General features: G+C 72.5%; 53 protein-coding genes (2 of these 53 only partly in view). 37 read left to right on the plus strand and 16 right to left on the minus strand.

Features of this window, described 5'->3' with window-relative positions:
• On the plus strand, positions 1–1132 hold the 3' portion of the coding sequence (locus ACZ4VK_RS20875) for a purine-cytosine permease family protein (protein ID WP_468353979.1). The gene continues 323 nt to the left of window position 1, outside the view; the window shows 1132 of its 1455 coding nt (coding positions 324–1455); its start codon lies beyond the left edge, outside the window; the stop codon is at positions 1130–1132.
• 105 nt (positions 1133–1237) lie between these two features.
• Here ACZ4VK_RS20875 and ACZ4VK_RS20880 read toward each other — a convergent pair whose 3' ends face one another.
• The 3 genes from ACZ4VK_RS20880 to ACZ4VK_RS20890 form a co-directional block, all read right to left on the minus strand.
• A complete protein-coding gene (locus ACZ4VK_RS20880; protein ID WP_468353981.1) occupies positions 1238–1921 on the minus strand; it encodes a gamma-glutamyl-gamma-aminobutyrate hydrolase family protein in 684 nt (227 codons plus the stop codon).
• Between the two features lie 35 nt (positions 1922–1956).
• Positions 1957–3435 (minus strand): ethanolamine permease, encoded by a 1479-nt coding sequence (gene eat / locus ACZ4VK_RS20885; RefSeq protein WP_468353983.1) that lies wholly within the window; start codon positions 3433–3435, stop codon positions 1957–1959.
• A 118-nt stretch (positions 3436–3553) separates the two neighbouring features.
• A complete protein-coding gene (locus ACZ4VK_RS20890; protein WP_468353985.1) occupies positions 3554–4282 on the minus strand; it encodes a FadR/GntR family transcriptional regulator in 729 nt (242 codons plus the stop codon).
• A gap of 89 nt (positions 4283–4371) precedes the next feature.
• Here ACZ4VK_RS20890 and ACZ4VK_RS20895 point away from each other — a divergent pair, with 89 nt between their 5' ends.
• From ACZ4VK_RS20895 to ACZ4VK_RS20910, 4 genes are all read left to right on the plus strand, one after another.
• Positions 4372–5742 (plus strand): glutamine synthetase family protein, encoded by a 1371-nt coding sequence (locus ACZ4VK_RS20895; RefSeq protein WP_468353987.1) that lies wholly within the window; start codon positions 4372–4374, stop codon positions 5740–5742.
• A 32-nt stretch (positions 5743–5774) separates the two neighbouring features.
• On the plus strand, positions 5775–7130 hold the full coding sequence (locus tag ACZ4VK_RS20900) for an aldehyde dehydrogenase family protein (RefSeq protein WP_468353989.1): 1356 nt from the start codon (positions 5775–5777) through the stop codon (positions 7128–7130).
• A gap of 6 nt (positions 7131–7136) precedes the next feature.
• Positions 7137–7925 carry a 3-oxoacyl-ACP reductase gene (locus tag ACZ4VK_RS20905; protein ID WP_468353991.1) on the plus strand — a complete coding sequence of 263 codons (789 nt, stop codon included), beginning with the start codon at positions 7137–7139 and terminating at the stop codon, positions 7923–7925.
• Between the two features lie 79 nt (positions 7926–8004).
• Positions 8005–9258, plus strand: coding sequence for a haloacid dehalogenase-like hydrolase (locus tag ACZ4VK_RS20910; protein WP_468353993.1), 1254 nt, complete (start codon positions 8005–8007; stop codon positions 9256–9258).
• 12 nt (positions 9259–9270) lie between these two features.
• Here ACZ4VK_RS20910 and ACZ4VK_RS20915 read toward each other — a convergent pair whose 3' ends face one another.
• Positions 9271–10473 (minus strand): amino acid deaminase/aldolase, encoded by a 1203-nt coding sequence (locus ACZ4VK_RS20915; protein ID WP_468353995.1) that lies wholly within the window; start codon positions 10471–10473, stop codon positions 9271–9273.
• Between the two features lie 520 nt (positions 10474–10993).
• Between ACZ4VK_RS20915 and ACZ4VK_RS20920 the strand changes: the two genes are divergently transcribed.
• From ACZ4VK_RS20920 to ACZ4VK_RS20930, 3 genes are all read left to right on the plus strand, one after another.
• Positions 10994–12073, plus strand: coding sequence for a hypothetical protein (locus ACZ4VK_RS20920; RefSeq protein ID WP_468353997.1), 1080 nt, complete (start codon positions 10994–10996; stop codon positions 12071–12073).
• Positions 12070–13239 carry a type VII secretion-associated serine protease mycosin gene (mycP, locus tag ACZ4VK_RS20925; protein WP_468353999.1) on the plus strand — a complete coding sequence of 390 codons (1170 nt, stop codon included), beginning with the start codon at positions 12070–12072 and terminating at the stop codon, positions 13237–13239. Before ACZ4VK_RS20920 ends, mycP begins: the two co-directional genes overlap by 4 nt.
• 67 nt (positions 13240–13306) lie before the next feature.
• On the plus strand, positions 13307–14038 hold the full coding sequence (locus ACZ4VK_RS20930) for an SseB family protein (RefSeq protein ID WP_468354001.1): 732 nt from the start codon (positions 13307–13309) through the stop codon (positions 14036–14038).
• Between the two features lie 112 nt (positions 14039–14150).
• Here the strand turns inward: ACZ4VK_RS20930 and ACZ4VK_RS20935 are convergent, their stop codons facing one another.
• Positions 14151–14537, minus strand: a complete 387-nt coding sequence (locus ACZ4VK_RS20935; protein ID WP_468354003.1) for a DUF1844 domain-containing protein — start codon at positions 14535–14537, stop codon at positions 14151–14153.
• A gap of 354 nt (positions 14538–14891) precedes the next feature.
• Between ACZ4VK_RS20935 and infC the strand changes: the two genes are divergently transcribed.
• The 11 genes from infC (at position 14892) to ACZ4VK_RS20990 (ending at position 27297) form a co-directional block, all read left to right on the plus strand.
• On the plus strand, positions 14892–15572 hold the full coding sequence (gene infC / locus ACZ4VK_RS20940) for a translation initiation factor IF-3 (RefSeq protein ID WP_468354343.1): 681 nt from the start codon (positions 14892–14894) through the stop codon (positions 15570–15572).
• Between the two features lie 123 nt (positions 15573–15695).
• A complete protein-coding gene (gene rpmI, locus ACZ4VK_RS20945) occupies positions 15696–15890 on the plus strand; it encodes a 50S ribosomal protein L35 (RefSeq protein WP_024760685.1) in 195 nt (64 codons plus the stop codon).
• 106 nt (positions 15891–15996) lie between these two features.
• Positions 15997–16383, plus strand: coding sequence for a 50S ribosomal protein L20 (gene rplT / locus ACZ4VK_RS20950; RefSeq protein WP_351220722.1), 387 nt, complete (start codon positions 15997–15999; stop codon positions 16381–16383).
• A 161-nt stretch (positions 16384–16544) separates the two neighbouring features.
• On the plus strand, positions 16545–17384 hold the full coding sequence (locus tag ACZ4VK_RS20955) for a TrmH family RNA methyltransferase (protein ID WP_468354005.1): 840 nt from the start codon (positions 16545–16547) through the stop codon (positions 17382–17384).
• Positions 17385–17465: 81 nt separating this feature from the next.
• Positions 17466–18653 (plus strand): sensor histidine kinase, encoded by a 1188-nt coding sequence (locus tag ACZ4VK_RS20960; protein WP_468354007.1) that lies wholly within the window; start codon positions 17466–17468, stop codon positions 18651–18653.
• Between the two features lie 156 nt (positions 18654–18809).
• Entirely contained in the window at positions 18810–19949 is a 1140-nt protein-coding gene (gene pheS / locus ACZ4VK_RS20965; RefSeq protein WP_468354009.1) for a phenylalanine--tRNA ligase subunit alpha, read from the plus strand.
• A complete protein-coding gene (gene pheT / locus ACZ4VK_RS20970) occupies positions 19949–22477 on the plus strand; it encodes a phenylalanine--tRNA ligase subunit beta (RefSeq protein WP_468354011.1) in 2529 nt (842 codons plus the stop codon). The genes pheS and pheT overlap by 1 nt, the downstream gene beginning before the upstream one ends.
• Before the next feature lie 253 nt (positions 22478–22730).
• Positions 22731–23750 carry a hypothetical protein gene (locus ACZ4VK_RS20975; protein WP_468354013.1) on the plus strand — a complete coding sequence of 340 codons (1020 nt, stop codon included), beginning with the start codon at positions 22731–22733 and terminating at the stop codon, positions 23748–23750.
• A 260-nt stretch (positions 23751–24010) separates the two neighbouring features.
• Positions 24011–25078, plus strand: coding sequence for a PP2C family protein-serine/threonine phosphatase (locus ACZ4VK_RS20980; protein WP_468354015.1), 1068 nt, complete (start codon positions 24011–24013; stop codon positions 25076–25078).
• 285 nt (positions 25079–25363) lie between these two features.
• Positions 25364–26704 (plus strand): transcriptional regulator, encoded by a 1341-nt coding sequence (locus ACZ4VK_RS20985; RefSeq protein WP_468354017.1) that lies wholly within the window; start codon positions 25364–25366, stop codon positions 26702–26704.
• A 62-nt stretch (positions 26705–26766) separates the two neighbouring features.
• Positions 26767–27297 (plus strand): NUDIX hydrolase, encoded by a 531-nt coding sequence (locus ACZ4VK_RS20990; protein WP_468354345.1) that lies wholly within the window; start codon positions 26767–26769, stop codon positions 27295–27297.
• A gap of 132 nt (positions 27298–27429) precedes the next feature.
• Here the strand turns inward: ACZ4VK_RS20990 and ACZ4VK_RS20995 are convergent, their stop codons facing one another.
• Complete coding sequence (locus ACZ4VK_RS20995) at positions 27430–28290, minus strand: 3-hydroxybutyryl-CoA dehydrogenase (RefSeq protein ID WP_468354019.1); 861 nt, start codon at positions 28288–28290, stop codon at positions 27430–27432.
• 169 nt (positions 28291–28459) lie between these two features.
• Here ACZ4VK_RS20995 and ACZ4VK_RS21000 point away from each other — a divergent pair, with 169 nt between their 5' ends.
• Entirely contained in the window at positions 28460–29746 is a 1287-nt protein-coding gene (locus ACZ4VK_RS21000; RefSeq protein ID WP_468354021.1) for a glycoside hydrolase family 10-like protein, read from the plus strand.
• A gap of 39 nt (positions 29747–29785) precedes the next feature.
• Here ACZ4VK_RS21000 and ACZ4VK_RS21005 read toward each other — a convergent pair whose 3' ends face one another.
• Entirely contained in the window at positions 29786–29989 is a 204-nt protein-coding gene (locus tag ACZ4VK_RS21005) for a DUF1918 domain-containing protein (RefSeq protein ID WP_468354023.1), read from the minus strand.
• A gap of 83 nt (positions 29990–30072) precedes the next feature.
• A complete protein-coding gene (locus ACZ4VK_RS21010) occupies positions 30073–31035 on the minus strand; it encodes a DMT family transporter (protein ID WP_468354025.1) in 963 nt (320 codons plus the stop codon).
• On the opposite strand from ACZ4VK_RS21010, the gene ACZ4VK_RS21015 reads away from it, so the two are divergent.
• The 4 genes from ACZ4VK_RS21015 (at position 31034) to ACZ4VK_RS21030 (ending at position 34947) form a co-directional block, all read left to right on the plus strand.
• A complete protein-coding gene (locus ACZ4VK_RS21015) occupies positions 31034–32470 on the plus strand; it encodes an aminotransferase-like domain-containing protein (protein ID WP_468354027.1) in 1437 nt (478 codons plus the stop codon). The genes ACZ4VK_RS21010 and ACZ4VK_RS21015 overlap by 2 nt on opposite strands.
• Before the next feature lie 72 nt (positions 32471–32542).
• Positions 32543–32995 carry a GNAT family N-acetyltransferase gene (locus ACZ4VK_RS21020; protein WP_468354029.1) on the plus strand — a complete coding sequence of 151 codons (453 nt, stop codon included), beginning with the start codon at positions 32543–32545 and terminating at the stop codon, positions 32993–32995.
• Between the two features lie 69 nt (positions 32996–33064).
• The gene (locus ACZ4VK_RS21025; protein WP_468354031.1) at positions 33065–33640 is read left to right on the plus strand and encodes a histidine phosphatase family protein; all 576 of its coding nucleotides are present in this window, start codon (positions 33065–33067) and stop codon (positions 33638–33640) included.
• Positions 33641–33783: 143 nt separating this feature from the next.
• Positions 33784–34947: a methyltransferase gene (locus ACZ4VK_RS21030; RefSeq protein WP_468354033.1), complete on the plus strand. Its 1164-nt coding sequence runs from the start codon at positions 33784–33786 to the stop codon at positions 34945–34947.
• A 109-nt stretch (positions 34948–35056) separates the two neighbouring features.
• Here the strand turns inward: ACZ4VK_RS21030 and ACZ4VK_RS21035 are convergent, their stop codons facing one another.
• The 3 genes from ACZ4VK_RS21035 to argG form a co-directional block, all read right to left on the minus strand.
• A complete protein-coding gene (locus tag ACZ4VK_RS21035; protein WP_468354035.1) occupies positions 35057–36655 on the minus strand; it encodes an ABC-F family ATP-binding cassette domain-containing protein in 1599 nt (532 codons plus the stop codon).
• A 153-nt stretch (positions 36656–36808) separates the two neighbouring features.
• The gene (locus ACZ4VK_RS21040; RefSeq protein ID WP_468354037.1) at positions 36809–37693 is read right to left on the minus strand and encodes a sigma factor-like helix-turn-helix DNA-binding protein; all 885 of its coding nucleotides are present in this window, start codon (positions 37691–37693) and stop codon (positions 36809–36811) included.
• Between the two features lie 193 nt (positions 37694–37886).
• The gene (gene argG, locus ACZ4VK_RS21045) at positions 37887–39341 is read right to left on the minus strand and encodes an argininosuccinate synthase (protein WP_468354039.1); all 1455 of its coding nucleotides are present in this window, start codon (positions 39339–39341) and stop codon (positions 37887–37889) included.
• A 310-nt stretch (positions 39342–39651) separates the two neighbouring features.
• On the opposite strand from argG, the gene argC reads away from it, so the two are divergent.
• From argC to ACZ4VK_RS21070, 5 genes are all read left to right on the plus strand, one after another.
• Positions 39652–40680: an N-acetyl-gamma-glutamyl-phosphate reductase gene (argC, locus tag ACZ4VK_RS21050; protein ID WP_468354041.1), complete on the plus strand. Its 1029-nt coding sequence runs from the start codon at positions 39652–39654 to the stop codon at positions 40678–40680.
• A gap of 115 nt (positions 40681–40795) precedes the next feature.
• The gene (gene argJ / locus ACZ4VK_RS21055) at positions 40796–41962 is read left to right on the plus strand and encodes a bifunctional glutamate N-acetyltransferase/amino-acid acetyltransferase ArgJ (RefSeq protein ID WP_468354043.1); all 1167 of its coding nucleotides are present in this window, start codon (positions 40796–40798) and stop codon (positions 41960–41962) included.
• Positions 41959–42906, plus strand: coding sequence for an acetylglutamate kinase (gene argB / locus ACZ4VK_RS21060; protein WP_468354045.1), 948 nt, complete (start codon positions 41959–41961; stop codon positions 42904–42906). Before argJ ends, argB begins: the two co-directional genes overlap by 4 nt.
• The gene (locus ACZ4VK_RS21065; protein WP_468354047.1) at positions 42903–44099 is read left to right on the plus strand and encodes an acetylornithine transaminase; all 1197 of its coding nucleotides are present in this window, start codon (positions 42903–42905) and stop codon (positions 44097–44099) included. Before argB ends, ACZ4VK_RS21065 begins: the two co-directional genes overlap by 4 nt.
• A 7-nt stretch (positions 44100–44106) precedes the next feature.
• Positions 44107–44637, plus strand: a complete 531-nt coding sequence (locus tag ACZ4VK_RS21070) for an arginine repressor (protein ID WP_468354049.1) — start codon at positions 44107–44109, stop codon at positions 44635–44637.
• Between the two features lie 54 nt (positions 44638–44691).
• Here the strand turns inward: ACZ4VK_RS21070 and ACZ4VK_RS21075 are convergent, their stop codons facing one another.
• Together ACZ4VK_RS21075 and ACZ4VK_RS21080 are read right to left on the minus strand one after the other, a co-directional pair.
• Positions 44692–45291 (minus strand): pyridoxamine 5'-phosphate oxidase family protein, encoded by a 600-nt coding sequence (locus ACZ4VK_RS21075; RefSeq protein ID WP_468354051.1) that lies wholly within the window; start codon positions 45289–45291, stop codon positions 44692–44694.
• A 57-nt stretch (positions 45292–45348) separates the two neighbouring features.
• Entirely contained in the window at positions 45349–46557 is a 1209-nt protein-coding gene (locus ACZ4VK_RS21080) for a hypothetical protein (RefSeq protein ID WP_468354053.1), read from the minus strand.
• A gap of 206 nt (positions 46558–46763) precedes the next feature.
• Here ACZ4VK_RS21080 and argH point away from each other — a divergent pair, with 206 nt between their 5' ends.
• From argH to ACZ4VK_RS21095, 3 genes are all read left to right on the plus strand, one after another.
• A complete protein-coding gene (gene argH, locus ACZ4VK_RS21085) occupies positions 46764–48191 on the plus strand; it encodes an argininosuccinate lyase (protein ID WP_468354055.1) in 1428 nt (475 codons plus the stop codon).
• A gap of 270 nt (positions 48192–48461) precedes the next feature.
• Positions 48462–49013, plus strand: a complete 552-nt coding sequence (locus tag ACZ4VK_RS21090) for a TetR/AcrR family transcriptional regulator (RefSeq protein ID WP_468354057.1) — start codon at positions 48462–48464, stop codon at positions 49011–49013.
• Complete coding sequence (locus tag ACZ4VK_RS21095; protein ID WP_468354059.1) at positions 49010–50554, plus strand: MFS transporter; 1545 nt, start codon at positions 49010–49012, stop codon at positions 50552–50554. Before ACZ4VK_RS21090 ends, ACZ4VK_RS21095 begins: the two co-directional genes overlap by 4 nt.
• Before the next feature lie 70 nt (positions 50555–50624).
• Here the strand turns inward: ACZ4VK_RS21095 and ACZ4VK_RS21100 are convergent, their stop codons facing one another.
• A complete protein-coding gene (locus ACZ4VK_RS21100; RefSeq protein WP_468354061.1) occupies positions 50625–51296 on the minus strand; it encodes a lysophospholipid acyltransferase family protein in 672 nt (223 codons plus the stop codon).
• Positions 51297–51516: 220 nt separating this feature from the next.
• On the opposite strand from ACZ4VK_RS21100, the gene ACZ4VK_RS21105 reads away from it, so the two are divergent.
• The 3 genes from ACZ4VK_RS21105 (at position 51517) to ACZ4VK_RS21115 (ending at position 54033) form a co-directional block, all read left to right on the plus strand.
• Complete coding sequence (locus tag ACZ4VK_RS21105; protein ID WP_468354063.1) at positions 51517–52704, plus strand: glycerophosphodiester phosphodiesterase; 1188 nt, start codon at positions 51517–51519, stop codon at positions 52702–52704.
• 203 nt (positions 52705–52907) lie between these two features.
• The gene (locus tag ACZ4VK_RS21110) at positions 52908–53504 is read left to right on the plus strand and encodes a sigma-70 RNA polymerase sigma factor region 4 domain-containing protein (protein WP_468354065.1); all 597 of its coding nucleotides are present in this window, start codon (positions 52908–52910) and stop codon (positions 53502–53504) included.
• A 37-nt stretch (positions 53505–53541) separates the two neighbouring features.
• The gene (locus ACZ4VK_RS21115; protein WP_468354347.1) at positions 53542–54033 is read left to right on the plus strand and encodes a GNAT family N-acetyltransferase; all 492 of its coding nucleotides are present in this window, start codon (positions 53542–53544) and stop codon (positions 54031–54033) included.
• A gap of 1 nt (position 54034) precedes the next feature.
• Here ACZ4VK_RS21115 and ACZ4VK_RS21120 read toward each other — a convergent pair whose 3' ends face one another.
• Both ACZ4VK_RS21120 and ACZ4VK_RS21125 read right to left on the minus strand, forming a co-directional pair.
• Positions 54035–54460 carry a hypothetical protein gene (locus tag ACZ4VK_RS21120; protein ID WP_468354067.1) on the minus strand — a complete coding sequence of 142 codons (426 nt, stop codon included), beginning with the start codon at positions 54458–54460 and terminating at the stop codon, positions 54035–54037.
• Between the two features lie 2 nt (positions 54461–54462).
• Complete coding sequence (locus ACZ4VK_RS21125; RefSeq protein WP_389685101.1) at positions 54463–54825, minus strand: hypothetical protein; 363 nt, start codon at positions 54823–54825, stop codon at positions 54463–54465.
• 585 nt (positions 54826–55410) lie between these two features.
• Between ACZ4VK_RS21125 and ACZ4VK_RS21130 the strand changes: the two genes are divergently transcribed.
• Both ACZ4VK_RS21130 and ACZ4VK_RS21135 read left to right on the plus strand, forming a co-directional pair.
• A complete protein-coding gene (locus ACZ4VK_RS21130) occupies positions 55411–56460 on the plus strand; it encodes a methionine ABC transporter ATP-binding protein (protein ID WP_468354069.1) in 1050 nt (349 codons plus the stop codon).
• Positions 56457–56833: the 5' portion of a methionine ABC transporter permease gene (locus tag ACZ4VK_RS21135; RefSeq protein WP_030204624.1), read on the plus strand. 292 nt of this gene lie beyond the right edge of the window; the window shows 377 of its 669 coding nt (coding positions 1–377); its start codon is at positions 56457–56459; the stop codon falls past the right edge of the window. The genes ACZ4VK_RS21130 and ACZ4VK_RS21135 overlap by 4 nt, the downstream gene beginning before the upstream one ends.

Here is a 56833-nt window from a genome sequence, read left to right on the forward strand (position 1 = left end):
GATCACCAGGGCCATGTACGGCGTCCTCGGCAACCGCGTGAACAACGCGATCGGCGGCTGGCTCGTCTCCGTCTGCTACTTCGCCCTCAACCTGGCCGCCGCGGCGACCGCCGCCTTCGCGCTCGTCGAGAAGGCCGGCGTCACGGCGAACACCCCCGTCAAGGTGGCCGTCATCGTGGTCATCGCCGCCCTGACACTGGCCATCAGCGTCTACGGACACGCCCTGATCATCAAGCTGTACCTGCCGATCACCCTGGCCCTCACCGGGGCCTTCACGGTCGTCGCGTTCGCCGTCCTGCGGCACGCCGACTTCTCGTACGCCCCCGAGGCGCCGCCCACCGGCGTCGACCTCTGGGCGCTCCTCCTCGCGGGCACCACGATGATCGCCTCGGGCCCGCTCTCGTACACGACGAGTGCCGACTTCTCCCGCTACCTGCCCCGTACGGCCTCCAGGAAGGCGATCACCGGCTGGACCGCGCTCGGCGCCTTCCTGCCCAGCGTCGTCGTCTGCGCGCTCGGCGCCTTCGCGGCCACCGCCGTCGACATGACGGACCCGCAGACCGCGCTCCAGGAGATCCTGCCCGGCTGGTTCGTCCCGGTCTTCCTGCTCGCCCTGGTGCTCGGCACCATCGCCATCAACGCCCTGACCGCGTACAGCGCCGGGCTCGCCCTCCAGGCCGTCGGCCTCCGCGTCCGCCGTTCCGTCAGCGTCCTCTTCGACGGCGTCGCCGCCGTCGCCCTGACCCTCTACGGACTGCTCGTCTCCAACTTCCTGGACACCGTCAGCAACGCCGTCCAGGTGATCGTCGTCCTCATCGGGCCCCTGATGGCCGTCTACGCGACCGATGTCCTGCTGCGCCGGGGCCGCTACGACGGCCTCGCGCTCTCGGACGAGACCCCCGGCAGCCCCTTCTGGTACACCGGGGGCGTCAACCCGGCCGGCGCCCTCGCCCTCGTCATCGGCCTCACCTCGGCCGCCCTCTGCGTCAACACCCTCTATACGGGCCCGATCGCCACCGCCCTCGGCGGCGTCGACCTCTCCCTCCCGGTCGGCATGGGCGTCTCCGCCGCGCTCTACGCCCTCCTCATGCGCAACGACCGCACCCGGCTCGCCGCCCTGGCCGACGCGTGACACGACGGCGGCCAGGGCGCGGCGGGCCCGGAGACCCGGACCCGGATCGAGGGCCCCGGGACGCTGAGACGCGGCCCGTCACCCCGGCGGGTCACCGGCCCGCCGCTATCGCCGGGCCGCCGCCTCCACGAGGCCCCGCATCACCCGCGGGTCCTCGCCCATCTCCGGGTGCCACTGGACACCGAGGACCCACGCGGGGTCGGCCAGTTCCACCGCCTCCACCGTGCCGTCCTCCGCGTGGGCCGAGGCCGCGAGCCCCGCGCCCAGCCGGTCCACGGCCTGGTGGTGGTAGGTCGGGACCTCGGTCAGTTCCGGCACCAGGGAGGCGTACCGGCTGCCCGGTACCGGCTTCACCGCGTGCCGGCCGATCACCCCGACCGCCTCCACGTGCCCCTCCAGGTGCTGGACGAGCGTCCCGCCGAGCGCCACGTTGAGGAGCTGCATGCCCCGGCAGATGCCGAGCAGCGGGGTCCCGGAGGCGAGGGCGGCGTCGATCAGGGCGAGTTCCCAGGAGTCCCGCTCCCGGGCGGGCGGGCCGGTACGGGGGTCGGGCTCGGCCCCGTACCGTACGGGCTCGACGTCGGCCCCGCCCGCGACGACGAGGCCGTCGAGCCGGGCCACGACGGCCGCCGCGGCGGCCGGCCCGTCCGGCGGCAGCATCAGCGCGAGCCCCCCGCTCTCCTGGACGAGCCGCGGGTACGCGGCGGGGAGCAGCGCGGCCCGCATGTCCCACACCCCCCACCGGGCCCGGTCGAGGTAGGTGGTCACGCCGATGAGCGGCTGGGTCACGGAAGGTCCTCCAGAGGTGTGGAGCATCGGGTGGATCAGTCGCGTTCGAGTTCGGCCTCGGCCGCGGCGAGCGCCGCGAACTCCTCCTCGGGCGCACGGGCCACCAGATGCTTCCGACTGTAGAACGCGAAGTAGGCGAGGGCGATCACGTACACCCCGAGCGCCATGAACGCCGCCGTCCGGTCCACCAGGAAGGTCGCGACCAGGGCCGACAGGGCGAGCACGAACGCCACCGAGGAGGTCACGGTCCCGCCGGGCGTGCGGTACGGCCGGTGAAGGCCAGGTTCGCGGCGCCGCAGCACGATGTGGGAGAGCGCCATCAGGGCGTACGAGATGGTCGCGCCGAACACGGCGATGTTGAGCATCCGGGCGCCGTCCCCGGTCCCCGCGGCGAGCGCGAAGCCGATCGCGCCCGGGATGAGCAGCCCCAGGTACGGCGACTTCCGGCGGCTCGTGAGGGAGAGGAAGCGCGGCAGGTAGCCGGCCCGGGAGAGGGCGAAGAGCTGGCGCGATCCCGCGTAGATGAGGGAGAAGAAGGAGGCGACGAGACCGGCGAGGCCCGCGTAGTTCACGAACCGGCTGAGCGCCGTCGGCTCCCCGTCGCCCTGCAGCGCCACCACCAGCGGGTTGCCCGCCTCCTGGACGGCGGCCGCACCGCGCGCGCCGGTCGCGGCGAAGAAGGTCATGACGGCGAGCAGCACCAGGATGCCCATGGAGATCGCGAGCGCCTTCGGCATCGACCGCACCGGGTCCTTCGCCTCCTCGGCGGCGAGCGGCACGCCCTCCACGCCGAGGAAGAACCACATGCCGAAGGGGAACGCGGCCCAGATCCCGAGGAGCCCGAAGGGCAGCCAGGAGTTGGCCCCGAAGGCCTCGCCGTCGACGGGGATGTCGTTCAGTCCGTCGACGTGGAAGTCGGTGAACGCGCCGAGCGCGAAGACGACGAGGGCGGCGACGGCGATCGCCGTCACGACGAGGCTGAAGCGCAGGGCCTCGCCGACGCCCCACAGGTGGATGCCGATGAAGAGCGCGAAACAGACGAGGTAGACGGGCCAGCCGGACTCCAGGCCGAAGAGGCCGAGGGACTCGACGTAGTCGCCGATGAAGATCGAGATGGCGGCGGGCGCCAGGATGTACTCGATGAGGATCGCGGTGCCGGTGAGGAAGCCGCCCCAGGTGCCGAGGGCCCGGCGGGCGAAGCCGTACCCGCCGCCGGCCGTGGGCAGGATGGCGGACAGTTCGGCGAGCGCGAAGACCAGACAGGCGTACATCGCGCCCATCAGGACGGTGGCGACGGCGAGCCCGCCGAAGCCGCCCTTCGAGAGGCCGATGTTCCAGCCGGAGAAGTCCCCGGAGACGACGTAGGCGACGCCGAGGCCGGTGAGCAGCAGCCAGCCGGCGCTGCCGCGGCGCAGCGCGCGGCGCTCCAGATAGTCGTCCTCGGGCGGGGCGCCCCCGGGTGTGCTCCCTGGCTTGCCCCCGGGTGTGCTCCCGGTCGTGTCTTCGAGCGTCATGGCAGCGTCAGCTCCCCGCAACGGGACCAATGGATTGGAGCCATACCTTTGCGGTGGCCGGCGGGGGAGCGCAACCCCCCTGCGTTACTTTCGGGTTACGGGGGGAACCCGGGCGTCCTCACGTCAGGAACCCCCGCAGCAGCGCCGCCGTCCCCGCGCAGTGCTCCCGCATCACCTCGCGCGCCGCGTCCGCGTCCCCGTCCAGGACCGCCTCCATCACGGCCGTGTGCTGGTGCTGGGAGTGCTCCAGGTTGCGTACGAGCAGCGGGATGCAGTCCAGGAGGTCGTTCACCGTGGCCCGGACCGCCGCGTACTGGGCCGTCAGCGTCGGCGAGCCGGAGAGCTCGGCGAGCGTGAGGTGCAGCAGGGTGTCCTGGCGGCGGTAATCGGCCAGCGGGGCGTCATGCGTGGCCGTCACCGCGGCCCGCAGCCGCTCGGCGCCCGCCGCGTCGAGACCGTGGGCCGCGCAGAGCCCTGCGGCCCCGACCTCCAGTACCTCCCGGAAGCGCAGGGTGTCCTCCATGTCGACCGAGGCGATCCGGCGGCGCAGCTCGTCCTCGTCGGCCGTCTGGACGCGGGGCAGCACGAACGTTCCGCCGTACCGGCCGCGCCGGCTCTCCACGAGGCCCTGTTCCTGGAGGACCTTGAGGACCTCGCGGAGGGTGACCCGGCTGATCCCCATCCGGTCGGCCAGCTCCCGCTCCGCGGGCAGCCGCTCCCCGCCCGGCACGAGCCCGAGCCGTACCACCTGGAGGATCTGCTCCAGGGCCTCCTCGAAGCCGTTGCCCGCCCGCACCGGCCGCAGCACGGGCGTAAGGCGGTCCGCCGATTCACTCGTACTGGCCACGTTCTCGTTTCCCCTTCTCCAACACTTCCCAAGTAAAGGTCTTCCGCAATACCTTATGACTTCCGGCAGGCCGAAGGAGGAGCAATCCCGTGGCAGACCGCACACCCCCGCTCACCGTCGAGGAGCTCCGCGCCCTCGTCGCGAGCGGCGAGATCGACACCGTCGTCCTGGCCTTCCCCGACATGCAGGGGCGACTCCAGGGCAAGCGGTTCGCCGCCCCGTTCTTCCTCGACGAGGTACTCGGCCACGGCACCGAGGGCTGCAACTACCTGCTGGCCGTCGACACCGAGATGAACACCGTCGACGGCTACGACATGTCCTCCTGGGACCGCGGCTACGGCGACTTCGCCATGCACCCCGACCTCACCACCCTCCGCCGCCTCCCCTGGAACGAGGCCACCGCCATGGTGACGGCGGACCTGGCCTGGGGCGACGGCACCCCCGTCGTCGCCGCGCCCCGCCAGATCCTCCGCCGCCAGCTGGAGCGCCTCGCGGAACACGGCTTCACCGCCCACGTCGGCACCGAACTCGAGTTCATCGTCTTCAAGGACAGCTACGAGCAGGCCTGGGACGCGAACTACCGCGGCCTCACCCCCGCCAACCAGTACAACATCGACTACTCCGTCCTCGGCACCGGACGCATCGAACCCCTCCTGCGACGCATCCGCAACGAGATGACCGCCGCGGGACTCACCGTCGAGTCCGCCAAGGGCGAGTGCAACCCCGGCCAGCACGAGATCGCCTTCAAGTACGACGAGGCCCTCGTCACCTGCGACCAGCACGCCGTCTACAAGACGGGCGCCAAGGAGATCGCCGCCCAGGAGGGCTACTCGCTCACCTTCATGGCGAAGTACAACGAGCGCGAGGGCAACTCCTGCCACATCCACCTCTCCCTCCAGTCCGTCGACGAGGCGGGCGTGAACGTGATGGCGGGCGACGACGAGCACGGCATGTCCGAGACCATGCGGCACTTCCTCGCCGGACAGCTCGCCGCCCTCCGCGACTTCTCCCTCCTCTACGCCCCCAACATCAACTCCTACAAGCGGTTCCAGCCCGGCTCCTTCGCCCCCACCGCCGTCGCCTGGGGTCACGACAACCGCACCTGCTCGCTCCGGGTCGTCGGCCACGGCCGCTCCACCCGCTTCGAGAACCGGCTCCCCGGCGGAGACGTCAACCCGTACCTGGCCGTCGCCGCCATGGTCGCGGCCGGACTGCACGGCATCGAGCAGCGCCTCGAACTGCCCCCGCCCTGCGCCGGGAACGCCTACACCGCCGAGTACGCGCACGTCCCCACCACCCTGCGCGAGGCCGCCGAACTCTGGGAGACCAGCGAGATCGCCAAGGCCGCCTTCGGCCCCGAGGTCGTCGCCCACTACCGCAACATGGCCCGCGTCGAACTCGACGCCTTCGACGCCGCGGTGACCGACTGGGAGCTGCGCCGCTCCTTCGAACGCCTGTGACGACAGTGCCCGCGACAGAAGAGAGAAGAGAGTTGCTCCAGGTACTGAACCCGGCGACGGAGGAACGCGTCGCCACCGTCCCCGCCGCCACCCCCGCCGACGTCGACGCCGCCGTCGCACGGGCCGCCGCCGCCCAGCGCGGCTGGGCAGCCGCCGCGCCCGCCGACCGGGCCCGGCTGCTCCGCCGCTTCGCCACCGTCGTCGACGGGCACATCGAGGAACTCGCCCGTCTCGAGGTCACCGAGGCCGGCCACACCATCGGCAACGCCCGCTGGGAGGCCGGTAACGTCCGCGACCTGCTCGACTTCGCCGCCGGGGGAGTGGAGCGCCTCAACGGGCGCCAGATCCCGGTGGCCGGCGGCCTCGACATCACGATCCTCGAACCGCTCGGGGTCGTCGGCGTCATCGCGCCCTGGAACTTCCCCATGCCGATCGCCGCCTGGGCCACCGCGCCCGCCCTCGCCGCCGGCAACGCCGTCCTCCTCAAACCGGCCGAGACCACCCCCCTCACCGCGCTCCGCCTCACCGAACTCGCCCTCGAAGCCGGCCTGCCCGAAGGCCTCTTCCAGGTCCTCCCCGGCACCGGCCCCGTCGCCGGCAACGCCCTCGTCGAGCACCCCGGCATCGCCAAGATCGTCTTCACCGGCTCCACGAAGGTCGGAAAGTCGATCATGGCGAAGTGCGCCGACCAGGTGAAGCGGGTCACCCTCGAACTCGGCGGCAAGAGCCCCAACATCGTCTTCGCCGACGCCGACATCGAAGCCGCCGCCGCCGCCGCGCCGATGGCCTTCCTCGACAACAGCGGCCAGGACTGCTGCGCCCGCACCCGCATCCTCGTCCAGCGGAGCGCGTACGACCGTTTCCTCGAACTCCTCACCCCCGCGATCGAGGAGATCGTCGTCGGCGACCCCGCCGACGAGCGCACCCAGATGGGCCCCCTCATCTCCCGCGCCCAGCTCGACCGCGTCCGCTCCTACGTCACCGACGACCTCACCGGCATCAGGGGCAAGGCCCCCGAAGGCCCCGGTTTCTGGTTCCCGCCGACCGTCCTCACCGGTGTACCCGAGGACGCGCCCTGCGCCGTCGAGGAGGTCTTCGGACCCGTCGCCGTCGTCCTCCCCTTCGAGGACGAGGCCGACGCGATCCGCCTCGCCAACGCCACCGAGTACGGCCTGTCCGGCTCGATCTGGACCCGCGACGTCGGCCGCGCCCTGCGCGCCTCCCGCGCCGTCCGGGCCGGCAACCTCTCCGTCAACTCCCACTCCAGCGTCCGCTACTGGACCCCGTTCGGCGGCTACGAGCAGTCCGGCCTCGGCCGTGAACTCGGCCCCGACGCCCTGACCGCCTTCACCGAAACCAAGAACGTCTTCATCAGCACGGAGGCCTGAGCACCCATGAGCAGCACCGAAGAGAACATCTGCCGCCGCCTGGTCGGCCGTACTGCCGTCATCACCGGAGCCGGCAGCGGCATCGGCCTCGCCACCGCGCGCCGGTTCGCCTCCGAGGGCGCGAACGTGGTCTGCGGCGACATCGACGAGGAGGCGGGGAAGGCCGCGGCGGAGGAGGTCGGCGGCACCTTCGTGAAGGTCGACGTCACCGACCCGGAGGAGGTCGAGGCGCTGTTCCGCACCGCCTTCGAGACCTACGGCTCCGTCGACATCGCCTTCAACAACGCCGGCATCTCGCCGCCCGACGACGACTCCATCCTGGAGACCGGCCTGGAGGCCTGGAAGCGCGTCCAGGACGTCAACCTCACCTCCGTCTACCTCTGCTGCAAGGCCGCCCTTCCCTACATGCGCCGCCAGGGCAAGGGCTCCATCATCAACACCGCCTCCTTCGTCGCGATCATGGGCGCGGCCACCAGCCAGATCTCCTACACCGCGTCCAAGGGCGGCGTCCTCGCCATGTCCCGCGAGCTCGGCGTCCAGTTCGCCCGCGAGGGCATCCGCGTCAACGCCCTCTGCCCCGGGCCGGTCAACACCCCCCTTCTCCAGGAGCTGTTCGCCAAGGACCCCGAGCGGGCCGCCCGCCGCCTCGTCCACATCCCGGTCGGCCGCTTCGCCGAGGCCGACGAGATCGCCGCGGCGGTCGCGTTCCTCGCGAGCGACGACTCCTCCTTCGTCAACGCCAGCGACTTCCTCGTCGACGGAGGCATCGCGGGCGCGTACGTGACGCCGCTCTAGAACCCCCGTTCCCCCCCCACCCGGCAGCCGGGCGTCGCAAGGCGCCCGGCTGTTCCGCGTACCGACCCGGAGAGTGACCATGAACCGCCGACTCCGTACGTCCGCGTCCACCGCCGCGCTCGCCCTCGCCCTCGCCACGACGAGCCTCGCCTCCGGAACGGTGGCCGAGGCGAGACCCCGCGCCTGCCCGACCCTGAAGGTCTCCGAAGGCTGGTACGGCGACAACAAGGCCCGGCTCGACGCGCTGATCGCCGAGCACTGCCTCGACAAGGGGAAGAAGCCCGTCGCGGTCTTCGACTGGGACAACACCGTCATCAAGAACGACGTCGGAGACGCCACCTTCTACTGGCTCCTCCGCAACGACCGCATACGCCCGCCTCGCGACGGCGACTGGGCCACCACCAGCCGCCACCTCACCCCCGGAGCGGCCGCCGCCCTCGGCGCCGCGTGCCCCACCGGCGTACGCACTCTCCCCACCGCCACCGACACCCGCTGCGCGGACGAGATGCTCTCCGTCTACGGGACGGGAACCACCACCGGCGGCACGGCCGCCTTCGCCGGCTTCGACCACCGCCGCATGGAGCCCCAGTACGCCTGGCTCGCCCAGCTCCTGCGCGGCTGGACCACCCGCCAGGTCGAGTCCTTCGCCGCCGCCGCGCGAGCCGAGAACCTCGCCGCCCCCCAGGGCGCCACCCAGGGCGTCGGCACGTCCCGGGTCACCGGCTGGGTCCGCCACTACGCCCAGCAGCGCGACCTGATCCGGACCCTCCAGGACGCCGGCTTCGACGTCTGGATCGTCTCCGCCTCGCCCGAACCCGTCGTCGACGTCTGGGCGAAGGGCATCGGCGTCCACCCCTCCCACGCCATCGGCATCCGCAACACCGTCGAGCACGGCCGCCTCACCGCCCACCTCAAGGGCTGCGGCACCGTACGCGACGGCGAGGACCGGATGATCACCTACATCGACGGCAAGCGCTGCTGGATCAACCAGGAGATCCTCGGCGTCCACGGCCCCGCCGCCGAACGCGTACAACCCGCCTCCCGGCGCCAGGTCCTCGCCGCGGGAGACTCCGACACCGACGTCTCCTTCCTGCGGGACGCCACAGGACTGCGCCTGGTCCTCAACCGCAACAAGGTCGAACTCATGTGCCGGGCGTACGAGAACGGTGACGGCCGCTGGATCGTCAACCCCATGTTCATCGAGCCGAAGCAGCCGAAGACGACCCCGTACCCCTGCGCCACGACGGGCTACACGGCGAGCGACGGCACGCCGGAACCGGTCCGCCGCCCGGACGGAAGCGTGATCCCGGACCAGACCGACACGGTGTACTGACCGCCGGTCACGTCAGAGGAAGGTCTGCCCCTCGCCCCGGTACGTCGGCACGGTCGCCGTGATCCGATCGCCCTCGATCAGCCGCAGACTCTCGAACCGCTCGCACAGCTCGCCGGCCTTCGCGTGCCGGAACCACACCTTGTCGCCGATTCGCAGGTCGTCGGCCGGCGAGCCGAGCAGGGGGGTCTGCACCTCGCCGGGACCCTCCCGCGGGTCGTACCGCAGACCCTCCGGGAGATACGGCACGGGCAGCCGGTCACGGCCCGCCGCCCCGGACGCCGGATAGCCGCCACCGAGCACGGTCACCACGCCGACGCCCGGACGGCGGACGACGGGCTGCGCGAAGAGCGCGGCGGGCCTCGCGCTGAACGACGTGTAGTTGTCGAAGAGCCGGGGCACGAACAGGCCCGAACCCGCGGCGATCTCCGTGACCGCCTCCTCGGCGGCCGTGTGCTGCACGCTGCCGGTACCGCCGCCGTTCACGAACTCCAGGTCCGGCGCCACCGCCCGCACGGCCCGCACCACGGCCGCCCGGCGCTCCGCCAGCTCCCGGCGGGCCGCCGCCTGCATCAGCCGGATCGCCCGCGACCGCAGCGGCCTGCCCGCGACCGCGTCGCCGACCCCGGCGACATGCCCCTCGTACGCCATGATCCCGACCAGCCGGAAACCGGGGCGTCGCGCCACCGACCGGGCCAGCTCGGCCAGCTGGGCGGGCTCCCGCAGCGGAGAGCGCCGCGCGCCGACCCGTATCCGCCCCCCGAGCAGGGACAGCGCCGTGTCCAGCTCGAGACAGACCCGGACCTCCTCCGTCCCGCCCGCGCGAGCCGCGTCGATCAGATCCAGCTGCGCCACGTCGTCGACCATCACCGTCACGGCGGCGGCGAGCTTCGGGTCCCGTGCCAGCTCGCCGAAGCCGGATCGGTCCGCCGACGGATACGCGAGGAGGACGTCCTCGAACCCGGCGCGCGCCAGCCACAGCGACTCGTCGAGCGTGAACGACATGATCCCGGCGAAACCCTTCCGCGCGAGCACCCGCTCCAGGAGCGCCCGGCACCGCACGGACTTGCTCGCCACCCGCACCGGCTTGCCCCCGGCCCGGCGCACCAGGTCCGCCGCGTTGGCGTCGAAGGCCTCAAGATCGACGATCGCCACGGGCGCGTCGAGATGAGCGGTGGCCCGGTCGTAACGGGCCCGGTCGGCGGCACGGGGAGTCATGGCCCGAGCTTGCCAGACGTGTTTACGGGTGGGTAGCCCCTGGGTTCCCGCGCGGGGCGGAACAGCCCGTAGAGTGACGGGCATTGTCGACACGAGCGGGGGAACGGGGATGACCGGCGAGCAGCATCCCCGCACGCCCTCCCGCATCACGGAGGCCCTGCTCCCCACGGACGAACCGACCCCGATGGAGACGACGACCCGCCTCCGCGTGATCCACCCGGACGCCCCACGGGACGCGGCGCGCAACGAAAACGGTCACGGCAAGGGAAACGCCCCGGGGACACCCCCGCCCCCACCCGCGCCTCCGACCGCACCACGTACGGCGCCTCCGACCGCACCACGTACGGCGCCTCCGACCGCCGCTCGCACGGCGCCGCCGAGCGGTTCTCCGGTCACACCTCGCACGGCGCCGCCGAGCGGTTCTCCGGTCACACCTCGCACGGCGCCGCCGAGCGGACCGCCGGTCACACCTCGCACGGCCGACCAGGTTGCTGCGGCACCCGCGACCCCGCCCCCGCCGGTGCGCGCTCCTGAGGCCTCGGCTCGGGCCGCCGCCGGTTCGTCCGCTCCCGCCGGGCCCGGGCCCGGGGCCGTTCCGGCGCGGCCGGGGGGCCCGGCGCCCACCGGTCCCGCCCGGCCGGAGGCCCCCGCGTCCGCCGTTCCGCCCCCGCCCCGGGCACCCCTCTCCGCCCCGCCGGAGGCCTCCGTCCCCGGCCGGCACCTGCCGGGTGCCCTGCCCTCCCCCCGGCCCCCCGTCATCCCCTACGGCCACACCTACGGCGCCCCCGGCGCCCTGCCGCCCGAGGTGCCCGTCGAGACGACCACGCGGCTTCGGCCCGTGCGGGAGCGGCGGACCGGGCGGCGGGTCGCCGTCGCCGTCTGTGCCGTGCTCGGGGTCGGGTTCATCGGCGGCGCCCTCGCCGGGATGTGGCTGGCCGCCGCCGAGCCCGGCGCGCCCGCCGAACCCGCCGGGTACGCCGAGGCGAAGGACCTCTGGCACAACGCCCCCGTCGACATCCTCTTCCCCCGTACCCTCGCGGGCCCCGGCGCGGGCCCCGGCGCCGCCGCACGCACCTGGACCCGGATCGTCGTCGCCCCGGACGCCGCCTGCACGCCCGCCGTCCTCGCCAAGGGCCTGCTCGCCACCCTCCGGCCGCTCGGCTGCGAACGTGTCCTGCGCGCCACGTACACCGACGCCACCGCCAGCAGCGTCATCACCGTCGGCCTCGTCTTCACCCACGCCGACGCCCCCACGCAACGCACCCTCGGCCAGGGCCTCACCGGTCGCCTCGGCGCGGACGTCCCCCCGGCGCTCCCCGGCCCCGGCACCGTCGCCGCCCGCTTCGGCGCCGGCCAGCGCGCCAGCTGGTGGCTGAACGCCCCCGCCGACCTCCCCGTCGTCGTCACCGCCGTCTCCGGCTTCGCCGACGGCCGGGCCGTCGAGAGCCCGCAGCCCGCCGACCGGGCCGTGGCCCCCGGTCGTACCGACGCCGCCGCGCAGTCCGGCCTCGGCCACGAGGCCAAGGGCATCACGGTGCGCTTCGAGCGGCTGCTCCGCACGACGGCCGCCGCCGCGGCCAAGGAGAAGAACGACCGGTGACCCGACCCACCCGCACCGCCGCGGCCGTCCTCCTCGCCGCCGCCTTCGCCGTCCTCCCCGCCACCACCGCGCCCGCGTACGCCGACACCATCCGGGCCCGCCAGTGGGGCCTCGAAGCGCTCCACACGGCGGAGGCCTGGCGTACCACCAAGGGCGAGGGCATCGTCGTCGCCGTCCTCGACACCGGCGTCGACGCCGAGCACCCGGACCTGGTGGGTTCCGTCCTCCCGGGACGTGACCTCATCGGCTTCGGCGCGTCCAGGGGCGACCGCTCCTGGGCCCAGCACGGCACGGCCATGGCCGGGATCATCGCCGGACACGGCCACGGGTACGACGGCGGGGACGGCGTCCTCGGCATCGCCCCCGAAGCCGAGATCCTCCCCGTACGGGTCATCCTCGAAGGCACCGACAAGGCCCGCGACAAGGCCCGCAAGACCCGCGGCACCGCCCTCGCGGAGGGCATCCGCTGGGCGGCCGACCACGGCGCCGACGTCATCAATCTCTCCCTCGGCGACGACTCCAAGTCCGCGCATCCCGACGCGCGCGAGGACGCCGCCGTCCAGTACGCGCTCGGGAAGGGCGTCTCCGTCGTCGCCTCCGCCGGCAACGGCGGCGAGAAGGGCGACCACATCTCGTACCCCGCCGCCTACCCCGGCGTCATCGCCGTCACCGCCGTCGACCGCTACGGCACCCACGCCTCCTTCTCCACCCGCCGCTGGTACGCCACCGTCAGCGCCCCCGGCGTCGACGTCGTCATGGCCTATCCCGACCGCCGCTACTACGAGGGCTGGGGCACCAGCGCCGCCGCCGCGTTCGCCTCCGGAGCCGTCGCCCTCGTCCGCTCCGCCCACCCCGACCTCACCCCGGCCCAGATCAAGCGCCTGCTCATCGACACCGCCCGCAACCGGCCGAAGGGCGGCCGCAGCGACGCCAAGGGGTACGGGACGGTCGACCCGGCAGCCGCGATCGAGGCGGGCGCCGGGCTCACGGGCGGCGACCCGAAGACCACCACCAGCGGATACCGGGGCCGGTACTTCGGCCCCGGCCCCCTCCCCGCCGTCGAGGAGAGCCGTCCCATCGGTCTGCTCGCCCCCCTCGCGGGCGGGCTCGGCGCCCTGCTGCTCCTGACCGCCGTCGTCCTGGGACGCGCCCACCGGAGCTCGTAGGACCGGAGCCGGCAGGCCCGGGGACCCGGCGGGCCGGGCGTCCGGCCGCGCCGGTTAGGCTCGGTGCGTGGCGCTCAAGAACATCCCGGACCCCGGTTTCTCCGACGACGACGGCACCGCCGACCCGCGGCTCGCCGCGGCCCTCGCGGCCTGGGCGGAGGACAGAACCGCCCACGGTCCGGTCCTCGACGCGCTGCGGGACGCCCGGCTGCTCGTCCCCGTGGTCGCCGTCCTCGGCGAGGTCGAGACCGACGAGAACGGCCTGCGCCGCGAGAAGACCAGCGACATGGCGGTCCCCACCCTCACGGCCGGTGACCGGCGGGCCCTGCCCGCCTTCACCTCGATCGCCTCGCTCGCCCTGTGGGACCCCGAGGCCCGGCCCGTGGCCGTCCCGCTCCACCAGGCCCTCCAGGCCGCCGCGCACGAGAAGGCGGACACGGTGGTCCTGGACCTCGCGGGCCCCGTGCCGTACCAGCTGACCGGTCCGGCCCTGCTCGCCCTCGCCGAGGGCCGTACCAGCGCCGACCCGCTCGACGACCCCGCCGTACGGGAAGCGGTACGGGCCGCCGTCGCCGCCGAGCCCGCGGTGCTCCGCGCCCACCTGGGTCCCGGCGCCGCCGACGGCACCCTGGCCCTGGTCCTGGCCGGGGACGCCTCCCCGGCGGAGGCGGCCCAGCGCGTGGCCCGCGCCCTGGCGGCCGACGAAACACTGAGGGCCCGCCTGGTGCGGGGCCTCGACCTGGCACTCCTGCCGGCCTCGGCCGCCCCTCCGGGCGAGCCCTTCTACGTAAAGAAGTAGGGCACGCCCTACTTCTTTACTTACTTACCTACCTGCCTACCGGCTTCTAGCCGTACACCGGCCCCGTGACTGCACTCTTCCGGGGGGCGACCCCCGTACCCCCGATCAGGCCCTAGCCGTACACCGGCCCCGTGTACTTCTCGCCCGGCCCCTGGCCCGGCTCGTCCGGGATCAGGGAGGCCTCGCGGAAGGCGAGCTGGAGGGACTTCAGGCCGTCCCGCAGGGGAGCGGCGTGGAAGGAGGAGACCTCCGTCGCGCCGGCGTCCAGCAGACCGGCGAGCGCGTGCACCAGCTTGCGGGCCTCGTCGAGGTCCTTGTACTTGTCGCCCTCCTCGGTGAGCCCGAGCTTCACCGCGGCGGCGCTCATCAGGTTGACGGCGACCGTCACGATCACCTCGACCGCCGGGACCTCCGCGATGTCGCGGGTCATGGCGTCGAAGTCAGAGGACTCCGGGGGCACTGTGGAGTCCGGGGACTCGTTCTGGGGCGTCTCGCTCATGCCTCATACGATATGCCGGTCCTCGGTTAGCGGAGACCGCCGGGTCCTGCTAACCTTGTGTAACGACCGGCCGGACACGTGTGTGCCCGGCCCACAAGTGGAGGCTCCGAACTCCCACCTGACCACCCTCGCGGGTGGCGGGTCACCGGTCAGGTGGCGCCCATCGTTCCGTACGGACGATGGAGCCGCCCGATGTGCGCCCCGCGGTTGACCGCGGCGGTGTTCCGGTATTCCCCTGGAGCCCCGCCTGTGTCCCGTCCGGGGCGTTTTTCATGTGCCGGCGCGGTTGGTCTCAGAAACAGACGTTGCGCGTCCGTCCGCCAGGCGGTCGCGTGGTGCTACCTAGGAGGATCCATCAGCGCCGAGCCCCGCATCAACGACAGGATTCGCGTTCCCGAGGTGCGACTTGTCGGACCCAGCGGCGAGCAGGTCGGGATTGTTCCGCTTGCCAAGGCCCTGGAGCTCGCACAGGAGTACGACCTCGACCTGGTCGAGGTCGCGGCGAACGCCCGTCCGCCCGTGTGCAAGCTCATGGACTACGGGAAGTTCAAGTACGAGTCGGCCATGAAGGCCCGTGAGGCGCGCAAGAACCAGGCGCACACGGTCATCAAGGAGATGAAGCTCCGGCCGAAGATCGACCCGCACGACTACGACACCAAGAAGGGTCACGTCGTCCGGTTCCTCAAGCAGGGCGACAAGGTCAAGATCACGATCATGTTCCGTGGTCGTGAGCAGTCCCGCCCCGAGCTTGGTTTCCGGCTGCTGCAGCGGCTGGCGTCGGACGTCGAGGAGCTTGGCTTCATCGAGTCCAACCCGAAGCAGGACGGCCGGAACATGATCATGGTTCTCGGCCCGCACAAGAAGAAGACCGAGGCCATGGCCGAGGCGCGTGAGGCTCAGGCCGCACGCAAGGCCGAGCGCCAGGGCGTCACCGCCGAGGAGACGTCCGAGGCTCCGGCCGAGGCCGAGGCCGAGGTCGAGGCTCCGGTCACCGAGGCCGAGGCCGACGCTCCGGTCGAGAACCCCGAGGCGTGACCCGAGGGGCTGCCCTCCAGGCAGCCCCGGGCCCCGCCCGGAACCACCAGACGAAGAATTGACGCTCCCGTATGTTCGGTGCCCGCACCGGGGGGAGCGCCACTGACGAGGAGATACGGCGCGATGCCGAAGAACAAGACGCACTCCGGTGCCAAGAAGCGCTTCAAGGTCACCGGCACCGGCAAGATCATGCGCGAGCGCGCCGGCAAGCGCCACCTGCTCGAGCACAAGTCGTCCAAGCTGACGCGTCGCCTCACCGGCAACGCCGAGATGGCCCCGGGCGACGCGGCCAAGATCAAGAAGATGCTGGGCATCTGATCTGATCACCCGCCCTCGGCGACGAGGGCTACCGGCCAGGTCCGGGACCCATTCGTTTTTCGGGTCGTGTGAGTCCAACCACGACCCCGCTACAAGGAGTTAACAAGTGGCACGCGTCAAGCGGGCAGTCAACGCCCACAAGAAGCGCCGGGCGATCCTCGAGGCGGCCAAGGGCTACCGCGGTCAGCGTTCGCGCCTGTACCGCAAGGCCAAGGAGCAGGTCACCCACTCGCTGGTCTACAACTACAACGACCGCAAGAAGCGCAAGGGCGACTTCCGCCGTCTGTGGATCCAGCGCATCAACGCCGCTGCCCGCGAGAACGGCATGACGTACAACCGCCTCATCCAGGGTCTGAACGCCGCCAACATCGAGGTGGACCGCAAGATCCTCGCCGAGCTGGCCGTCAACGACCCCAACGCGTTCGCCGCGCTGGTCGAGGTCGCGCAGAAGGCTCTGCCGGCTGACGTCAACGCCCCGAAGGCCGCCGCCTGATCTTCCAGGCCGCAGTACCTCTGCCCGGACCCGCAGGCGCGCTCGCGCCTGCGGGTCCGGGTGCGTCGGCCCCGAAGCACCCGCCCGGCCCTCCCCGTACCCGGTCGCGCGGCGCCCGGATCCCGTAGTCCCCGGCCCCGAAGAGAGAACCGCAGCACCTCATGGTCACCCCCGAGCTGATCTCCCCGCGTTCCCCGCGCGTCGTCGCCGCCCGGCGGCTCGCCAAGCGCAACTTCCGGGGCAAGGACCGCCTCTTCATCGCCGAGGGCCCGCAGGCCGTCCGCGAGGCCGTCGAGCACCGCGGTTCCACCGGAGAGCCGACGCTCGTCGAACTCTTCACCACCGTCGAGGCCGCCGAGCGCTACGCCCCGATCATCGAGGCCGCCCTCGCCGCGGGCGCCCGCGTCCACCACGCCTCCGACGCCGTCCTCGCCGAGGTCTCCCAGACCGTGACCCCGCAGGGGCTCGTCGGCGTCTGCCGGTTCCTCGACTCGCCGTTCGAGGAGATCGTCGCGGCACAGCCCAAGCTGGTCGCCGTCCTCGCCCACGTACGCGACCCCGGGAACGCCGGCACCGTGCTGCGCTGCGCCGACGCGGCCGGCGCGGACGCCGTCGTCCTCACCGACGCCTCCGTCGACCTCTACAACCCGAAGTCGGTACGCGCCTCCGTCGGGTCCCTGTTCCACCTGCCGGTCGCCGTCGGCGTCCCCGTCGAGCAGGCCGTCGCCGGACTGAAGAGCGCGGGCGTACGGATCCTCGCCGCCGACGGCGCGGGCCAGGACGACCTCGACGCCGAGCTGGACGCCGGCACCATGGGCGGACCCACCGCCTGGATCTTCGGCAACGAGGCCTGGGGGCTGCCCGAGGAGACCCGGGCCCTGGCCGACGCCGTCGTCCGCGTCCCGATCCACGGCAAGGCCGAGAGCCTCAACCTCGCCACGGCCGCCGCGGTCTGCCTGTACGCCTCCGCTCGCGCCCAGCGCCCCCGAACCTCCGCCTGAAGGGCCCGTTCCGCCCTTCCCGCCCAGTAGAGTGACGCACTCGGGGGCCCACTGCGCTACACGGAGAGGTGGGATACGGGGATGACGGCCGGCACGGACAGTCCCGCACAGGCACGGAGCGCCGCCGCGCACGCCCCGGAACCACCGGAGCCGGCCGGCCAGGCCGGGACCGCGGCCCCGGGACGACCGGAAGAGCCGGCGGCTCCCGTCGGCTTCGCCGGGGTTCACCCCGACGACCTTCCCGACGGTCTCGTCATCGCCGACGAGACCGGCCGGGTCGTCTGCTTCAACACCGCCGCCAGCCGCATCACCGCCGTACCCGGCGACCGTGCCCTCGGCCTCCCCCTCGACCAGGCGCTGCCCCTCGAAGACCTCAAGGGCCGCCGCTGGTGGACCCTGACCGACCCGTACGGCGGCATCGCCACCCGCCGCGGCCAGCCCGAGCGCAACCTGCTGCTGCCCGGCGGCCGCGAGGTCCTCGTCTCCGCCCGGTACGTCCGCGAGCACCCCACGGGCCCGGTCCGCCGGGTCGTGGTCTCCCTGCGCGGCACCGAGGCCCGCCGCCGCACCGAGCGCAGCCACGCCGAGCTCATCGCCACCGTCGCCCATGAGCTGCGCTCCCCGCTCACCTCCGTGAAGGGCTTCACCGCCACCCTCCTCGGCAAGTGGGAGCGGTTCAACGACGAGCAGAAGCGGCTGATGCTGGAGACGGTCGACGCCGACGCCGGCCGCATCAAACGGCTCATCGCCGAACTCCTCGACATCTCCCGGATCGACTCGGGACGGCTCGAAGTGCGCCGCCAGCCCGTCGACATCGCCGCCGCCGTCGGCCGCCACGTCCAGGTGCACACCACCGCGGGCCAGTCCCCGGACCGCTTCTTCGTACGGATCAGGCCGGAGCTGCCGCCGCTGTGGGCCGACCCCGACAAGATCGACCAGATCCTCGGCAACCTCCTCGAAAATGCGGTGCGCCACGGAGAGGGAACCGTCACCATCGAGGTGGCACCCGCCAGGACGTGCGACGACGGAGAAGAGGGGACGGAGGTCACCGTGAGCGACGAGGGCCCCGGCATCCCCGAAGAGTCCATGAGCCGTGTCTTCACCCGCTTCTGGCGGGGCAGCAAGCGCGGCGGCACCGGCCTCGGTCTGTACATCGTCAAGGGCGTCGTCGAGGCCCACGGCGGCACGATCACCGTCGGAAGGGGCCCCCGGGGCGGGGCCGAGTTCCGATTTATCCTGCCCGTCGGCACCCCGGCCCATCTCCTCTGACGTCTCAGCAGGCGAGACCGTACGAGATCAGGAGCCAGCCGGGCCGCCCACGGGCTCATTCGCGTCCCCCCACCCCGTTAGACTCGTCCTTTGGCACGTTTGCGCCCTTGACGTCGAGCGGGGCCGCCCAGCCAGCCAACGGAAGCACGGGAAGAGATGTCCGCACCCAATAAGTCGTACGACCCGGTTGAGGTCGAGGCACTGAAACCGGAAGAGATCGAGCGCATGCGGGACGAGGCGCTCGCCGCCTTCGCCGCCGCGGGCGACCTCGACGCGCTCGCGCATGCGAAGACCGCGCACACCGGTGGCACCTCGCCGCTGGCGCTCGCCAACCGGGAGATCGGCGCCCTGCCTCCGCAGGCCAAGGCCGCCGCCGGAAAGCTCGTGGGCCAGGCCCGCGGCGTCGTCTCCAAGGCGCTCGCCGCCCGCCAGACCGAGCTGGAGGCCGAGCGTGACGCCCGCGTCCTCGTCGAGGAGGCCGTCGACGTCACCCTGCCGTACGACCGCGTCCCGGCCGGTGCCCGCCACCCGCTGACCACGCTCATGGAGCGCGTCTCCGACGTGTTCGTCTCCATGGGGTACGAGGTCGCCGAGGGTCCCGAGGTCGAGGCGGAGTGGTTCAACTTCGACGCCCTCAACTTCGTCCCGGACCACCCGGCCCGGCAGATGCAGGACACCTTCTTCGTCCGGGGAACCTCCCCCGACGGAAAGGCCACCACGGGCGACGAGTCCGGTGTCGTGCTCCGTACCCACACCTCGCCGGTCCAGGCCCGCACCCTCATCGACCGGGAGCCCCCGGTCTACGTGGTGTGCCCCGGCCGCGTCTACCGCACCGACGAGCTCGACGCCACGCACACCCCGGTCTTCCACCAGATCGAGCTGCTCGCCGTCGACGAGGGCCTGACCATGGCCGACCTCAAGGGCACCCTGGACCACATGGTCCAGGCGCTCTTCGGCCCGGACATGAAGACCCGGCTCCGGCCGAACTTCTTCCCCTTCACCGAGCCGTCCGCCGAGATGGACATGCTCTGCTACGTCTGCCGCGGCGAGTCCGTCGGCAACCCGGACCGCCCCTGCCGCACCTGCGGCAGCGAGGGCTGGATCGAGCTCGGCGGCTGCGGCATGGTCAACCCCAAGGTGCTCGTCGCCTGTGGTGTGGACCCCGAGAAGTACAGCGGATTCGCCTTCGGGTTCGGCATCGAGCGGATGCTGATGTTCCGCCACAACGTCGACGACATGCGAGACATGGTCGAGGGTGACGTCCGGTTCACCCGGCCGTTCGGGATGGAGATCTGATGCGGGTCCCGCTTTCTTGGCTGCGGGAGTACGTCGACCTGCCGGCGACGGAGACCGGCCGCGACGTCCAGGCCAAGCTCATTTCGGCAGGCCTCGAGGTCGAGGCCGTCGAGCGGCTCGGCGCCGGCCTGACCGGCCCGCTGGTGGTCGGCAAGGTCCTCACCATCGAGGAGCTGACGGACTTCAAGAAGCCCATCCGCTTCTGCACCGTCGACGTCGGCCAGGCCAACGGCACCGGCGAGCCCCAGGAGATCATCTGCGGCGCCCGGAACTTCGCCGCGGGCGACAAGGTCGTCGTGGCCCTGCCCGGCGCCGTGCTCCCCGGCGACTTCCGGATCGCCGAGCGCAAGACGTACGGCCGGGTCTCCCGGGGCATGATCTGCTCCGGCGACGAGCTCGGCATGGGCGACGACGGTACGCACGGCATCATCGTGCTGCCGCCCGAGCACGAGGTCGGCACCGACGCCACGGTCCTCCTGGAGCTGTTCGACGAGGTCCTCGACATCGCCGTCACCCCGGACCGCGGCTACTGCCTCTCGATGCGCGGTGTCGCCCGCGAGGCGGCCACCGCCTACGGCCTGCCGCTGCGCGACCCGGCGCTGCTCGACGTGCCCGCGCCGAACTCGTACGGCTACCCGGTCCAGATCACCGACCCGATCGGCTGCGACCGCTTCACCGCGCGCACCGTGGTCGGCCTCGCACCCGAGGCCCGGTCCCCGATCTGGCTCCAGCGCCGGCTGCAGAAGGCCGGCATGCGCCCGATCTCGCTGGCCGTGGACGTCACCAACTACGTGATGCTGGAGCTCGGCCAGCCGCTGCACGCGTACGACCGCAGCCGGCTCGACGGCCCCATCGGCGTCCGCCGCGCCGAGGCCGGCGAGAAGATCACCACCCTCGACGGCACCGTGCGCGTCCTGGACGCCGCGGACCTCGTCATCACCGACAACCGCGGCCCCATCGGCATCGCGGGCGTCATGGGCGGTGCCCACACGGAGATCGCCGACCCGGAGACCGACCCGGAGACCGGTTACGTCACCGGCACCGCCGAGGTCGTCATCGAGGCCGCGCACTTCGACCCGATCTCGATCGCCCGCACGGCCCGCCGTCACAAGCTGTCCTCCGAGGCGTCCAAGCGCTTCGAGCGGGGCGTCGACCCGCAGGCCGCCGCCGCTGCCGCGCAGCGCACCGTCGACCTGCTCGTGCTGCTCGCTGGCGGCACGGCCGAGGCCGGCGTCACCGAGATCAGCGCCCCGTCCGCGCCGCGCACGATCACCATGCCGGCGAACCACCCGGACAGGGTCGCGGGCGTCGACTACGGCCGTGAGACCGTCGTCCGCCGCCTCCAGGAGGTCGGCTGCGACGTCTACGGCCAGGACGAGCTCGTCGTCACCGTGCCCTCGTGGCGCCCCGACCTCGCCGCGCCGAACGACCTCGCCGAAGAGGTCATCCGCCTGGAGGGCTACGAGAACCTGCCCTCCACGCTGCCCAAGCCCCCGGCCGGCCGCGGGCTCACCGAGCGCCAGCGCGTCCACCGCCGGGTGGGCCGCGCCCTGGCCGGCGCCGGCTACGTCGAGGCGCTGAACTACCCGTTCATCGGCGAGCAGGTCTTCGACCAGCTCGGCCTGGAGGCGGACGACACCTGCCGCCGGGTCGTGAAGCTGGTCAACCCGCTCTCCGACGAGGAGCCCGTGCTCCGCACGGCGCTGCTGCCGGGCCTGCTCGGGGCGCTCCGCCGCAACGACAGCCGCGGCAGCCACGACCTGGCGCTCTTCGAGACCGGTCTGGTCTTCCTGGCCGGCGAGCGGAGCGGCGTCGCCGTCCGGCTGCCCGTCGACCGCCGTCCCACGGACGAGGAGATCGCCGAGGTCAACGCGGCCCTGCCCGCGCAGCCCCGGCACGCCGCCGTCGTCCTGGCCGGTGCGCGCGAGCAGACCGGCTGGTGGGGCAAGGGCCGCCCGTCCGACTGGGCGGACGCGGTCGAGGCCGCCCGCACGGTGGCCCGGGAGACGGGCGCCGAGCTGATCGTGCGCCAGGGCCAGTACGGTCCGTGGCACCCGGGCCGCTGCGCCGAACTGCTCGTCCTCGTCAACGGCGAGGAACGGACCGTCGGCTACGCGGGCGAGCTGCACCCGCGCGTGGTGAAGTCCTTCGGCCTGCCGGCCAGGACCAGCGCGATGGAGCTCGACCTCGACCTGGTCGAGGCGGCGAACGAGGGCCCGCTCAGGGCCCCCCGTATCTCCTCCTTCCCGGTCGCCACCCAGGACGTCGCCCTGGTCGTCGCCCAGGACGTCCCGGCCGCCGAGGTCCAGGCCGCCCTGAGCGAGGGCGCGGGTGAACTCCTGGAGTCCGTCCGGCTGTTCGACGTCTACACCGGCGACCAGCTCGGCGAGGGCACCAAGTCCCTTGCGTACGCGCTGAAGTTCCGCGCCCCGGACCGGACCCTCACGGTCGACGAGGCCACCGCGGCCCGCGACGCGGCCGTGGCCCTGGCCTCGGAGCGCACGGGCGCCGTCCTCCGCGGCGCCTGACCGACACGGCACCACCAGAAGGGCCGCCCCGGGAATCCCCGGGGCGGCCCTCCGCCGTTTCTGACGGACTTCGAGGGCCGGCGGTCCGGCCGAGGTCGTCCGTCGACCGTCGGACACCCTTGGAGAGCCAAGGGAGTTCGGCCGAGTCGCCGCCGACGGCCCAGACCTCGGGCGATCGGCGACGGGGGCGCCGAACCTCGCTATGGCACGATCTTCGGAGCGTGCCAGAGAGCTTCGAAAGGGGGGTGGCGAGATGCCACTTGTTGCGATTCAGCCTTCCTACGGGAATCCGGTGGCGCGGCGGCACTGGGGCGACACGCTCGACAAGGAAGTGGCCTTCGGATCGGGCGATCGAGCGGCCGCGTTGTCCACGGAGCAGTACGAAGCCCTGATGAGGTTGCACGGCTCCGGCTCGGCCCGGTTCTGGGGAGCGACGTCGGCGCAGGACAAGAACATGACCCGGCTCCGTACGGGCGACGTGGTGCTCTTCACCGGGAAGAACCTGGTCAGGGGTATCGGCGAGGTCGGTTGCACGTTCAGGAACGCGAAGTTCGCCGACACCCTGTGGACACCTGACGCGGACAAGGGGAGCTGGCACAACGTGTACAGCCTTCTCGCGTTCCGGGACACGGAGATCCCCTACTCGGAAATATGGGACCTGCCGAGCTTCAACGCGGGCGACAACTTCATGGGCCTGCGGATACTCGAGGGCGACAAGGCCGAGGAGATTCTCCAGGGGCTGGGAATCGGCACGTCCACCGAGGCGCGGCGCAAAAATGTTCGCGACGCGGAGGTGGCGAGGGCCATCGCCGAGGGCACCAAGGTGGTTCCCGTCGAAGGGTTCCACACGCCCCACGCCACCTACCGGCGCGACGAGCGGGACATAGAGGTGCGTCGGACGGAACCGCTCCTGGTCGCGGAGTACAAGGCGACTCTGCACGGCGACGCGGTCGACCGTTTGCGGACACCGTCCGGGATCACCGATCTCCACGTGGTGGGAGTCGACGGCACGGAGATCATAGAGGCCAAGAGCGGCAGCGCCCACGGCTACGTGCGGGAGGCGCTGGGCCAGCTGCTGGACTACGCACCTCACAGCCCCGTCCCGGCCGACAGGCTCAGCGCCTTGTTCCCGGTCCGCCCGGCCGACGCGGACATCGCGCTCCTGCACCGCTACGGCATCGACTGCCTCTTCCGGTCACTGCCACACGAGTTCGAGCGCCTGGAGGCGCCGGGCGATGCCAGGGAGCACATGAGGAAGATCTGGTGGGGATGAACTCCTCTCCCGGAAGTGCCCGCCACGGCCGTCCCGCGCCGGGGCCACGATCGGGTACATGAGTGCGAACCTCACCTGCCCGTTCGCGTGGCGCATGCCTGGCGAAGGGCGGCGCGCCGGGGGTGCTCACTCCTTCGGGTGAGATCGTCGGGGGGTGTTCCCCGGTGGCCCGTACGGTCGGCAGAATCGACGCGGCCGCAGGCGCGGACCTGTGTGCCGCAGGGCCTTCGGGCGCTGTCGGGGCTCGGGAAGGGCCGTGCATGATCCGTACGAGGTCGTTGGTCTCCGATGGCTCCCGGCGCCGCCGGCTGGCCCCGCTCGCTCTTCCCACCGCCTGGGGCGCGGTGGCCGTGGCCTGGAAGTTCGGCTGTCCGCTCGCCCGGCAGCCCGGGCTGCCGATGAGGATCGCCACCAGCGTCGTCTTCCTCACCGTCGGCATCGGGCTTGTCTTCGGCCTCCGGCGCGGGCTCGTGCGCGAACTGGCGCGGGTGCGGGCCGTCGCGGTCGCCACCCAGCGGGTGCTGCTGCGCCCGCCGCCCGCGCGGCTCGACGGACTCGCGCTCGCGGCCGGGCAGTTGTCCGCCTCGCGGGGCGCGTCCGTCGGCGGGGACCTGTACGAGGCGGTGGCCACCCCGTACGGGGTGCGGATCGTCATCGGGGACGTCCGGGGCCACGGTCTCGCGGCGCTCGGCGCGGTGGTGGCGGTGCTCGGCAGCTTCCGTGAGGCCGCCCACGACGAACCCGAACTCGGTGGTGTGCTGCGGCGGCTCGAACGGGCCCTGGAGCGGCATCTTCGGGAGCGGGCGCGGGACGAGCACCCGGCGCGGACCGGGACGGATCCCGAGCATCCGGCGGCGGAGGAGTTCGTGACGCTGCTGCTCATGGAGGTCGGTGCCGACGGGCGGCTCTCGGTGTTCAACTGCGGTCACCCGGGGCCGTACCGGCTGGGTCCGGTGGCGGAGCGGCTGCCGGTCGGCGATCCGCTTCCGCCGCTCGGGGTGCTGCCCCTGCCCGCCGTGCCCGTGCCGTACACGGCGGCCCGGCTGCTGCCCGGTGAGACGCTCGTCCTGCACACCGACGGCGCCGAGGACGCCCGGGACCACCGGGGGCGGTTCTTCGCCCTTGACACCGCGCTCGCCGGGAGGCCGGGTGAGGCTCCCGCCGCGCTCGTCCGACGCGTCCAGACGGCCCTGCTGCACCACACGGGCGGCCGGCTCACCGACGACGTCGCGCTGCTCGTCGTACGCAACGACCGTGTCCGGGTCCCGGCGCAGCCCGCCGAACCCGGGCTGCGCCGCTCCCGGCCCGCCCCCTCCTCCCACTGGTGAGCGGAGGGGGACCGGGGCCGGCGCCGCCCGCCCCGCCACGGAGTGTCGGGCAGATCAGCGGGGCGGGCGACGCGGACCGGGCGGCCGCACTGTTGAGGGGGGAGCCGGCGGCCCGGTCGTCGCCTTGCGGCGAGAAGCACAGTCAACCGGTACGGGGACGAGTACGGCAGAGTACGCGGACCGGAAGAACGAGTACTTCGTTCACACCCCGTGCGAAATCGTCCCGTACGAAATCGGCCACCGCTACGCTGAGTTCACCGAGCGACCGGAGTGACCGGAGCGGCCATGCAGCCCAACACCTTGCTCGACGCCCTGCTCGACGAAGCGGGTGTCTCCCACGCCGGCCTGGCCGCCCATGTGAACCGGGCGGGCCGGGCCAGGGGCCTCGCCCTGCGCTACGAACACACCGCCGTCGCCCGCTGGTTGAAGGGTCAGCGGCCGCGCGGCCAGGTGCCCGACCTGATCTGCGAGGTGCTCGCCGCCCGGCTGCACCGGCAGGTGACCCTGGACGACATCGGTTACGGGATGCCGGACGGGCCGCTGCCCGCGGCCGGTTCGCCGCTCTCCGGCTTCGTGGAGCGGGCGGCCGCGCTGTGGCGCTCCGACGAGCAGCAGCGGCCGCACATAGTGGGTGCGCCGGCCGTGACCGGTACCCCGGCGGTGATGCCCGTGTGGGAGTGGGAGAACCCGCCGGAGGACGTCGACGTCTCCCGCTCAGGACGGACGACGGTCTCGGCCGCCGACATCGCGGTGCTGAGCGCCGCACGGTCCCACTACGAGCAGATGTACCGCAAGGCCGGGGGCATCGCGACCCGGGCCCGGATCGTCGGCTTCCTCACCGCGGAGACCGCGCCGCTGCTGCGGGGCTCGTACAGCGATGCCCTCGGACGGCGGCTGCACCGGGCCACCGGCGGACTCGTGGCGGTGGCGGGCATCTGCGCGTACGACGCGGACGCGCACGGTCTCGCCCAGCGCTACTTCCATCAGGCGCTGCGGCTCGCGAAGGCGAGCGGGGACCGGGGCCTCGGCGCCTATGTGATCGCGCTCCTCGTCAACCAGTCGCTGTTCATGGGGGAGTACCGGCAGGCGGTCGCGTTCGCCGAGGCGGCGCTGCGGGCGGCGGGGCGGCAGATCACGCCGGCGCTCGCGGCCGATCTGACGGCGATGCAGGCGAAGGCGTACGCGCACCTGGGCGACGGGGTGGCCGCGCTGGCCTGCATCCGGCGGGCCGAGACGGCGGCGGAGCGGATCACTCCGGGGGAGGAGCCGGCCGAGACGGGTTATGTCCAGCCGGGTTTCGTCAACGTCCAGGTCGCCGAGGCCCTCCTCGGTCTGGGTGATCTCACCGCCGCCCACGAGCACGCGTCGATGGCGGTGGGGACGCCCTCCCACGACCGGGGCCGGGTGCACCGGCTCGCCATGCTCTGCCAGATCGAGCTGCGGCAGGGGGAGGCCGACGGGGCGGCGCGGACGGCCGTGGAGATGACCGAGCGGGCGCGGGGGATGGAGTCGCGGCGGCTGCGGGACCGGCTGCGGGAGGTGCGGGAGCGTCTCCTCGCGAGCGGGGGCGGGGACGCCCGGGAGGCGGCGGCTCTGATCGACGGAGCCCTGCGCGTTCCCCTGTGAGCGTCGAACTGCTGCGATATTGCCACCAAACAAGCACCGTCCAGTCGGAAGGTGGCAAGAACGTGCAGTGGACGAAACTGAGCGAACGCTCTGTCTATGAGAACCGCTGGTTCCGGGTGAACCTCGCGGACGTCGAACTCCCGGACGGCCGCCACCTCGACCACTATCTGATCCGGCTCCGCCCGGTCGCCGTCGCGACCGCCGTCAACGAGGCCGACGAAGTACTGATGCTCTGGCGCCATCGCTTCATCACCGACAGCTGGGGCTGGGAGCTGGCCGCCGGCGTCGTCGAGGACGGCGAGGACATCGAGGCGGCCGCCGCCCGCGAGATGGAGGAGGAGACCGGCTGGCGCCCGGGCCCGCTGCGCCACCTCCTCACCGTCGAGCCGTCCAACGGCCTGACCGACGCGCGGCACCACCTGTACTGGGCCGAGCGGGCCACGTACACGGGACCGCCCGAGGACGCCTTCGAGTCCTCCCGGCGGGCCTGGGTCCCGCTGAAAGAGGTCCCCGACATGATCGCCAGGGGCGAGATCCCGGCCGCCAACATGGCCGCCGGGCTGCTGATGCTCCACCATCTGCGCCTCGGCTGAGGCACGCGGACATGCCGGACGGCCCGTACCTGTGCGTGTGTACGGGCCGTCCGGGGTCTGTGGGGGTCAGGCGTACGCGACCCGTGGGGTCAGGCGTACGGGCCTGGGGGGCAGGCGTACGGGCCTGTGGGGTCAGGCGTACGGGTAGAAGCCCGAGCCCGACTTCCGGCCGAGCCGGCCCGCGTCCACCATGCGCTGGAGCAGCGGGGGAGCGGCGTACAGCGGCTCCTTGTACTCCGCGTACATCGAGTCGGCGATCGAGGCGATCGTGTCCAGACCGATCAGGTCGGAGAGCTTGAGCGGGCCCATCGGGTGGGCGCAGCCGAACTCCATGCCGTTGTCGATGTCGTCGCGGCTCGCGATGCCCGACTCGAACATCCGGATGGCCGAGAGCAGGTACGGCACGAGCAGCGCGTTGACGATGAAGCCGGAACGGTCCTGGGCGCGGATCGCGTGCTTGCCGAGCGTCTTCTCGGCGAAGGCCTGCGCCCGGCTGATCGTGCCCTCGGAGGTGGTGAGGGCCGGGATCAGCTCGACGAGCTTCTGCACCGGGGCCGGGTTGAAGAAGTGGATGCCGATGACCTGGTCGGGGCGGGAGGTCGCCACGGCCAGCTTCACCAGCGGGATGGAGGAGGTGTTCGAGGCCAGGATGGCGTCCGGCCGGGTCATCACCTGGTCGAGTACCTGGAAGATCTCGGTCTTGACCTGCTCGTTCTCCACGACCGCCTCGATGACGAGGTCGCGGTCGGCGAACTCGCCGAGGTCGGTGGTGAAGCTGAGGCGAGCGAGGGTCGCGTCCCGCTCCTCCTCGGTGATCTTGCCGCGTTCGGCGGCCTTCGCCAGCGAGTTGTAGAGCCGCGTGCGGCCGATCTCCAGCGCCTCGCCGGTGGTCTCGGCGACCCTCACGTCAAGGCCGCTCCGGGCACACACCTCTGCGATGCCCGCGCCCATCTGGCCGCAGCCCACCACTCCGACGCGCTCAATGTCGGCCATGGAGTCCGTCACCTCGTGCCTTTCGCTCTTCTCTGGCGGCGGGGCCCGTGTGATTCCGATGCGTCCGCCTCGACCCCACGACGTTACCGCTCATTAACCGATGATCGATCGTCCGGGGTGGGCATGCTGTCCGGGTGGGTGTGAGGTATGCGACAGAGGAGGGGTACAAGTGCGGCCTATCGGCAGAAGAGGGTTCGTGGCCGGAGCGGCGGGAACGGTGCTCGCCGTGACGGGGTCGACAGGGCAGGCGGCGGCCGCGGCCCCGCTGCCGGCCGCACGGAGACCGCGCCGTCCCGCGTTCCGCGGCGTGTGGATCGCGACGGTCGCCAACCGTGACTGGCCCTCCCGGCCGGGCCTGACCGCCGAGGCGCAGCGCGCCGAACTCCTCGCCCACCTGGACACGGCGGTCGAGCGCCGGCTCAACGCGGTGGTCCTCCAGGTGCGGCCGACCGCCGACGCGCTGTGGCCCTCGCCGTACGAGCCGTGGGCGCAGTACCTCACCGGGACGCAGGGCCGCGACCCCGGCTGGGACCCGCTGGGCACGGCCGTCGCGGAGGCCCATGAGCGGGGGCTCGAACTGCACGCCTGGTTCAATCCGTACCGAGTGGCGAATCACACGGACCCGACCCGGCTCGTCGCCGATCATCCGGCCCGGATCCACCCGGAGTGGGTGGTGCCCTACGGCGGGAAGCTCTACTACAACCCCGGCCTGCCCGAGGTCCGGAGCTTCGTCCAGGAGGCGATGCTGGACGCGCTGCGGCGCTACGAGATCGACGCCGTGCACTGGGACGACTACTTCTACCCGTACCCGGTGGCGGGTGAGGTCTTCGCCGACGACGAGGCGTTCGCGCGGTACGGCGGGAACTTCCCCGACAGGGCGTCCTGGCGGCGGCACAACACCGACCTGCTGGTCTCCGGCACGGCCGCCCGGATCAAGGAGATCAAGCCGCACGTGGCCTTCGGGATCAGCCCGTTCGGGGTCTGGCGGAACGCCTCCACCGATCCGGAGGGCTCGGACACCCAGGCGGGGGTGCAGACCTACGACGATCTGTACGCCGACAGCCGGAAGTGGATCCGGGAGGGCTGGATCGACTACGTCGTGCCCCAGCTCTACTGGAACATCGGCCTGCCCGCCGCCGACTACGCCAAGCTGCTGCCCTGGTGGGACGCCGTGGTCCGGGGCACCGGAGTCGGCCTCTACGTCGGTGAGGCGCTCTACAAGGCGGGCGACCCGGCCCAGCCCGCGGCCTGGCAGGACCCGAAGGAACTGTCACGGCACCTGGACCTCGCCGCCGGCCACCCGTCGGTCGGCGGCCACTGCTTCTTCGCGGCGAAGGAGGTCATGACGGACCGGATCGGGGCGATGGCCGCCGTGGTGGCCGATCACTACCCGACCAGGGTCCGTCCGCCGAGAGAGAGGGGTCAGTGGGACTCTCGGGGTCAGCGGGACTCCTAGGGCCGGCGGGCCTTCTTGGGGTCGACGGACCCGTTGGGGTCAGCGGGACTCCGCCTCCGGGTGATGGCGTACGACGGAGTCGGGGCCCGGCGACATCAGGGCCTCGTGACCGTCGTCCTCGAACTTCACGCGGTACGGGGGAGTGCCGTTCTCCCCCAGTACCTGAAGGATCTCGGCCGTACGGTCGTGGTGACCGACGGTCCGGCCGTGCACCAGCAGTTTGTCGCCCACGTTCGCCTGCATCGGGGTGGCCTCCTCGCGACCGGGCTTCTCCTGTTCGCAGCCTACGTCTGTCATTGTGACCCGGGTCACCCCGATCCGTCGCGTCAGCTCTTCGCCCGCTGCGTGACCGCGATGCAGACCAGGACGGCCACGGCCGCGAGCGGGGCGGCGAGCGGCAGGGTCTCACCCAGCAGGGACACCGACCAGACCAGGGTCAGGAGCGGCTGCGCGAGCTGGAGCTGGCTCGCCTTCGGGATGCCGATCGACGCCATGCCGCGGTACCAGACGTACAGGCCGAAGAAGGTGGAGCCGGCGGCGACCCAGACCAGGCCGATCACGCCATGGGCGTTCAGGTGCACCGGCTCGAAGGAGAGCGCCACGGCGGAGCCGACCGTCATCAGGGGCAGACAGAGGACGAGCGCCCAGCCGATGACCTGCCACCCGGGCATGAGCCGGGCAAGCCGCCCGCCCTCCGTGTAACCGGCCGCGCACACGAGGAGCGCGCCGAAGAGGTACAGATCGCCCCGCGACAGGGCCCCGCCGCTCTGGTGGAGCGTGAAGGCGATCACCACGACCGCGCCCGACACGGCGGCGAACCAGAAGGTGCGGGACGGGCGGCGCCCGGTCCGCACGGCGGCGAAGGTCGCCGTGGTGAGCGGCAGCAGGCCGACGACGACGGCGGCGTGCGAGGTGGTGGAGGTCTGTAGGGCCAGGGTCGTCAGGAGCGGGAAGCCGATGACGACACCGCCGGCCACGACGGCGAGGCCCGCCCAGTGCCGGCGCTCAGGCAGCGGCACCCGGCCGACGAGGAGGAAGACGCCCGCGATGAGGGCGGCGAGCGTGGAGCGCACGGCGACCAGGGACCAGGGGCCGAAGCTCTCCAGGCCCCAGACGGTCGACGGGAACGTGAGCGAGAAGGACACCACGCCGAGAGCGGCGAGCAGGGTGCCGCGGGGGAGCGGGTCGGCGGCGCCGCGCGGGGCGCTTCCCGAGGGGGTGCTCACCACGGTGCCGGTGGCGGGAACCGCTATCGTCGTGGAAGCAGTAGCGCTATTCTGTGCTCTCATGAATGAGCGTAGCAGTGTCGCGGAACTGGCGCATTCCCTGAGGGAGGACCTCAACCGCTACTCACCTGGTGGAAAGCTGCCGTCGAGTCGTGCGCTCGTCGAGCGCTACCGGGTCTCCCCGGTGACCGTCACCCGCGCTCTCGCCCAGCTCGCCGCCGAAGGGCTCGTGGTCACCCGCCCGGGGGCCGGTGCCTACCGTGCCGAGCCCCGTGCCGCCGCCCCCGTCACCGGCGACACCTCCTGGCAGGAGGTCGCGCTCAGCGCCGACACCGCCACGGAGCTCGTCCCCCGCGCCGTCGACGCCTCCGGCGTCCTCGTCACCCTCTCCGCACCGCCGCCGGGCGTGATCGAGTTCAACGGCGGCTACCTCCACCACTCGCTCCAGCCCCAGCGGGCCCTCGCCGCCGCTCTCGCCCGCGCCGGGCGCCGCCCCGGCGCCTGGGGCAGACCGCCCACGGACGGACTGCCCGAGCTGCGCGAGTGGTTCGCCCGCGAGATCGGCGGCAGCGTCACCGCGGCCGATCTGCTCATCACCGCCGGCGGCCAGTCCGCCATCACCACCGCCCTCCGCGCCCTCGCCCCGCCCGGCACCCCCGTCCTCGTCGAGTCGCCCACCTATCCGGGCATGCTCGCCGTCGCCCGCGCCGCCGGACTGCGGCCCGTGCCCGTGCCCGCCGACGCCGAAGGAGTCAGGCCCGAGCTCCTCGAAGCCGCGTTCCGCGCCACCGGGGCCCGCGTCCTCGTCTGCCAGCCGCTCTTCCAGAACCCGACCGGCGCTGTGCTCGCGCCTGAGCGGCGCCGCGAGGTCGTCCGTATCGCCCGTGCCGCCGGGGCCTTCGTCGTCGAGGACGACTTCGCCCGCCGTCTCGTCCACGAGGACGCGCCGCCGCTGCCCGCCCCGCTCGCCGCCGACGACCCCGACGGCGTCGTCGTCCACGTCTGCTCGCTGACCAAGGCCACCTCGCCCAGCCTCCGGGTCGGCGCCCTCGCCGCCCGCGGCCCCGTCCTGGAACGCCTGCGCGCCATCCAGGTCGTCGACAGCTTCTTCGTCCCCCGGCCGCTCCAGGAGGCCGCGCTGGAACTCGTCGGATCGCCCGCCTGGCACCGGCACCTGCGGGCCGTCGGTCAGGAGCTCAGGAGTCGCCGGGACGTGCTGTCCCGCGCCGTCGCCCAGCATCTCCCCGGCTTCGCCCTGCCGCACGTGCCCTACGGCGGTTATCACCTCTGGCTCCGCCTCCCCGACGCCGTCCCCGAGTCCGCCCTCCTCGCCGCCGCCCTGCGGACCGGCGTCGCCGCGGCTCCCGGCCGCCCCTACTTCTGTGCCGAACCCCCCGCGGGGCACATCCGGCTGAGTTTCGCGGGTGTCGCCGGCCCCACCGAGATCGTGGAGGGCGTGCGCCGCCTGCGTGCGGCGGTCGACGAGCTCACCGCCTGAACGCCGGGGCCGGACGATGTGCGGGCAGCAAATTCACCTGACAAGCCCCGCGGTCACTGGAAGCCTGCGGGCATGAGCGACAGCACGACCCCGGACATCCCCGTCATGCACGGGACGTACGAGATCTCAGCCGACCCCGCACGGATCGACGCCGACCGCGTCCACCACTGGCTGTCCACGGACGCCTACTGGGCCCTCGGCCGACCTCGGGAGAAGCAGGACGCGGCCATCGCGGGATCGCTCAACCTCGGCGCCTACCACCGGGAGACCGGCGAGATGGCCGCCTACGCGCGCGTCGTCACCGACTACGCCACCTTCGCCTGGCTCTGCGACGTCTACGTCGACCGGCCGGCCCGCGGCACCGGCCTCGGCACCGCGCTCGTCACCGCCGTCCGCGAGCACCTCGCACCGTACGGACTGCGCCGCATCATGCTCGCCACCGCCGACGCGCACGGCATGTACGAGAAGGTCGGTTTCACGCCACTGCAGAATTCGGACAAGTGGATGGCTCTCGGGCAGCACTGAGCCGGAGTCCCTCCGGCACCGTGGAATGACCCCTTGACCTGCGGAGCCCCCGGCCTCACGATCGCGGCCATGAGTCTTCGGGTGACGCTCGTCACGGCGGCACGCAGCTCCTCGCTGCTCGCCGAACGGTTCGACGACGACCGGCCGCTCGACGAGGCCGGCTGGTACGAGGTGCAGCTCGCCGCGCCGACCCTGATCCCGCTCGGCGCGGCCGAACTGCGTTACTGCTCCCCGACTCCGCGCAGCCGCGCCACCGGCACCGCCCTCGGTTACGCCCCGCTCGCCCAGCCCGCGCTGCGCGACTGCGACATGGGCCGCTGGCGGGGCCTCACCCTCGCCGAGGTCGCCGCCCTCGAACCGGCCGCCGTCGACGCCTGGCTCACCGACGCCCGCACCGCCCCCCACGGCGGCGAACCGCTCCTCGCCTTCATCAGGCGGATAGGGAACTGGCTCGACACCCGCCCCGCCGAGGAGGGCGCCATCGTCGCCGTCGCGGAACCCTCCGTCGTACGGGCCGCCCTCGTGTACGCCCTGAAGGCACCGCCCGCCACCTACTGGAACGTCGACGTCCGCCCCCTCTCCACCGTCACCCTCACCGGCCGCCCCGGCCTCTGGCACCTCCAGCTCGACACGGCCCCGCACTGAACACCAGCGCGCCGCTCACCCCCTTCGCCCGCGAGCCGCCCCGGCCTCCGCCCGGGTGCCGCGAGCCGGGCAGGGCTCTCCGGACCCCTGTCGGCATGTGGCAGGAAGAGCCGGCGGCCGCGACCGGCTAGCCTGAGAGCACGATGAACCGTTTGACCACGTCATGGGGCGCCTTCACGCTGACCCGCTTCCCCGAGGACCCGCGCGACCAGCTGCGTGCCTGGGACGCGGCCGACGAATACCTCCTGGGCCAGCTGGCCGAGAGCGGTACCGACCTGTCCGGCACCGTCGCCGTCCTCGGCGACCGCTGGGGAGCCCTCGTCACCGCGCTGCGGGCCGCCGGCACCGGCGAGCTCGTCCAGATCACCGACTCGTACCTCACCGGGCAGGCCACACGGGCCAACCTCGCCCGCTCCGGAGCCGCCCCGGACGCCGTCCGGCTGCTCACCACCCAGGACCCGCCGCCCGAGCGGATCGACGTCCTCCTCGTCCGCGTCCCCAAGAGCCTCGCGCTCCTGGAGGACCAGCTCCACCGGCTCGCCCCCGCCGTGCACGAGGGCACCGTGATCGTCGGCGCCGGCATGGTCAAGGAGATCCACACCTCCACGCTCCGGCTCTTCGAGCGGATCCTCGGCCCCACCCGCACCTCGCTCGCGGTGAAGAAGGCCCGGCTGATCCACACCACCCCCGACCCCGCGACCGTTCCGCGCCCCAACCCCTGGCCGCTCCGGTACGACCTCCCGTCGGACACCCCGGCGCCCGGACTCCCCGGCCTCACGGTCACCAACCACGCCGGCGTCTTCTGCGCCGACCGCCTCGACATCGGCACCCGCTTCTTCCTCGCGAACCTCCCCGGCGGCATCGGCCGGGCCCGCGTCGCCGACCTCGGCTGCGGCAACGGCGTGGTCGGCCTGGCCATCGCCCTCTCCGAACCCGACGCGGAACTCGTCTTCGCCGACGAGTCGTACCAGGCGGTCGCCTCCGCCGAGGAGAACTTCCGCGCCCACGTGGGCCCCGGCCGCAAGGCCGAGTTCCTCGTCGGTGACGGGCTCACCGACCTGCCCGCCGGCTCGGTGGACCTCGTCCTCAACAACCCCCCGTTCCACAGCCACCAGGCCACCACCGACCGCACGGCCCGTCGCATGTTCGCGGACGCGCGGCGCGCACTGCGGCCGGGCGGCGAGCTGTGGATCATCGGCAACCGGCACCTCGGCTACCACGTCACCCTCCGCCGGCTCTTCGGCAACAGCGAACTCGTCGCGAGCGACGCCAAGTTCGTGGTCCTGCGGGCGGTACGAACGGCCTAGGGGGTGTCTTGCCGATCAGGCCGGGCTCGACAAGACACCCCCTAGGGGCCGCGAGCCAGGAGCCCGGGCCCCGTCGGCGTACCGGAGGTTCAGGCGGGGTCGGCCGCCGTCACGCCAGGCCGACCAGCCCCCGGTACTCCTCGCTCCACAGGTCCTCGTCCGCGTCCGGCAGCAGCAGGACCCGCTCCGGGCGCAGCGCGTCGATGGCGTCCTCGTCGTGCGTGACCATCACGATCGCGCCCGGATACGTGCCCACGGCCGCGAGGACCTCCTCGCGGGAGGCCGGATCCAGGTTGTTCGTGGGCTCGTCCAGGAGCAGCACGTTCGCGCCCGAGTGGACGAGGGCGGCCAGCGCGAGCCGCGTCTTCTCGCCGCCGGAGAGCACCCCGGCCGGCTTGTCCACGTCGTCCCCCCGGAACAGGAACGCCCCGAGGACCGTCCGTACCTCACCGTCCGTCAGGTGCGGAGCCGCGTCGGCGAGGTTCTCCCTGACCGTGCGGTCCGGAGCGAGCGTGTCGTGCTCCTGGGCGAAGTAGCCGAGCCGCAGCCCGTGCCCGCGTACCACCCGGCCCGCGTCGGGGGTCTCCTCCCCGGCGAGGAGCCGCAGCAGCGTCGTCTTGCCCGCGCCGTTGAGGCCGAGCACCACAAGCCGGCTGCCCCGGTCCACGGCGAGGTCCACCCCGTCGAGCACGGGCCGCTCCCCGTACGCCTTGGTGAGCGAGACCGCACCGAGCGGCATCCGGCCACAGGGCGCGGGCTCGGGCAGCCGGATGCGGGCGACGCGCTCGGCCTGCCGCTCCGGGTCGAGCCCCGCGAGCATCCGGTCGGCTCGGCGCGCCATGCTGCGGGCCGTCGTCGCCGTCGCCGCCCGGGACTTCATCCGGTCCGCCTGCGCGTGCAGCGAGGCGGCCTTGCGCTCGGCGTTGGCGCGCTCGCGCACCCGGCGCCGCTCGTCGGTCTCCCGCTGGGCGAGGTACGCGTCCCAGCCGGTGTTGTGGACGTCGAGCGCGGCACGGTGCGGATCGAGGTGGAAGACCCGGTTGACGGTGTCGGCGAGGAGTCGCACGTCGTGGCTGATCAGTACGAGACCGCCCCGGTGGGCGGCGAGGTGGCCGCGCAGCCAGGCGACCGAGTCGGCGTCCAGGTGGTTGGTCGGCTCGTCGAGCAGCAGGGTGTCGTCCCGGCCGTGTCCCGCGAAGAGGATCCTGGCCAGCTCGACCCGGCGCTTCTGGCCGCCGGAGAGCCGGCCGACGGGCCGGTCCATGACCTCGGCGGGCAGACCGAGGCCGGCGGCGACGCGTGCGGCCTCCGCCTCGGCCGCGTAGCCGCCGCCCGCCTCGAAGGCCGCCTCGGCCCGGTCGTACGCGGCGAGCGCCCGCGCGTCGGGCGCCGCACCGAGCCGTCCGGCGGCCTCGGCAAGGCGTCGCACCGCCCGGTCGAGACCGCGCGCGGAGAGGATCCGGTCGGTGACGGTCACGGTGGGGTCGGCGGCCCGCGAATCCTGGGCGAGATGACCGACGGAGCCGGTACGGGTGAGGGTGCCGGCGGCGGGGGCGCGCAGCCCGGCGAGGGTGTCGAGAAGGGTGGACTTGCCGGCGCCGTTGCGGCCGACGAGGCCGATCCGGTCGCCGGGGGCGACATGGAAGGAGACGCCGGACAGCAGGAGCCGGGCGCCGACGCGCACGTCGGCACCACGAACGGTGATCATGGGGTAACGCTCCGAAAGGGCTTGAGGACACACGGGTGGCGTGGGTGCGGGTCCTCAGCTAGGAGATTCGGGGCGTCGACATGCCGTCGAGGCTAACCTCCGCGGGGGCCGGGCCGCATCCGACTTTCGCCCGCGCCTGTTCCGCCGTGTCCGTCAGCAGTCGGGAAAGGTCAGGTCGAGCGCCCGTACCCGCTCCTCGCCTGTGGTGATGTCGAGCGCGACGATCCGGTCCTGGCGGAGGGTGAACGCCACCGCGGAGACCGGCCGGCCGGCGATGAAGGCGACCGCCCCGACGGACCCGTCGACGAGCGCGGGCCTGGCCACATCCGCGAACCGGGCGAAGGCGGCCGCCCCTTCGGCGACGGCCGGGGCGCCGTGCACCGGGCCGCTCTCGGACCAGGCGACCACGTCCGGGTCGAGGACGTCGGCGAGCGTACGGGCGTCACGCGCGCGTGCGGCCGTCAGGAACCGGTCCACCACCGCCCGCTGCCGCCCCGCGTCACCGTCGGTACGGGCCGCCCCGGCGCCCCGGATCCGCTCCCGGGCCCGCCGGGCGAGCCGCGTGACCTCCCCGGGGGAGCCGCCGGTGATCCGCGCCGTCTCGTGGGGCGGCAGCCCGAAGACGTCGTGCAGGACGTAGACGAGCCGCTCGTCCGCCCCGAGGGACTCCAGCGCGACGAACAGCGCGAGCCAGAGGAACTCGACCCCGGCCGCGTCCGCGCCGGTGGCCCCAGGGGTCACGCCACCTCCGCGAGGCCCGTTCTCGCGAGACCGTCCGCCCTGACCAGGCCCGCCACCCTCACCCGGCCCGGCCCGCCGCCCCCGAACCCCCCGCGCGCACTCCCGTCCCACCAGCGCCGTCAGCCACGCCGCCACCGCCGCTGTCCCGCCGTCCCGCCCCAGCCCTGCCCGTACCGCCCCGAGCGCCTCCTCGGCCTCGGCCGGCGAGCCCGTCATGAGCAGGGCCACGCGCCGCAGTCGCTCCTCGTGGGCGTCGAAGCGCCCGGTCAGGGCGGTCAGAAAGGTGTCGTCCGGCATGGCGCCTCACTCCTCGTCGGTTCCGTCACCGGCTTGACGTGAGGGCCCGCGGGGATGTGACAGAACGGAAGAAGGCCGGTCCGACGCGCGGGGCGTCGAACCGGCCTTCCGGGGTGCCGAGCGAGCCGCTCGACGGGGGGTGCCGAGCCTGCCGCTCGGCAGGGGGCGCCGAGCGGGCCGCCCGGCGGGTGGTTCAGTCGGTGCCGAACTCCATCGCGGCGCGGTCCAGCATCTCGTCGTCGTCGGAGACCTCGCCGCGGGAGGCGATGGCCTCCGCGCCGCCCTCGGGTAGCTCCGTCATGGTGCCGATCAGGCCGGTCGCGGCCGCCTGGGCGGCACCGATGGCCGGGTTGGAGCTGCCGATCAGGCCGAGGCCCACGTACTGCTCCAGCTTGGCGCGGGAGTCGGCGATGTCGAGGTTGCGCATGGTGAGCTGGCCGATCCGGTCCGCCGGGCCGAAGGCCGAGTCCTCGGTGCGCTCCATGGACAGCTTGTCCGGGTGGTAGCTGAACGCCGGGCCCGTGGTGTCGAGGATCGAGTAGTCCTCGCCGCGCCGCAGCCGCAGCGTCACCTCGCCGGTGACGGCCGCGCCGACCCAGCGCTGCAGGGACTCGCGGACCATCAGCGCCTGCGGGTCCAGCCACCGGCCCTCGTACATCAGCCGGCCGAGGCGCCGTCCCTCGTTGTGGTACTGGGCGAGCGTGTCCTCGTTGTGGATCGCGTTGACGAGGCGCTCGTACGCCGCGTGCAGGAGGGCCATGCCGGGCGCCTCGTAGATGCCGCGGCTCTTGGCCTCGATGATCCGGTTCTCGATCTGGTCCGACATGCCCATGCCGTGGCGGCCGCCGATGGCGTTGGCCTCCATGACGAGGTCGACGGGGGAGGAGAACTCCTTTCCGTTGATCGTCACCGGGCGGCCCTGGTCGAAGCCGATGGTGACGTCCTCGGTGGCGATCTCGACCGAGGGGTCCCAGAAGCGGACACCCATGATCGGATCGACGGTCTCCACGCCGGTGTCGAGGTGCTCCAGGGTCTTCGCCTCGTGGGTGGCGCCCCAGATGTTGGCGTCGGTGGAGTACGCCTTCTCGGTGCTGTCGCGGTAGGGCAGCTCATGGGCGAGCAGCCACTCCGACATCTCCTTGCGGCCGCCGAGCTCGGTCACGAAGTCCGTGTCGAGCCAGGGCTTGTAGATCCGCAGGTGCGGGTTGGCGAGCAGGCCGTAGCGGTAGAACCGCTCGATGTCGTTGCCCTTGAAGGTCGAGCCGTCGCCCCAGATCTGGACGTCGTCCTCGAGCATCGCCCGGACGAGGAGGGTGCCGGTGACGGCGCGGCCGAGCGGCGTGGTGTTGAAGTAGGCGCGGCCGCCGGAGCGGATGTGGAACGCCCCGCAGGTGAGTGCGGCAAGACCCTCCTCGACCAGGGCCGCGCGGCAGTCGACCAGGCGCGCGATCTCGGCACCGTAGGTCTTGGCGCGGCCGGGCACCGAGGCGATGTCGGGCTCGTCGTACTGGCCGATGTCGGCGGTGTAGGTGCACGGGATGGCGCCCTTGTCGCGCATCCATGCGACCGCGACGGAGGTGTCGAGGCCGCCGGAGAAGGCGATGCCGACGCGCTCGCCGGCGGGCAGGGAGGTGAGGACCTTGGACATAGGAAGAGTATGCATCATCTCGCATGGTCATGCAAAGGGGTGCCCGTGGGGGCTTGTGGAATCGCCGTTTCCGGCCATCCGGAAACGCGCTCCGGACCCCGTGGCGTCGGGGTGACGGGTCCCGTACGGTCGCCTTGTGGCGAGCGAACGGGTGATCCGTCGGGGGTGGACCCGACCGTTGCCCCCGCACACCCCTCCCCGCCCGGCCCGAGTGGACCGTCGGTGAATCGGCACCCCGGGTCCACTCCGTACGTCGTTGCATAAAACTGCGGAGCGACGTATAGTCATGCCATCCATGAGGAGGGTTTCGATGACGGTACGAGTAGCAGTGGCGGGTGCGAGCGGATACGCGGGCGGAGAGCTCCTGCGTCTCCTCCTCGCCCACCCCCACGTGGAGATCGGTGCCCTGACCGGCCACTCCAACGCCGGCCAGCGGCTCGGGGCGCTCCAGCCCCATCTGCTGCCGCTCGCGGACCGCGTCCTCGTGCCCACCACCGCCGACGAGCTCGCCGGGCACGATGTGGTCTTCCTCGCCCTGCCCCACGGACAGTCCGCCGCCGTCGCCGAGCAGCTCGGTCCCGACGTCCTCGTCGTCGACATGGGCGCCGACTTCCGGCTGAAGGAGCCCGCGGACTGGGAGACGTACTACGGCTCCCCGCACGCCGGGACCTGGCCCTACGGGCTCCCCGAACTCCCCGGCGCCCGCGCCGCTCTGGCGGGATCCAAGCGCGTCGCGGTGCCCGGCTGCTACCCCACCGCCGTCTCGCTCGCCCTCTTCCCGGCGTACGAGAACGGTCTCGCCGAGCCCGAGGCCGTGATCGTCGCCGCCTCCGGAACCTCCGGCGCCGGCAAGGCCGCCAAGCCGCACCTCCTCGGCAGCGAGGTCATGGGCAGCATGTCGCCGTACGGCGTCGGCGGCGGCCACCGGCACACCCCCGAGATGATCCAGAACCTCAGCGGACCGGCGGGGGAGCGGGTCACCGTCTCCTTCACGCCGACCCTGGCGCCGATGCCCCGCGGCATCCTCGCCACCTGCACGGCCGCCGCGAAGCCGGGCGTCACCGCCGAGACCGTACGGGCCGCGTACGAGAAGGCCTTCGCGGACGAGCCCTTCGTCCACCTGCTCCCCGAGGGGCAGTGGCCGGCGACGGCGTCCGTCTACGGTTCCAACGCCGTTCAGGTGCAGGTCACCCACGACGCGGCGGCGAACCGGATCATCGCGATCAGCGCCATCGACAACCTCACCAAGGGCACCGCAGGCGGCGCGGTGCAGAGCATGAACATCGCCCTCGGCCTCCCTGAGGCCACAGGACTTTCCACGATTGGAGTCGCTCCGTGAGCGACGCGCGCGCGGCCACCGGTCCGCAGACGACGACGAAACCCGCACCGCTGCTCCCCCTGCCTTCGGCGGGCGGTACCCCCAGCGCGGGCGGAGAAGCGAACGGAGAAGCACAGTGAGCGTCACCGCAGCGAAGGGATTCACGGCAGCGGGCATCGCCGCCGGGATCAAGCAGAACGGCAACCCGGACCTGGCTCTCGTGGTCAACACCGGGCCCCGCCGCGCCGCCGCGGGAGTCTTCACCTCCAACCGCGTCAAGGCCGCGCCCGTCGTCTGGTCCCAGCAGGTCCTCGCCGACGGCGAACTGACCGCCGTGGTCCTCAACTCCGGCGGGGCCAACGCCTGCACCGGCCCGAAGGGCTTCCAGGACACCCACGCCACCGCCGAGAAGGTCGCCGAGGTCCTGAGCGCGCAGGGCACGGACGTCGGCGCCGGCGAGGTCGCCGTTGCCTCCACCGGCCTCATCGGGATCCTGCTCCCCATGGACAAGCTCCTCCCCGGCGTCGAGAAGGCCGCGGCCGAACTCTCCGAGCACGGCGGCGAGAAGGCCGCCATCGCCATCAAGACCACCGACACCGTCCACAAGACGGCGGTCGTCTCCCGGGACGGCTGGACGGTCGGCGGCATGGCCAAGGGTGCCGGCATGCTGGCCCCCGGTCTCGCCACCATGCTCGTCGTCCTCACCACCGACGCGGACGTCGACGCCAAGGGCCTCGACGACGCCCTCAGGGGCGCCACCCGCGTCACCTTCGACCGGGTCGACTCCGACGGCTGCATGTCCACCAACGACACCGTGCTCCTCCTCGCCTCCGGCGCCTCCGGCGTCACCCCGGCGCAGGACGCGTTCACCGAGGCCGTACGGGCCGTCTGCGACGACCTCGCCCGGCAGCTCATCGGTGACGCCGAGGGCGCCAGCAAGGACATCCGCATCGAGGTGGTCAACGCGGCCACCGAGGACGACGCCGTCGAGGTGGGCCGGTCCATCGCCCGTAACAACCTCCTCAAGTGCGCCATCCACGGCGAGGACCCCAACTGGGGCCGGGTGCTCTCCGCGATCGGCACCACGCGGGCCGCCTTCGAGCCCGACGCGCTCAACGTCGCCATCAACGGCGTCTGGGTCTGCAGGAACGGCTCCGTCGGCGAGGACCGCGACCTCGTCGACATGCGGTACCGGGAGGTCACCATCACGGCCGACCTCGCCGCAGGCACCGAGTCCGCCGTCATCTGGGCGAACGACCTGACCGCCGACTACGTCCACGAGAACAGCGCGTACTCCTCATGAGCGAGCCCCGGAGCGAGAACCCCACGCGCAGGCACAAGGCCCTCCCCAAGGCGCAGATCCTCATCGAGGCCCTGCCCTGGCTGACCCGCCACAACGGCAAGACCGTCGTCATCAAGTTCGGCGGCAACGCCATGATCGACGAGGACCTCAAGGCCGCCTTCGCCCAGGACGTCGTCTTCCTGCGCCAGGCCGGCCTCAAGCCGGTCGTCGTGCACGGCGGCGGCCCCCAGATCAGCGCCGCCCTCGACCGGCACGGCATCGTCAGCGAGTTCAAGGCGGGCCTGCGGGTCACCACCGAGGACGCCATGGACGTCGTACGGATGGTCCTCGCCGGCCAGGTCCAGCGCGAGCTCGTCGGGCTCCTCAACCAGCACGGCCCGCTCGCCGTCGGCCTCACCGGCGAGGACGCCCACACCATCACCGCCACCAAGCACCGGCCGGTCATCGGCGGCGAACAGATCGACATCGGCCGGGTCGGTGAGATCACCTCCATCGACACCGGCGCCATCCAGGCGCTCCTGGACGACGGCCGGATCCCGGTCATCTCCTCGATCGCCCGCTCCCAGGACGACGGACATGTCTACAACGTCAATGCTGATACGGCGGCTGCGGCACTCGCTGCGGCGCTGGGCGCCGAGACGCTGATGGTCCTGACCGACGTCGAAGGCCTCTACGAGGACTGGCCGAACAGCGACGAGGTCATCAGCCGGCTCACCGCGAGCCAGCTGGAGAAGCTGCTGCCCGAGCTCTCCAGCGGCATGGTTCCCAAGATGGAGGGCTGCCTGCACGCCGTACGGAACGGGGTCACCACGGCCCGCGTGCTCGACGGCCGGGTCCAGCACTCCATCCTGCTGGAGATCTTCACCGACGAGGGCATCGGAACGATGGTCGTACCCGACGGCACGGACGCCGCCGAGGACACCGAGGAACAGGGGGAATCGTGACCAACGGGGAACTCACCCAGCGGTGGCAGGGCTCGCTCATGAACAACTACGGCACCCCCCGGCTGCCCCTCGTCCGCGGTGAGGGCGCCAAGGTCTGGGACGCCGACGGCAACGTGTACCTGGACTTCGTCGGCGGCATCGCCGTCAACGCCCTCGGCCACGCCCACCCGGCGGTCGTCGAGGCCGTCACCCGGCAGATCCAGAGCCTCGGCCACGTCTCCAACCTCTTCGTCGCCGAGCCGCCCGTCGCCCTCGCCGAGAAGCTCCTCGCCCTCTTCGGCCGGCCCGGCAAGGTCTTCTTCTGCAACTCGGGCGCCGAGGCCAACGAGGCCGCGTTCAAGCTCGGCCGGCTCACCGGCCGGTCCCACATGGTCGCCACCGACGGCGGCTTCCACGGCCGGACCATGGGCTCCCTCGCCCTCACCGGCCAGCCCGGCAAGCAGACCCCCTTCCTGCCGCTGCCCGGCGACGTCACCCACGTCCCGTACGGCGACGCGGAGGCGCTGCGCGCCGCGGTCACCGAGGACACCGCCCTGGTGATCATCGAGCCGATCCAGGGCGAGAACGGCGTCGTCGTCCCGCCCCCCGGCTATCTGAAGGCCGCCCGCGAGATCACCCGCGCCACCGGCACCCTCCTCGTCCTCGACGAGGTGCAGACCGGCGTCGGCCGCTGCGGCCACTGGTTCGAGTACCAGGCCCACGAGGGCGTCGAGCCGGACGTCGTCACCCTCGCCAAGGGCCTCGGCGGCGGACTGCCGCTCGGCGCGACCGTCGCCTTCGGTCCCGCGGCCGAGCTCTTCGAGCCCGGTCACCACGGCACCACCTTCGGCGGCAACCCGGTCGCCTGCGCCGCGGGCATCGCCGTCCTGGACACCCTCGGCGCCGACGCGGCCCTCGACCATGTGAAGGCGGTCGGGGAGCGGCTGAGGCAGGGAATCGAGGGTCTGGGGCACCCGCTGGTCTCCCACGTCCGTGGTGCGGGTCTGCTGCTGGGTATCGTGCTCACGGAGTCCCTCGCACCCCAGGTGCAGCAGGCGGCTCAGGACGCCGGCCTCCTGGTGAACGCGCCCGCCCCCGATGTCGTACGGATCATGCCTCCGCTGGTCCTCACCGACGCCGAGGCGGACGCCTTCCTCCAGGCCCTGCCCGGGGTCCTCGACGTGGCGAACGGGCAAGGACGAACCGGAGAATGAGACGACGATGACCGACGCGCAGGAAAATGAGCACGGCGGGCCGTCCGTTCCGCAGACCCGTACCGCACGCCACCGCAGGATCGTCGACATCCTCAACCGGCAGCCGGTGCGTTCGCAGAGCCAGCTCGCGAAGCTCCTCAGCGACGACGGGCTGAGCGTCACCCAGGCGACGCTCTCCCGCGACCTCGACGAGCTGGGCGCGGTGAAGATCCGCAACACCGGCGGCGAGCTGATCTACGCGGTGCCGAGCGAGGGCGGTTTCCGCACCCCGCAGGCCCCGCTCGGCGAGTCCGCCAAGGAGGAGCGCATGCGTCGCCTCTCCGGCGAACTGCTGATCTCCGCCGAGGCGTCCGCGAACCTGGTGGTCCTGCGGACCCCGCCGGGCGCTGCCCAGTTCCTCGCGTCGGCCATCGACCAGGCCGAACTCCACGCCATCCTCGGCACGATCGCGGGTGACGACACCCTGCTGCTCATCAGCCGCGACCCGGCGGGCGGCCAGGCACTCGCCGACCACCTCCTGAAGCTGGCGCAGCAGTAAGCGCACGATCGCCGTCGGACCGCCCCGCGTTCCGACGGCGATGTGTGACACCCCCTAGGTGGAGGGCAGCGGCGGCAGGGGAAGCGGCAGCGCGGGCAGTCCGTCGAGGCTGGTGGCGATGTGCTCCTTGCCGGCGCAGTACGCGCTGAACTCGTCGTCCGTCTTCCGGTTGAAGTACTCGGCGTGCAGCGTCCGGTCCTCCTGGTACTCCATCAGCGGGACGGCGAACCCGCAGGAGTCGCTGACCCGCCGCGCGCGCACCAGGACGATCGCCCGCGCGCTGCCCTGCCCCTCGACGGCCTCGGCCGGGAACCGCGCGAACAACTCCGCCCAGCGTGGGTCGTCCCGCAGCACGGCCTCCCCGCTTCCGTGCACCCGTACGACGGTCGGCGGCCCCGAGAACGAGGTCCACATGAGGGTGATCCGCCCGTTGCCCGGCTCCCGCAGATGCGCGATCGTCTCGGCGCTGCTGCCACCGAAGTCCACGTAGGCGAGGGTCAGTTCGTCGAGCACGACGAGGGTGCCGCGACGCCCCTTGGGGGAGAGGTTGACGTGGCCGTCGCCGGAGAGGGGAGCGGTGGCGGTGAAGAAGACCGGCTGGTCCTCGATGAAGGCCCGAAGCCGTCCGTCGATACGGTCATATGTCTTTCCCATGGCCGGCATTTTGCCCGCTCCGCCCTTCAGGGGCGTCCGCGTCTCACGCCCCGGCCGTCACGCCCGGCCGCGTCGCCCGTTGAGCCCGAGGGCTCGGAGCAGCCAGGGTCGCGGGAGCGGGGCCGGGGAGTCGGCCGCGGCCGGGTGCACGTCCCGGGGCGGGACACCGCCGGCCGGAACGCGCTCGGCCCACGGGGACAACGCCTTCCTCGTCTCCCGTACGACCCGGGGCGAAGTGTCGTCGAGCAGTGGCGCGAGACGCCCGGGGCGGACGGCGTCCATCAGGCGCAGTCCCGCCACGGCGCCCGCCCGCACCGGTGGCCGCGCGTGGCCGATGAGGGACCAGAGCGTCGGCACGTCCGCCGCCCGGTCGCCGCACTCGGCGAGCCCCAGGGGAGCGTGGTCGGGCGTCCCGTCCCCGGCCGCGCAGGCCGCCCGGTAGAGCGGCAGCGGGTCGGCCCCCGCCTGTCGCAGCACGTATCGGGCGCAGGCCCGCACCAGCGCCGAGCGGTCGTACAGGAACGGTTCGGCCTCCTCGGCCCGGCCCGCCCGGCGCAGCGCAGTGACGCCCGCCGCCCGTACCCGGCCCGGCCGGGCGGTCAACAGGACGGCGAGGGCGGCCGGGTCGGGCGTGGCGGTGGCGAGCAGCGCGTTCGCGCAGAGATCCTGGACGACGACGTCCGCGTCGCGGGCCGCGGTCGCCGCCAGGCGCGTGGGGGAGAGGAGCCCGCGCTCGACGGCGATCCGGTGGGCGAGCCGCCGGGCCGCCCGGTCCTCGCTCGCGAGGAGGGCGGTCGCGCCTGCCTCGGGCCCCTCCCGCAGTACCTGGAGCAGCAGTTCACGCGCGGCGTCCCCGTGCCGCCGTCCCGCGGTCCGGAGGACGACGGCCGCGATCGGTTCGAGCGCCTCGGGCCGCAGGCCCGGCAGCTCCGTGCGCAGGACGGCGCGCGCCCGTTCCCGTACCGGCTCCGCCCAGTCGGCGCACCGGATGACGGCGAGCGGCAGGAGGGCGGGGACGTCCGTCACGTACGCGAGGGCGGCCTCCCGTATCCGGCCGTCGGGGCCGCACAGGGCGAAGGCCAGTTCCGAGGTGGTCGGCCGACGACTTCCGGCGCCGCTCGGGAACCAGCGGTGAGCAGGCGGGACGGGTCGCCATCGGAGCCTGCTCCGGATGTCGTCGTCGAGCCAGGCCCAGGCGCCCGGGTCCTCGCCTCGGAGGACCCGGGCGAGGTGCTGCTCCATCTCGTCGAACGCGCTGTTCCGCATGGCCGGAGCGTAGGGCCGGGTGCCGTGGTGCCGCCTCCCGGTTTCCGTCAGGAGCCGCCCTTTGACAAAACATACGGTGCACCGCATAGTTATGCCTACTGGAACGCTCGCCGCGCCACCGGCCCGGCGTGACCCGCCCCCGTTGAACAGGCTGCCCTCCCGTCCGTGTGGGAGGGCCACGGTCCACCACCTTCCGAGGAGCAGCAGTGAGCAGCAACAACGGTGATGTCCGGCTCTGGGGCGGACGGTTCGCCGACGGTCCCGCCGAGGCCCTGGCGAAGCTGTCCGCGTCGGTCCACTTCGACTGGCGGCTCGCGCCCTACGACATCGCCGGCTCCCGGGCCCACGCGCGCGTGCTGCACAAGGCCGGGCTGCTCACCGAGGACGAGCTGACCCGCATGCTCGCCGGTCTCGACCTCCTGGAGGCCGACGTGGCCGACGGCTCCTTCGTCGGCACCATCGCCGACGAGGACGTCCACACCGCCCTGGAGCGGGGCCTCCTGGAGCGCCTCGGCCCGGACCTCGGCGGCAAGCTGCGCGCCGGCCGGTCCCGCAACGACCAGGTCGCCACCCTCTTCCGGATGTACCTGCGCGACCACGCCCGGATCATCGGCGGCCTCGTCGCCGACCTCCAGGACGCCCTGGTCGGCCTCGCCGAGGCGCACCCGAACGTCGCCATGCCGGGCCGTACGCACCTCCAGCACGCCCAGCCCGTGCTCTTCGCCCACCACGTCCTGGCCCACGTCCAGTCCCTCTCCCGGGACGCCGAGCGGCTGCGGCAGTGGGACACCCGGACGGCGGTCTCCCCGTACGGCTCCGGCGCCCTCGCCGGTTCCTCGCTCGGGCTCGACCCGGAGGCGGTCGCCAAGGACCTGGGCTTCGAGCGCGGCTCCGTCGGCAACTCCATCGACGGCACGGCCTCCCGTGACTTCGTCGCCGAGTTCGCCTTCATCACCGCCATGATCGGGATCAACCTCTCCCGGATCGCCGAGGAGATCATCATCTGGAACACGAAGGAGTTCTCCTTCGTGACCCTCCACGACGCCTTCTCCACCGGCTCGTCGATCATGCCGCAGAAGAAGAACCCGGACATCGCCGAGCTGGCCCGCGGCAAGTCCGGCCGCCTCATCGGCAACCTCTCCGGCCTCCTGGCCACCCTGAAGGCGCTTCCCCTCGCCTACAACCGGGACCTCCAGGAGGACAAGGAGCCGGTCTTCGACTCCTGCGACCAGCTGGAGGTCCTGCTGCCCGCCTTCACCGGCATGATGGGGACCCTCACCGTCAACCGGGAGCGCATGGAGGAGCTGGCCCCGGCCGGCTTCTCGCTCGCGACGGACATCGCGGAGTGGCTGGTCAAGCAGGGCGTGCCGTTCCGGGTGGCGCACGAGGTGGCCGGCGAGTGCGTGAAGGTCGCCGAGTCGGAGGGCAAGGAGCTGGACGAGCTCACGGACGAGCAGTTCGCCAAGATCTCCGAGCACCTCACCCCCGAGGTCCGTACGGTCCTCAACGTCCCGGGCGCCCTCGCCTCCCGCGACGGCCGCGGCGGCACCGCCCCCTCGGCGGTCGCCACCCAGCTCGTCGAGGTCAAGGCGGACCTGGTCATCCAGCACGCCTGGGCAACCGCCAAGAACTGACCCCGTAGTCCTACAGCGCCGCCGCCCACTCGGCGAGCGCGTCGAAGTCCGGCCGGATCAGCCCGATCCGGGGGTCGACGTGCAGCAGCAGGGCGGCGGCGCGGTGGTTCGCCTCCACGTACAGGTCCCGCGAGGGGCCTTTCCGTGCATCTGGGGCCAGTCGACGAACGGCAGCTCCGGCAGTCCGGGGGTGAGGCCCGCTCTCGCCCACCATGAGGCGCTGATTTATCTGATGAGACGTTCATGTCTCATTCGGTGTATGGTTGTCTCATGTCAGTCGATCGCACCCAGGTGCTCCGCGCCGCCGCCGCCCTGCTCTCCCGCAAGGCGACCGCCACCATGGACGAGGTCGCACGGGCCGCCGGGATCGGGCGTGCCACCCTGCACCGGCAGTTCGCCGGGCGGGACGCCCTGGTGCGGGCGCTCGAAGAGCTCGGGCTCCAGGAGATGGAGGCGGCCATCGACCGGGCCGGGCTCGACGAGGGGCCCGAGGACGAGGCCGTACGCCGGCTCGTCGCCGAGGTGGAGCACGTCGCACCCCTGCTGTCGTTCCTCGTCACGGAGAACCAGCTCTTCGAGGGCGACCAGCAGAACGAGGGCTGGGAACGGCTCGACGCCCGGGTCTCCGCGCTCTTCCGGCGCGGACAGGAGAACGGCGTCTTCCGCATCGATCTGACCCCCGCCTGGCTCACCGAGGCCTTCTACGGGCTCATCGGTTCCGGCGCCTGGGCCGTGCAGGACGGCCGGGTCGCCGCCAAGGACTTCCAGTACATGATCGCCGAGCTGCTGCTCGGCGGAGCGCGCAGGAGCGTGGAGAAGTGACCACCAGCACCGTCAGGACCCCCGGCCATACCGAGGGCGTGCGCCGCCCCGGCCGGTGGCTCGCCCTCTCCGTCCTCGTCCTGGCCGTCCTCCTCGTGGCGGTCGACGCCACGGTGCTCGGCCTCGCCACCCCCTTCCTCTCCGAGGACCTCAAGCCCTCCGGCAACCAGCTCCTCTGGATCGGCGACGTCTACTCCTTCGTCATCGCCGGACTCCTGGTCTCCATGGGCAGCCTCGGCGACCGCATCGGCCGGAAGAAGCTCCTGCTGATCGGCGCCACCGCCTTCGGCGCCGTCTCCGTCCTGAACGCCTACGCGACCAGCCCCGAGATGATGATCGTGGCCCGCGCGCTGCTCGGCGTCGCCGGCGCGACCCTGATGCCGTCCACCCTGGCGCTCATCCGCAACCTCTTCCACGACCCGCGCGAGCGCAGCCTCGCCATCGGCATCTGGGGCGCCATGGCCTCGGCCGGCGCCGCCGTCGGGCCGGTCGTCGGCGGGTTCCTCCTGGAGCACTTCTGGTGGGGCTCGGTCTTCCTCATCAACCTGCCCGTCATGGCCGTCCTCGTCCTCGTCGGCATCAAGCTGATCCCCGAGTCGAAGAACCCGAACCCCGGCCCCTGGGACCTGCCCAGCGTCGCGCTCTCCCTCGTCGGCATGATCGGCGTCGTCTACGCGATCAAGGAACTGGCCTCCCACGGCCCCTCCCTCGACGCGGGCCTCGCCGCACTCGCCGGTGCCGCCGCGCTGACCTGGTTCGTCCGCAGGCAGCTGACCCTGCCCACGCCCGTTCTGGACATGCGCCTCTTCCGCCACCGCGGCTTCTCGGGCGCCGTCCTCGCCGACCTGCTGACCATCCTCGGCCTCTCCGGCCTGGTGTTCTTCCTGTCCCAGTTCTTCCAGCTGGTCCAGGGCCGTCAGCCGCTCGAGGCCGGTCTGGCCGAGCTCCCCGCGGCCGTCGGCGCGGTCACGGCCGGTCTGATCGCCGGCGTCGTGGCCCGCCGCTTCTCCGTACGGTCAGTGGTGGCCGGCGGTCTCGCGGCGGTCGGCCTCTCCCTCGCCGTCCTGACGACGCTCGACCAGAACACCGGATACCCGCTGCTCGGCGCCGCCCTGCTCGTCGTCGGCGTGGGCGCGGGCTTCGCCTTCACCGTCACCGCCGACGTGATCCTCTCCAGCGTCCCCAAGGAGCAGGCCGGATCGGCCTCGGCGGTGTCCGAGACCGCGTACGAACTGGGCGCCGCGCTCGGCATCGCCGTGCTCGGCTCGATCGTGACCGGTGTCTACCGGGGCTTCGCCACCCCGCCCGGTGTCCCCACCGACATCGCGTCCGCGTCCCACGAGTCGCTCGGCGGCGCGGTCGAGGCCTCCGGGGGCCTCTCCCCGGAGACGGCGACGGCCCTGGTGTCGGCCGCGCAGGAGGCCTTCGTCGACGGTCTGCGGATCGCGGCGGGCGTCGGCGCGGCGGTCCTCCTCGCGACGGCGGTCGCGGCCTGGTTCCTGCTCAGGGGCCAGAAGCTGGAGGGCGGCGTCGAGCACTGACGCGCCCCGCGCATGAGGGTGCCCCGTACGGCCGAGCCGTACGGGGCACCCTCACGCGTCCGCGTACCGGCTACGCCGCCTTCGCCTTGGTGGCGTACATGTCCACGTACTCCTGCCCCGAGAGGCGCATCACCTCGGCCATCACCGAGTCCGTCACCGCCCGCAGCACATAGCGGTCGCGGTCCATGCCGTCGTACCGCGAGAACTCCATCGCCTCGCCGAAGCGGACCGTCACCCGGCCCGGGCGCGGGAACCCGGCCCCGCCCGGCTGGATCTTGTCGGTGCCGATCATCGCGAACGGCACCACCGGCGCCCCCGTCATCAGGGTGAGCCGGGCGATGCCCGTACGGCCCCGGTAGAGCCGGCCGTCGGGGGAGCGGGTGCCCTCCGGGTAGATCGAGAAGACCTTGCCCTCCTCCAGGATCCGGCGGCCGGTCATCAGGGCCGCCACACCACCGCGGCCGCCGTCCCGGTCCACCGGGATCATGCCGACGCTGGTGAAGAACCAGGCCATCGCCCGGCCCTTGAGGCCCTTGCCCGTCACGTACTCGTCCTTGCCGATGAAGTAGACCGGACGGTCCAGGCAGATCGGCATGATCATCGAGTCGATGAAGGTGAGGTGGTTCCCCGCGAGGATGACGGGGCCGGTCCCCGGAATGTTCTCGACGCCCTCCACGCGGGGGCGGAACATCAGGCGCATGACCGGCCCGAGCACTGCCTTGATGATCGCGAGACGGGACAACGGTTCCTCCGGTGGGACGCGGGTCAGTCGAGCTGACGGTGCAGCTGGCGACGATACTCGCGGGTCACCTCCGTGCGCACATCGGGTTCACCGAGTGGATACGCAGTGTTGACGTGTGTTTCCGCCATGTTCGGCCGAGGTCTGCCGTGCGGAGGGGGTTGGTGCCTAGCGTCGGGGGCACCCGTCGACAGGTGCGGGACATGACACAGGAGGACACCTCATGACCCAGGGCGAACGCCGGACCCCGGCACGGCGCACGGTTCTCGGAGCGGCGGGCGCCACCGTCCTCGGCGCGTCCACGGCCCTCGCGGCCGGGACCGGCGCCGCACATGCCGCCGACGAGCGGGCCGCGGCGGCGGGCCGTCCGCACGGCGGGGGCCGCGGCTACCGCTCCCTCCCCGTCCCCACCGTCATCGCCCACCGCGGCGCCAGCGGCTACCGCCCCGAGCACACCCTCGGCTCCTACCGGCACGCCCTCGACCTCGGCGCCCACGTCATCGAGCAGGACCTCGTCCCCACCAAGGACGGGCACCTCGTCTGCCGCCACGAGAACGACATCACCGGCACCACCGACGTCGCCGACCACCCCGAATTCGCGTCCCGGAAGACGACCAAGAGCGTCGACGGCACCGCGTACACCGGCTGGTTCACCGAGGACTTCACGCTCGCCGAGCTGAAGACCCTGCGGGCCAAGGAGCGCATCCCCGGCACCCGCCAGGAGAACACCCTCTACGACGGCCGCTGGACGGTCCCCACCTTCGAGGAGGTGCTGCGCTGGGCCGAGGACGAGGGCCGCCGCAGGGGCCGCGAGATCTGGCTGCACGTCGAGACGAAGCACCCCACCTACTTCCGCTCCCTCGGCCTCGGCCTCGAGGAGCGGCTCGCCGGGCTCCTGCGCCGGTACGGACGCCACCGTGCGAACTCCCCGGTCTTCCTCCAGTCCTTCGAGCCCAGCAGCATCCAGCGGCTCGCGAAGCTGGTGGACTCGCCCGGCGTCGTCCTGCTCTCCGGCGCGACCAGCCGCCCCTGGGACTTCGTCGCGGCCGGCGACCCGCGCACGGTCGCCGACCTGGTCACGCCCGAGGGCCTGCGCTGGATCGCCTCGTACGCGAAGGGCATCGGCCCCACCCTCGACCTGGTGATCCCCAAGGACGCGAGCGGCCGGCTCGGTGACCCGACCACCCTGGTCCGCGACGCGCACGCGCAGGGCCTGATCCTCCACCCGTACACCCACCGAAACGAGAACGCCTTCCTGCCCGTGGACTTCCGCCGGGGCACGGACCCGGCGGCGTACGGGGACTCCTTCGGCGCCCTCAAGCGGTACCTGGAGACGGGGATCGACGGCATCTTCTCCGACAACCCGGACACCGCACTCCTGGGCGCGGCGGACCACAGCGCCCGCGCCTGATCCCGTATACACGTGCGGGCCCGACGACCGGGCCCGCACGAGGCCCCCGGAGCATGCGGTCCCCCGCCCGGCCGGCCCGCACGAGCTCCCCCGCCCGGCCGGCCCGCACGAGCTCCCCCGACCGGCCGCCCGCACGACCTCCTCCCGGGTGGTTTGAGCCCGCTGCCGCAACCACGCCCGCGTGCCCCGGCATCGTGCCGGTCATGACCACCCCCGAGACGCCGCACCCGACCCCCCGCGCGACCGCTTCCCAGGCGGACCCGGACCCCGCCCCCGAACTCCTCGCCGCCCTCGCCCCACTGCTCGCCGCCGAGTCGGACGCCGAGGCACCGGCCGCCGGCGTCGAACCCCGCGACCTCGAACAGGCCGTCTGGCTCCGTCTCCTCGAACAGCTCCAGGCGACCGGCGCCGCCCCCGAGCGGCCCGCCGAATGGCTGCGCCGGGCCGTCCGCGCCGAGGCCCGCCGCGCCCGCAGGACCAGCGACAGGGAACGCCCCTACCGCGACGAGCCCGCACACGACCCCGGCGGCTCCGGGCCCGGCGGCTCACCGGAACACTCGCTCCTGGAGGCCGAGGGCCGGCGCACGCTGCGCGCCGCCGTCACCCGGACGCCCGGCCGCTGCCCCCGCGTACTGACCGCGATGCTCGACCCGGGCGACCCCACCTACCGGGAAATCGCAGGAGAGTTGGGTATCTCACAGGGCAGTCTGGGACCGATGCGTTCCCGTTGCCTGGGATGCCTGCGCAGAATGCTGGCTGCGGAGGTTCCCGCCCCCGGTCGACGGGGAAGGGTGCGGTAAACCGATGATCGACCAGATGAGCGGGAGGCGTGCACACATGGGCCTGAGCGTGACCATCTCGGCAGCGGACGCGCGGGACGCGGAGCACATCCTGAAGCTGCAGTACCTCTGCTACCAGAGCGAGGCGGAGCTGTACGGGGACTGGTCCATCGAACCGCTCACCCAGTCGCTCGCCGACCTGCGGGCCGAACTCGACGAGGGCCACGGCCTGGTGGCCCGGCTCGGTGACGAGGTCGTCGCCTCGGTGCGGGCCCGCCTCGACGAGGACGGCACGGTACGGATCGCCAAGCTCATCGTCCACCCCCGCATGCGGCGGCACGGCCTCGGCGGCCGGCTCCTCGACGGCATCGAGCGCCACTTCGCGGAGACCGCCGAGCAGGTGGCGCCGCCCGCCAAGCGCTTCCAGCTCTTCACCGGCCACCGCAGCGAGGGCAATCTGCGCCTCTACCGCAGCAAGGGGTACGCGCAGGTGGCCACCCGCGAGCTCGGCCCCAGGCTCACCCTGGTGACCCTGGAGAAGGCCGCCTGAGTCAGACGGCCGTACGCGACCTGCGCAGCCACCAGATCCCGGTCAGCGGCAGCAGCACCGGGATGAAGAGGTAGCCGTAGCCGTAGTCCGACCAGACCGTCGCGTCCGGGAAGGCGGACGGCTCGACCAGCGTCCAGGTCCCGACGACCAGCACGCCCGCGAGCTCGGCGGCGCAGCACACCAGCGCCGCCCTGCGGGCCGTCTCCCCGCCGCGTACCAGCGTGTACGTGATGAAGGCGTAGACGACGGCCGCCACCGCCGACAGGGCGTAGGCGAGCGGCGCCCGGTCGAACTCCGTGGCGATCTGGTAGATCGAGCGGGAGACCGCGCCGACCGACATCACGCCGTACAGCCAGACGAGCAGAATGCCCGGGCCCGTGACGAGGCGGGTCCTCGTGCCCGGTGCCGCCTTCTCCGTCGTGGTCATGGTCAGCCCACCGTCCAGATGTCGTGGAGACGCACTTCGAGCACGGCCAGGACGACCGCGCCGGCCGCCACCGTCGCCGTACCCCACCGGCTGCGCTCCGCGAGCGACATGAAACCGGCGATGGGCACCGCGCACAGTGCCCCGAGCAGATAGGCGACGAAGATCGTCGCGCCCTCCTCGGCCTTCTCGCCGCGCACCAGCTGCACGATGCCGACGATCAGCTGGACGAGGACGAGGAAGGTCACCACGGCCATGCCGATGAAGTGCCAGTCCTTGGTCGGCTGGTCGCGGAAGGCGGCGAAGCCGCACCAGGCGGCGAGGGCGAGCGCGGCCACGGAGACCGCGACCGTCAGGGCGTCAAGCATGCGCCCGAGGGTATTACGGTCGATAAGGCCTGATGCGCGGGCCCCCCTTCGGCGACCGGCTCGGGGACCGTGGCCTTGGCCACAACCCGCGCCCGCACCTGCCCGGTCCGCGCTCCCGGCCGCCGATCCGCCGCACCCGTCCGAGCAGGCCGCGCCCGGGAATCCGCGCAGGCCGCACACGGGGAACGGGGCGGAACGACCGCCTCCGGAGTGTCCGTATGGCGTCTCAACGGCGTCCGCTATTCGGACAGCCTCCTTTCGTTCGCGACTGCGCATGCTTTACTTGCAGACATGACCACGACGAGCAGCCGCATCCTTGCGACCGAGGCGATCACGACGCCCGGTGCTCGTTGTATGTGTCGAATGTGCGCCTTCTGAGGGCCCCCGCCTGAGTTTCGCGCCCCGAAGCGAGACCCGACGGCCGCGCCGTTCCTCCCGCCGACAGGCGGTGGACCGTGCCCGCCCCGCGCACCACCGGTGCCCGGCCACCCGCCGGACCGGCCTCCGTGCGCCTGACTGTCCGAAGACGAATGCCCCGTGCGTGACGGACCCCGCGTCGCGCACTCGACAGTGACGGAAACCCCTGTGATCACCACTTCGGGCCTGACCAAGGTCTACGAGTCGCGCGGCCGGCAGGTCACCGCTCTGGACGGCGTCGACCTCCACGTCCGCGAGGGCGAGGTGTTCGGCGTGATCGGCCAGAGCGGCGCCGGCAAGTCCTCGCTCATCCGCTGCGTCAACCTCCTGGAGCGCCCCACCTCCGGCACCGTGACCGTCGACGGCGTCGACCTCACCGCACTCGCCGGGAAGGGCCGCCGCGCGGGCAAGGACCTGCGCCGGGCGCGCAGCAGCATCGGCATGGTCTTCCAGCACTTCAACCTGCTGTCCTCCCGCACGGTGAAGGACAACATCGAGCTCCCCCTGGAGATCCTCGGCGTCTCCGGCGCCGAGCGCTCCCGCCGCGCCCTGGAACTCCTCGACCTCGTCGGCCTCGCCGACAAGGCCAAGTCCTACCCCGGCCAGCTCTCCGGCGGCCAGAAGCAGCGCGTCGGCATCGCCCGCGCCCTCGCGGGCGAGCCCAAGGTCCTCCTCTCCGACGAGGCGACCAGTGCCCTCGACCCGGAGACCACCCGCTCCATCCTCCAGCTGCTCCGCGACCTCAACCAGCAGCTCGGCCTGACCGTCCTGCTCATCACGCACGAGATGGACGTCGTGAAGACGATCTGCGACTCCGCCGCCCTGATGCAGCACGGCCGCGTCGTCGAGTCCGGCACCGTCGCCGAACTGCTCGCCACCCCCGGCTCCCAGCTCGCCGCCGAGCTCTTCCCGGTCAGCGGCGCCGCCACCGGCCCCGACCGCACGGTCGTCGACGTCACCTTCCACGGTGAGTCCGCCACCCAGCCGGTCATCTCGCAGCTCTCCCGCACGTACAACATCGACATCTCGATCCTCGGGGCGGCGATGGACACCGTCGGCGGCCGGCAGATCGGCCGGATGCGGATCGAACTGCCCGGGCGGTACGAGGACAACGTCGTCCCGGTCGGCTTCCTGCGCGAGCAGGGCCTCCAGGTCGAGCTCGTGGAGGACATCGTGGAAGACACCACGCCCCTGCTGGTCAAGGAAGGTGCCAAGTGACCTGGTCGGAGATGCAGCCCCTCCTTGAGCAGGGCACCGTCGACACCCTCTACATGGTCCTCTGGGCCACCGTCGTCACCGTCCTCGGCGGCCTGCCCCTCGGCATCCTCCTCGTCCTCACGGACAAGGGCGGACTGCTGCAGAACCGGCCGGTGAACAAGATCGTCGGTGCGATCGTGAACGTGGGGCGTTCGCTGCCGTTCATCATCCTGCTGATCGCCCTCATCCCCTTCACCACCTTCGTCGTCGGCACCTTCATCGGCCCGACCGCGATGATCGTGCCGCTCGCCATCGGCGCCATCCCCTTCTTCGCGCGCCTCGTCGAGACCTCGATCCGCGAGGTCGACCACGGGCTCGTCGAGGCCGTCCAGGC

Source organism: Streptomyces sp. NPDC028711 (assembly GCF_055565415.1).

Coding starts and splice junctions, on each gene's coding strand:
- pheS (WP_468354009.1), top strand. CDS start 18,810: ATGTCCGCACCCAATAAGTCGTACGACCCGGTTGAGGTCGAGGCACTG.
- ACZ4VK_RS20975 (WP_468354013.1), top strand. CDS start 22,731: ATGCCACTTGTTGCGATTCAGCCTTCCTACGGGAATCCGGTGGCGCGG.
- eat (WP_468353983.1), bottom strand. CDS start 3,435: ATGACGCTCGAAGACACGACCGGGAGCACACCCGGGGGCAAGCCAGGG.
- ACZ4VK_RS21115 (WP_468354347.1), top strand. CDS start 53,542: ATGGGCCTGAGCGTGACCATCTCGGCAGCGGACGCGCGGGACGCGGAG.
- ACZ4VK_RS20985 (WP_468354017.1), top strand. CDS start 25,364: ATGCAGCCCAACACCTTGCTCGACGCCCTGCTCGACGAAGCGGGTGTC.
- ACZ4VK_RS21070 (WP_468354049.1), top strand. CDS start 44,107: ATGACCGACGCGCAGGAAAATGAGCACGGCGGGCCGTCCGTTCCGCAG.
- ACZ4VK_RS21035 (WP_468354035.1), bottom strand. CDS start 36,655: ATGATCACCGTTCGTGGTGCCGACGTGCGCGTCGGCGCCCGGCTCCTG.
- ACZ4VK_RS21125 (WP_389685101.1), bottom strand. CDS start 54,825: ATGCTTGACGCCCTGACGGTCGCGGTCTCCGTGGCCGCGCTCGCCCTC.
- argB (WP_468354045.1), top strand. CDS start 41,959: ATGAGCGAGCCCCGGAGCGAGAACCCCACGCGCAGGCACAAGGCCCTC.
- ACZ4VK_RS21110 (WP_468354065.1), top strand. CDS start 52,908: ATGACCACCCCCGAGACGCCGCACCCGACCCCCCGCGCGACCGCTTCC.
- ACZ4VK_RS20995 (WP_468354019.1), bottom strand. CDS start 28,290: ATGGCCGACATTGAGCGCGTCGGAGTGGTGGGCTGCGGCCAGATGGGC.
- ACZ4VK_RS21025 (WP_468354031.1), top strand. CDS start 33,065: ATGAGTCTTCGGGTGACGCTCGTCACGGCGGCACGCAGCTCCTCGCTG.
- ACZ4VK_RS20955 (WP_468354005.1), top strand. CDS start 16,545: ATGGTCACCCCCGAGCTGATCTCCCCGCGTTCCCCGCGCGTCGTCGCC.
- ACZ4VK_RS20980 (WP_468354015.1), top strand. CDS start 24,011: ATGATCCGTACGAGGTCGTTGGTCTCCGATGGCTCCCGGCGCCGCCGG.
- ACZ4VK_RS21040 (WP_468354037.1), bottom strand. CDS start 37,693: ATGCCGGACGACACCTTTCTGACCGCCCTGACCGGGCGCTTCGACGCC.
- rpmI (WP_024760685.1), top strand. CDS start 15,696: ATGCCGAAGAACAAGACGCACTCCGGTGCCAAGAAGCGCTTCAAGGTC.
- ACZ4VK_RS20960 (WP_468354007.1), top strand. CDS start 17,466: ATGACGGCCGGCACGGACAGTCCCGCACAGGCACGGAGCGCCGCCGCG.
- ACZ4VK_RS21005 (WP_468354023.1), bottom strand. CDS start 29,989: ATGCAGGCGAACGTGGGCGACAAACTGCTGGTGCACGGCCGGACCGTC.
- ACZ4VK_RS21030 (WP_468354033.1), top strand. CDS start 33,784: ATGAACCGTTTGACCACGTCATGGGGCGCCTTCACGCTGACCCGCTTC.
- ACZ4VK_RS20935 (WP_468354003.1), bottom strand. CDS start 14,537: ATGAGCGAGACGCCCCAGAACGAGTCCCCGGACTCCACAGTGCCCCCG.
- argC (WP_468354041.1), top strand. CDS start 39,652: ATGACGGTACGAGTAGCAGTGGCGGGTGCGAGCGGATACGCGGGCGGA.
- ACZ4VK_RS21010 (WP_468354025.1), bottom strand. CDS start 31,035: ATGAGAGCACAGAATAGCGCTACTGCTTCCACGACGATAGCGGTTCCC.
- ACZ4VK_RS21090 (WP_468354057.1), top strand. CDS start 48,462: ATGTCAGTCGATCGCACCCAGGTGCTCCGCGCCGCCGCCGCCCTGCTC.
- ACZ4VK_RS20915 (WP_468353995.1), bottom strand. CDS start 10,473: ATGACTCCCCGTGCCGCCGACCGGGCCCGTTACGACCGGGCCACCGCT.
- ACZ4VK_RS20910 (WP_468353993.1), top strand. CDS start 8,005: ATGAACCGCCGACTCCGTACGTCCGCGTCCACCGCCGCGCTCGCCCTC.
- argG (WP_468354039.1), bottom strand. CDS start 39,341: ATGTCCAAGGTCCTCACCTCCCTGCCCGCCGGCGAGCGCGTCGGCATC.
- ACZ4VK_RS21080 (WP_468354053.1), bottom strand. CDS start 46,557: ATGCGGAACAGCGCGTTCGACGAGATGGAGCAGCACCTCGCCCGGGTC.
- ACZ4VK_RS21120 (WP_468354067.1), bottom strand. CDS start 54,460: ATGACCACGACGGAGAAGGCGGCACCGGGCACGAGGACCCGCCTCGTC.
- ACZ4VK_RS21015 (WP_468354027.1), top strand. CDS start 31,034: ATGAATGAGCGTAGCAGTGTCGCGGAACTGGCGCATTCCCTGAGGGAG.
- ACZ4VK_RS20905 (WP_468353991.1), top strand. CDS start 7,137: ATGAGCAGCACCGAAGAGAACATCTGCCGCCGCCTGGTCGGCCGTACT.
- ACZ4VK_RS21075 (WP_468354051.1), bottom strand. CDS start 45,291: ATGGGAAAGACATATGACCGTATCGACGGACGGCTTCGGGCCTTCATC.
- pheT (WP_468354011.1), top strand. CDS start 19,949: ATGCGGGTCCCGCTTTCTTGGCTGCGGGAGTACGTCGACCTGCCGGCG.
- ACZ4VK_RS21105 (WP_468354063.1), top strand. CDS start 51,517: ATGACCCAGGGCGAACGCCGGACCCCGGCACGGCGCACGGTTCTCGGA.
- ACZ4VK_RS21020 (WP_468354029.1), top strand. CDS start 32,543: ATGAGCGACAGCACGACCCCGGACATCCCCGTCATGCACGGGACGTAC.